Here is a 57,348-nt window from a genome sequence, read left to right on the forward strand (position 1 = left end):
TTTACTTTAATTGGTATTATTCCGGCACATATCAGAAAGCCTAGTCTGACGACTAGGCTTTCGTCGTTTCCAGTATCTGAGTTTAGTATTCGTCTTCGAGTTTTGTAGAAGCGTTCTCCGTTCGATGATCACGAGCTCTGATATTCCGACACTTATTATTAAGCTCTGCTCTCTCTAGCAGCGCTTGATTACGTAAGTTTATACTTGTGGCTATTGGTTCGTTGATTAACTTTTCCTGAGCGTCTTGAGAGCTCTATCTCCTACTAATTTGAACTGGCTGATAAAGATGCCTCGTTTCTAATAACAAGGTTTTGTTGGTCGGTAACTCTTGCTATCTCCCTCTACTTAATAGATTAATCTACAGGCAGTTACGTGAACTCCCCGGTTATAACGGTTTATAGTTGGAACGTTGATGGCTATTTAATTGTTAATTCAACGTGACTTTAAGTGGGCATCTGTCTGCGGGTAAATATCTTTAAGCGCCTTCTCTCAAGCTGATCTCCATTTGTTCTTGAACTTCAAGGTATCACTTTTCTCTATGACTCCTCTCGAACCTCTTATAAGGACTTGTTTATAAGAATGGTAAAACTACGTACAGACACAACTAAAGTCGTTCTCCGTGTGTTTGAGAAGCCCAGTTGAGCAATTTCATGGTTAGTTGGTATTGGGCAGGTAAGTGTTTGATGAGCTTGGTTTATAGCTATTGTAGAAGTTATCTAGGGTTAAATAGCAGATACAAAAAAGCCGATGCTAGACATCGGCTTAGTTTGAGTCGCTTAGAGTTAAGCGGGTTGAACTAGAGCGAGCGCTTTACGAGAAACCTCGTGAGCTGCTTTCGTTAAGTTTTGCTTCTCTAGTGCGTCAGATAGGTATCCGTAATCTGAAACATTTGAGCGAAGTGCTAGGGCTTTTTCGAAGTGGCTTTGTGCTTCCGCCCACTTCTGCTCTCTTAAGTAGAACTGAGCCAGCGCGCTGTGTGCTTCGGCATTACCACTGTCTTTACTAATTGCACGTTCTAGCATGACCACTACTGGGTGGTGATCGGATAAGTTCAGCTCTGGAAGCAACATGTAGAGTTCATTTGACCCACTCTTTGCAATGTTCTCTTTGATCACAGTGAAGGCTTCTGAGTCAGCTTTGCGAGCGATAAGTTGCTTCACAAAGCAGGATACAAGGTGCGAACTTTGTTTCTGTTTTCTTGAAAGCTTGTTCCAATGGCTGATTAAACCTTCGCTACCTTGCTGTTGTGCCACATCATGAAGTAGCCCACATTGTGCTTTCTGTTCTAATTCACGTTGCTCATCAGCTGTTAGAAGTTTGTTCTTAACTAATTTAGGAGTTAACTCTAGCAATGGCTGCCATAACTTCAGTTGCAAGTAAGTGGCTTTTAACAGGCCAAGTACAGCAGTGTTATTAGGGTATGTGCCTTTTAGGGTCGAAAGTGTATCGAATGCAGCTTCGTAGTTTGACTCGCTGATTTGCTGTTTAGCTTTAGTTAGCTCTACCGCAAGTAGAGAGTCGTCCTGTTGGCTAGCAAGCTCGATGTACTTATCACGCTCACTTGTATTACCTTGCTCGTGTGCCGCTTGAGAAGCGACTAAATAACAAAGTAGAGGCATGTCGTGATGATTAGCCCAGCGAGTTACTTTCTTCTCAGCGCCTTTCCAGTCACCTTCAAGCAGCTTGATGATGCCTTCATTGGTATAACGACGAGAGCGCTTCAGCTTACGAACACTGAACCAATTCCAAGTTGTCGAGCTTGCGTACATAAGCTTTTTAAATAGGTACTCTAAGCCGAATAGAGCCGCTAGAAGAGCGATGACGAAGATAACCAGTGTTGTCACGCTCATCTCAATGGTCTTATTCGCAATTGAGATCAGAACGTAGCCTTGTTGACCAGAGAACTGAGTACCAACAATTAACCCAGCACCTAGAACGAGAAAAAGAAAAATCCAACGAATCATTATTTTTCCTCCGTGGTCATAACGGTGACTTCACGACGTAGGCGCTCACGTATCACATCTGACAACTCATTTTGAGATTCAAGCTTTACAGGGTATTTCACAGAGATGTTCTGTTCACTTAGCTGTTTAATCGCTTTCTCAAATTCAATCACTGAGTTGTTATCTTGGTTTAGATAAGCTTTCGACCACTCGCTAGCGGTATTAAGAGCTGCGCTATAGAGTTCACCTTGTTCTTTGTAGACAGCGCGAATCGCGGTTTCTAATTTACCTTTGATGTTTTCACGAAGGTAGAAGTGCTGTTCTGGTGATAGTAGAGGGATAACTTCGCCATCACGACTACGGAATGTGATGAAGTTTTCTGAAAAGTCTTTCATCGACGTCATCAGGTTGTTCTGCCAGTCATTAATATCTTGAGATACGGCTTTTTTCTCAACAGCGGCAGCCTCAGGCAGGATTGCATTGGCAAGCGGCAGCGTATCGACTTGTTGTTGTAGGCTTGTGATGCGTAGAACTAAGCCATCACGGTCGATAAGAGGAATAGTGCGAAGCTTAGTAATGTCATTGGTCATTGATTGACGAAGAGAGACCAAGCTTGGGTCATTCAGTGCGGCGATACGTTGATCGGCGCTTTCCATTAGTTTGGTTGCACTAACGGCATCATGCTCGAGGAACAGTTTACGTCCTGCTAGTTTCACAAGGTAATCGGCTTCGGCAAGTAACCAGTCATTCGGGCGGCGACCTTTCACGTCAGCCACTGCTAACTGCAGGCTTTGAATGCTCTTCTGCTGTTGAGATTGCACGACCTGAGTTTTCTCCACCGCGTGTGAGGCTTCTTGGATAGTCTCTTGCTTGATGGTTTGTAGGTCTTTATTTACCGCAGATTGGGTATTTTGAAGTTGTGCTTGAAGAGCGGCTATTTGAGCCGAGTATTCAGCGCTCTTTTGCTGCATTTGAAATGCGATACCGCCACTGAAGATAATTGAAATAGCGATCGCAATAGCGCCTAGTTTGACACCGCGCTTACCTTGCTTTTCTGCTTTCTCTATTTGCTCTTTATGCTCAGCTTGAGGCTGCTCATTTTTAGCGGTATTTGAAGCAGAGGCATCAAGCTTCTGTTCAGGTTGTTTTGTCTCTGTAGAGTCAGCTTTTTCGTTTTCAACAACTACTGGCTGAGTATCTTGTTTCTTTTCAGGTTCAATATGCTCATTATTTTTTTTGCTTGTCATGCTTATTTCCTGTTTCTAGCTAGGGCCGGAGAGCAGCCAGTAATATTTGGTTCGTAGCACTGTGAGTATTGGTCACATTCGAGAAGCCGAGTTGTTGTGCTCGTTCTACAATGCGCCGGCTTGGGACAAATAGATGTCTTGTTGAAAGCCAAGCCAAATACTCATCAGGGGTAATTGAGCAGAGATACTCCAATTGTTCCTGACTAGTGATGACAACTTTGGACGTTTTTTTGTTTATCCATGTTTGATAGGTATTGTGGTCGCTAATAGGAATATATTCTCTACGGTAGGTCTCACAATAAGAGACTTGTGCACCTCGATTGAGTAGAGAATCCCTAATGAGCTCACGCCCACCATTGCCACGTAGTATCAAAATGGACTTATTTTCTACGCCATTAAGTTCAGTAAGTTTAAGAAGATGTTCACTATCACTAACTTGAGGATAGTTTACTTTTTGTTTACAGACTTTGCTTAAAACGTGCGCAGTTTTTTGACCAACGCCAAGATAAAGCGGCGAAGTAGGCCAAATGGATGAGGTTTTTGAAAGGATGCTTTGGGCAGCCGCCACGGCGTGGTGACTGACTGCAATAATGATATCGCTGTTATTAAGCTGGGTGCTTAAATCCGCAGAGTTGGGATTATCCACGATACGAATCAGCGGATGATGGATTGCTTGAACCCCTTCATCCGCTAGTTGTTGGCAAAGCGATTGTCCCTCTGAACCGGGACGAGTCACCAACACTGTCATGATTATTCTTGGTCAACGTAGAGCTTGGTTAAGATTTCTCTCGCGCCATCATCCAGCAATTGATTTGCCAGAGTCACGCCAAGTGCTTCTGCATCTTTGCGAGGGCCAGAGATCTCACCACGAACCATCTTAGAACCGTCCGGTTCACCAACTAATGCACGTAGCCAGATGTTTTCGCCATCTAATAATGAGTAGCTGCCGATAGGAACCTGACAGCCACCTTCTAGGGTAAGGTTCATTGCACGTTCGCACAGTACACGATCAGCCGTGTCTTTATGATTCAGTGGTTCAAGGAGTTTAATCAGACGCTCGTCATCAAGGCGACACTCAATACCAACAGCGCCTTGGCCAACAGCAGGGAGAGACTGCTCTGGTTCGATGAAGCTACGAATACGCTCTTCTAGCTCTAGACGTTTAAGACCTGCAGCAGCCAGTACGATCGCATCGTATTGACCATCATCGAGTTTACCTAGACGAGTACCAACGTTGCCGCGCAGCTCTTTGATGATCAGATCTGGGCGGTATTCTAACAGTTGGCATTGGCGACGCAGACTGCACGTACCCACGACAGCACCTTGTGGGAGTTCGTCGATGTTGTTGTAAGTGTTTGATACGAAAGCGTCACGCGGATCTTCGCGCTCACAAATTGTTACCAGACCTAGACCTTCAGGGAAGTCGACAGGTACATCTTTCATTGAGTGAACCGCTAGGTCAGCACGACCTTCTAGCATGGCTACTTCAAGTTCTTTAACGAACAGTCCTTTACCACCCACTTTAGCAAGCGGAGTGTCTAGGATGATGTCACCTTTGGTCACCATAGTTACCAACTCAACCTCTAAACCAGGGTGAGCAGCTTGCAGTGCATCCCTTACAAAGTATGCCTGCCAAAGGGCAAGAGGGCTTTTTCTGGTCGCGATACGGATTGGTGCTGAATTTGTCATGGTGTTTCCGATATAGGTTCTGTAATAGCCTAATCCTACCATTATGAGGCGAGAATTCTTACTGTTTGATCATTCCATACTTTGATAGCTGAGAGATTTTCATGAGTTCACCAAAATAGTGTGATTAGTATCTCATTTGAAACATGGGCTATTATTAGAAATAGTCAATAAAGAGGACACTACGGCGCCGTGAGTTTAACTTTCTGTCATCAAGGAATTGACCAGTATGACGGGTTCCTTTGCTTTACCATTAAGGGTAAAAGTGTTAAATTGATCACGTTTTGTTGCTCCTTTCGTTCAGTAACTAAACAGAACTGCACTTAACCTCAAACCAAGGACTTACCTTGCAGGCTTACACTCAAACTTTGATTCAACGATTAGACAATCTAAATCAGCAGCGCATTGATCGTGCGTTGGCGTTGATGAATGTGCAAGGCCAGCGAGTATTCAACCTTATTCCCGCACTGCTTCACTTCAATCACCCGATGATGCCTGGTTATTATGACCAACAAGTTCCTTTTGGAATTCGTAGCTTTACGCTTAATGAATTCCAAAAGCAATTTGTCTCTGATACCGAATTAACGCTGGGTGGCAAACTCACCGAGACGGATGAACCAGCAATCCTTGGCTTGTACACCATGGGTAGTACTTCTTCTATTGGTCAAAGCACTTCAAGTGATCTTGATATCTGGGTGTGTGTTTCCCCGGATATGGATGGCGCCTCTCGCGATAGCCTAACCAACAAGTGTCTCTTGATTACCGATTGGGCTGAAACCTTGGGAGTAGAAGCGAACTTCTTCTTGATGGATGAAGAGCGTTTCCGTTCGAACCATTCAGAAGAGATGACCGGCGATAACTGTGGTTCTTCACAGCACTTATTATTGCTTGATGAGTTTTATCGCTCTGCGGTTCGTTTGGCTGGTCAGCGTTTGTTGTGGCAAATCATTCCGCCAGAAATGGAAGAGTGTTACGACGAGTATGTTCAAGGTTTGTGTCAGGATGGCTATCTTGATTGCTCGCAGTGGATCGATTTCGGCAAGCTGAATCGCATTCCCGCTGAAGAGTACTTTGGTTCAAACCTGTGGCAGCTCTATAAGAGTATCGACTCACCGTATAAATCGGTTTTGAAGGCGATCCTGTTAGAAGCCTATTCATGGGAATACCCAAACACCCAACTGCTGAGTATTGATACCAAGCGTCGCTTCTTCGCGGATGAACCGGATCTGTATGGCATGGATAGTTACTATCTGATGCTTGAGAAGGTAACGCGCTACCTAGAGCGTATTAACGACCATACTCGATTGGACTTGGTGAGGCGCTGTTTTTATCTTAAGACCCACGAGAAGTTGTCACGAGATGCGGGCATTGGCTCCGTTGCGTGGCGTCGTGAAGCCTTAACCGAGATGACTAAATCTTGGAATTGGGGACATGAAACCATTGCTGAGCTCGATAACCGCCGTAACTGGAAGGTTGAGCAGGTTAAAGTGGTGCACCATGCACTGCTTGATGCCTTGATGCTGAGCTATCGTAATCTGATTCAATTTGCGCGTCGTAACGACATCACTTCGGCAATCAGTCCACAAGATATCAGCATCTTGGCACGTAAGCTTTACGCTGCGTTTGAGGTATTGCCAGGTAAAGTGACACTGCTGAACCCACAAATCTCTCCGGATCTGCATGAACCCGACTTGAGCTTCATCGAAGTTCGTCAGGGTCAGTCGAATAAAGCAGGTTGGTACTTGTATAAGCAGCCACTGGTTGCACACCGCATTCTTGGTCAGCCTTCTCTAGAGCACCATGAGTACTTGAGTAAGTTGGTAGCATGGTCGTTTTTTAATGGCTTGATTACCGAGTCGACACGTTTGCACTCTGTGGTACGTGACGCTCACATCGATATCGATAAGTTCTATCAAATGGTGAGCGACCTGCGTAATACGTTTTCTTTGCGTAAGCGTCGCCCAAGTATGCAAGCACTGGCGAGCCCGTGTGAGATAAGCCAGCTAGCGATGTTCATCAACTTTGAAAATGACCCGACGTCTGAATTAAGTGGTCGTGCATTAAAAGTGGACCTCAAGAACGCCGATATCTTCAGCTTTGGTGAGGAAGGTAAGAGCTTAGTCGGCAGTGTCGACTTAGTTTATCGTAACTCTTGGCATGAAGTACGTACGCTGCATTTCCAAGGTGATACGGCAATGCTGGATGCGCTGAAGACGGTGCTTGGCAAAATGCACCAAGATGCTTTACCGCCAGAATCGGTTGATGTGTTCTGTTACAGCAAAAACCTGCGTGGTGTGATGCGTAACATGGTGTATCAACTGCTTGCTGAGTGTATCGATTTACGATTGAAACCGATTGAACCCGAGAAGCGCCGCCGCTTTAAGGCTATTCGTTTAGCTAATAAGATGTTTGGTCTGTTCTTCGAACGTCGTGGTGTGTCGGTACAGATGTTGGAAAACTCGGTCGATTTCTACCGTAGCATCTCAACCAATAAGCTCAAAGGCTCACCTTTACTGATGCTCGATAAAGAGCAAGAGTATCAGCTACCAGAAGTGGTGGATGGTTTTGCGAGTGAGGGCTTGATTCAGTTCTTTTTCGAAGATACCGACAAAGGCTTCAATATTTATGTATTGGACGAGTCGAACCAAGTTGAGGTCTACCACCAGTACAGCGGTGAAAAAGATGAGATGATCGCGAGCGTGAATTCTTTCTACACATCGGTAAAAGATGAGTCGAAGATGTCGTCTAAGTTGATTAACTTTAACCTACCTCAGTACTACCAAATCGTTCATCCTGAAGAAGGCAATTCTTACGTTGTGCCTTATCGTAACGATGCAACTTTAGCTTCTCGGAGCTCAAAGATAGTCAACATCTAGTCTTACTAAGCCCGATTGATATTGAAAAAGGAGTGATTGATTCACTCCTTTTTAGTTTTGCTTACAAATGATTAGACCCAATCGATCGCTTCACCTGCGTGCTTCACGCATTCTTCTTTAACCATCTCAAACAGCTCCATGCCCGTCTTTGAACATGTCCACTTGTCGTCAACTAGCTTGAAGTGAAAGCCACCAGATTTAGACGCCAACCAGATTTCTTTCATTGGTTCTTGGCGGTTAATGATGATTTGGCTGCGGTTCTCAAACTCCAGCGTCATCACGTTACCAGTCACTTCGTAATCAATATCTGCCTCTGATTCATCGATAGCTTCTTCGATGTTTTGCATCTGTATATCGACCAGCTGATGAAATTCAGTCTCGTTCATCCTTTCTATCCTATTGCTTTTCCTGAGTGTGGTGCGATTATAGGGGGCATTGAGTTAATAATCACGATATGCAAAATGAAAAAATTAATTGCTGCTCTATTTATGATGTCCGTTATTGGACTTTCTGGTTGTGGTCAAACGGGTCCTTTGTACGATCCTGATGAAGTTCAGCAAACCGAACAATCACAATAAGTGAAAACACGCAGAAATCGTTATTTATAAGGGATAAGAACTTTGGATTACTTCAACTATCAGGAAGATGGCCAGCTTTGGGCTGAGGACGTCGCACTTTCACAACTAGCAGAGCAATATGGTACACCGCTGTATGTATATTCTCGTGCAACATTAGAACGCCACTGGAATGCGTTTGATTCATCGGTTGGTGAGCATCCGCACTTGGTGTGTTATGCCGTTAAAGCTAACTCAAACCTTGGCGTGTTGAATACTTTGGCTCGTTTGGGCTCTGGCTTCGATATCGTTTCTGGCGGTGAGCTAGAGCGTGTGGTTGCTGCCGGTGGCGATCCAGCAAAAGTTGTATTCTCTGGTGTCGGTAAAACAGCCGCTGAAATGAAGCGTGCGCTTGAGTTGAACATTAAGTGTTTCAACGTAGAGTCTGAACCAGAACTAGAGCGACTGAATAAAGTAGCTGGTGAGCTTGGTGTTAAAGCGCCGATTTCACTGCGTATCAACCCAGACGTTGATGCGAACACTCACCCTTATATCTCTACTGGTCTGCGTGATAACAAGTTTGGTATCGCTTTCGACCGTGCTCCTGCTGTCTATGAGTTTGCAAAAACACTCGATAACTTGTCTATCCATGGTATTGATTGCCACATTGGTTCTCAGTTAACGGATATCGAACCTTTCATCGATGCAACCGATCGCCTACTTGCGCTGATCGACCAGCTACGTGTTAACGGTATCAACATCAAACACCTTGATGTCGGTGGCGGCTTGGGTGTGGTTTATCGTGATGAATTACCACCACAGCCTTCTGACTACGCGAAAGCTTTATTGGCTCGCTTAGACAATCATTCTGATCTAGAGCTGATTTTCGAGCCTGGAAGAGCGATTGCTGCTAACGCTGGTGTATTATTAACGAAAGTCGAGTTCCTCAAGCCAACAGAGCACAAGAACTTTGCCATCATCGATGCAGCAATGAACGATCTAATGCGCCCAGCACTTTACCAAGCTTGGCAGGATATTGTTCCTGTGAGCCCTCGTCAGGGTGAAACTGTGACTTACGATTTGGTTGGCCCAATCTGTGAGACAGGCGATTTCCTAGGTAAAGATCGTGACCTTGTTCTTGAAGAAGGTGATCTGCTAGCAGTTCGTTCAGCGGGTGCTTATGGCTTCGCGATGTCATCTAACTACAACACTCGTTCGCGTGCGGCTGAAGTGATGGTGGATGGCGATAAAACTCACTTGGTTCGTCAGCGTGAAGAGCTTACGAGTCTGTGGGAACTTGAAAACATTCTTCCGGAGTAATTTTAAGCGTTATGCACTTCCACTTTTCTAAAATGCATGGTTTGGGCAATGATTTCATGGTCGTGGACTGCATTACTCAAAATATTTTCTTTTCTCCAGATTTGATCCGTCGTTTGGCGGATCGTCACACTGGTGTGGGCTTTGATCAGCTACTTGTGGTTGAGGCTCCCTATGATCCAGAAACTGATTTCCATTACCGCATATTCAATGCGGATGGCAGTGAAGTGGAGCAGTGTGGCAATGGTGCACGTTGTTTTGCACGATTCGTTCGCATGAAAGGCTTAACGAATAAGTACAGCATCAACGTGAGTACCAAGAAAGGTAAAATGGTTCTCAAGATTGAAGAGAATGACCTGATCACGGTGAACATGGGCATTCCTGAGTTCGAACCCGGCAAGATTCCATTCAAGGCCAAGCAGCCAGAGAAGACGTATATCCTAAGAACGGATGTACACACCTTATTCTGTGGTGCGGTAAGCATGGGTAACCCACATGTGGTTACCGTGGTTGATGACGTCGACACGGCTGATGTGGACACCTTAGGCCCACTACTTGAATCACATGAACGTTTCCCTGAGCGTGTTAATGCTGGCTTTATGCAGGTCGTTAACCGTGAAGAAGTTCGTCTACGTGTTTACGAACGCGGCGCGGGTGAAACTCAGGCATGTGGCAGCGGAGCGTGTGGCGCAGTTGCAGTGGGTATCACTCAAGGCTTACTGGCTGAGAATGTGAAGGTTCGTCTACCAGGCGGTGACTTACACATTAGCTGGCAAGGCCCGGGTAAACCTCTGTTTATGACCGGCCCTGCAACGCATGTGTTTGATGGTCAACTTTCTTGCTAATAACGACCCAAAACAAATATATTCATAAAAATAAAGGATAGGTTTTGTCTTACGTTGAAGCCGACGCACTCACCGCAGAAGTGGTCGCGGAATATTTACGTGATAACCCAGATTTTTTCCAAGACCGAAAAGATTTGGTTGATCGCCTTGCTATCAATAACGTTGAGCAGGGCGCTGTTTCTCTGGTTGAGGTTCAGCTTAAACGCCAACGTCATCGAATCGAAGAGCTTGAAGAAGAGATCACTGGCTTGATGTCGTTGGCAGCAAATAACGATAAAACCTTCTATGAGTTTATGGATCTGCAAGCGCAAGTGCTGAAATGCAGTGACTTCATGCAGGTGATAAAAGCCGTTGAACAAAAAGCGTTAGATCTTGGGCTTAAGGCTCATGTTCGTATTCTTTCGCAATCTGGCTTTTATCAGTTGAGTGCTGAGGGTTACTCTAAGTTTTCGCTTAACCATTTCAATGGCAAAGATGCTTATCTTGGACGCTTGAGAAAAGCCGACAGACACGATTTGTTTGGTGATTATCCAGTTCCAGAGCTAGGCTCTTATGTAGTACTACCGCTTGCTAAGCAGTCTCCATTGGGTTTGCTCGCCTTTTCTAGTGAAGATGGCGGACATTTCCAACCCCATATGGATACGCTCTTTTTACGCCATTTAGCACTTGTTGTCGCTCATTTGGCGGACACCTTACCTTGGCAGATAAATAATGAGCCTAGAGCCCAAAATACCTCTTCCTAACAGCCTTCAAAAGCCACTTTCTCGCTTCTATGAATATCTCCGAAGCGAGAAGGGACTCAGCCTACACACCCAACGTAATTACAAACAACAACTTGAAACCATGGCCGGTCATTTAGTCACTCTAGGGCTAAAGGATTGGGGTCAAGTCGATGCGGCGTGGGTCAGACAACTGGCCAGTAAAGGCATGCGTGAGGGAATGAAAGCGAGCAGCATTGCAACGCGCTTATCGTCACTGCGCAGCTTCTTTGATTTCCTTGTGTTGCGTGGCGAAATGACCGCCAATCCAGCCAAAGGTGTCTCTGCACCTCGCAAACAACGCCCTTTGCCTAAAAACCTCGATGTTGATGAAGTGGGTCAACTGCTTGATGTGAATGAGGACGATCCATTGTCGATTCGTGATCGAGCGATGATGGAGGTGATGTATGGTGCTGGATTACGACTGGCAGAACTGGTCGGCATCAATCTGAAAGATGTGTTGGGTCGACAAGGCGAAATCCGAGTGATTGGTAAAGGCGACAAAGAACGCAAAGCGCCTTTTTCTGGTTTAGCTAAAGAGTGGGTCGATAAATGGCTCAAAGTTCGTGGTGAATTGGCTTCACCGGGTGAAACCGCGCTGTTTGTCTCTAAGCTCGGGACTCGTATCTCTCACCGCAGCGTGCAAAAGCGCATGGAAGAGTGGGGCAAGAAGCAATCTGTCGCGAGCCACATCAGCCCGCATAAACTGCGTCACTCCTTTGCAACGCATGTGCTGGAATCGAGCCAAAATCTTCGTGCTGTGCAAGAGTTGCTTGGCCATGAAAACATCTCGACGACCCAAGTGTATACCCACTTAGATTTCCAACACTTAGCACAAGCTTATGATCAGGCTCACCCGAGAGCTCGTAAGAAGAATAAAGATTAGATTAAAGGGTTTACTATGCGAATTTATCGAGGGTTAAAGCCCATCAAAGCCATGACCTTTGACTTGGATGACACCCTGTATGACAACTGGCCTGTGATCATGAAGGTTGAGAAAGAGATGGCACAGTGGCTTTATCAAAAGCACCCAGTGTCGGCTTCTTTATCGCTTGAAGAGTGGCAGGGCATTAAGCAGCAAGTCGCATCTGAAAACCCAGCTTTGAAACATGATGTCACCGTGTGGCGTGAAACTCAGATTAAGAGTGGTTTGCTGCAATTGGGTTACTCTCTGCAGCAAGCAGAGCAAGCGGCTCGAGAGGGCATTGAGCATGCCTTGTGGTTGCGTAATCAAGTCGATGTCCCTCAAGAAACGCATCGAGTGATGACTGAACTTAGCCAACGTATTCCTCTGGTTGCGATTACCAATGGCAATGTCGATCCACACAAAATTGGCTTAGGGCTGTACTTTCAATTAATCCTTAAAGCCGGCCCTGATGGCAGAGCAAAACCCTATCCAGATATGTTTGAAAAAGCTCAGCAACACCTAGGTTGTGACGCTGAGAATATTCTTCATGTTGGCGATCACCTCAAAACGGATGTCTATGGAGCCAAGCAAAATGGCTTCCAAGCGTGCTGGTTTAATGACACTGGTTCCAATTTATACCGCTCCCCGAAGGCGAGTGTGCTCCCTGATGTTGAAATAGACCAACTTAGCGATCTTATGCGACTAATTTAATGGCTCGGTAAGCTTATTGTGTCGCATTTATGCTATTGAATTGTTACATTAGTCGCCTATAAAAGCCTGATTAGGCTAGGATAATTGGCGACTACTTTTTATCGATTCATTTCAGTCATAGCAGTGGTTGCGGGTTGTTACTTCACTCGATTTTGAACAAGGGTTGGCATGCAAACATTTACATTTCTCGCAAATACTGAGGCGTTATTTAGAGCTCAATTTGATCAGCGAGAATGGTGTGACAGCAAACAGTACCTTATTCAAATTTTCTCAGCTCAATCTTCAGATCTAGCTCGTCAAATCGCGGGTGTTGCCCTCAATCGTTTAAATAATGCGACGCTAATTGGCCAGAGTGCTCGTCATGTTATCTGTGATAATTGCCTTGAAAGTGCATGCACCTTAGTCATCATCAGTGAGTTCAACGAAACCCATCTAACCTCTGCGGTCCAGCCTTTTTCCGGCAATCCAAATCAAGACAGCCAAGACTTAGCTTTTCAGCTGCGCCTTACAGAAGAAACCAAAACGGTCATCAGCTTGTGCGATCAGGTTGAAGGGCGTGATTATCCTATTTATAGCGCTTTTGAAAATTTGCCTTATGCCTTGCCGATAGCTGGTGGACTGTGCCATGAGAATGAATTTGGCCGTTGGGTTATGTATAACGAGCAAACCTACCAGCACGCCTGTGTTGCTGTGGCTCTGACTAACCCAAGATTGAAGGTTTGGTCGGACGCGTACTCTGAGTGGAACCCGATTGGGATGAAGCTACGAGTCACACACGCAATCGGAAATCGCTTATACGCATTGAACGACAAGCCGGCTATTGAAGTATTCAAACATTACCTTGCGGATGGCAAAGACCTTCCTTTTAGTCAACTGATGAGCTTTCCACTTTATCGAGAACTTGGCAGAAAGAAGGGTATCTCGACGCCGCTACGTATTAATGATGATGGCAGTATTGAGTTTGATAGCCCTTGGCATGTCGGTGAAGAGGCGCAGTTTTGTTATAACCACCCATCGCTCACTGCAGAAAAGGTGCACCACGGTGCCGAGATGCTAGCCATGCATCAGCCTGAATCGGTGATCATTTATAACTGCGTATCTCGACTTGAATTTATCGACAGTAAACTTGAGCTCAAGCCATTTGAAGGGATAGTGAATACATGTGGTGCCTACTGCATGGGGGAGCTATACCGTAATGAAGACCGCCAAGAGATACTGCACCACAGCTTGACTTATATCGCTATGCGCGAGTCTGACGAGATTAAAGAGTTTCATTGCGAAGACTTTCAGTGTGGCTCAACCGTGTCGCCATTGCTTAACCTAGTCAGAAATGCAGTCGCTGATCTCGACAGTATGAATACTCAGATGGAAAAGAAACTCCATCAACAAGCGCGTCGCTTAACCGAAAGCTATCGCATTGACTCGCGTACTGGTTTGCCGAACCGTATCGTACTGAAAGAGCGCCTCAATACGATTCTGTTCAGTGAACATCTGCTGACCTTAAAGCTAACCAACTTCCATCAGGTTAACGAGAAGTATGGTTATCAAGTGGGGGATCAGCTGCTACTCGATCTGTCTAATCACTTTATCGAGCGATTACAGCTTCGTGTGGTTAAAGAGCCTCGCGTGAAGGTAGAGCTATTCAGTATTGGTGTTGGAGAGTGGGCGATTATCTTCAATGCTAGTGTTGGTAGTACGAAAATAAAAGAAGGTTTCGTTGAGTTCGCCGATGACATCGAACACATAAATTTTGAGCCATATGGTTTGGCTGATATTGATTACCTGTCAGTTTCTCTGTGTGGCGGCTTTGCTAGTCGTTGTGACTTCTTAACCGACAGTGGTGACCAGATCTTATTGAAAGCGATCGAAGCTCGACGCTATGGAGTACGTAACAATACCCACATCACCAATGCCAAAGATATTCAGGTGAGCGAAGAGGACCGCAAAGAGCAACTCGGTTGGTTGAGTTGTGTAAGTCGTGCGATTCTAGATCAGAACATCATCACCTATTCCCAGCCGATTGTGGAGTCGGTTACGCACGAAATGATTGGCCAAGAGTGCTTGGTCAGAATCATGGAGTCAGACGGTACCATTGTGCCACCAGGTAAGTTCTTACCTATCATTGCCGACACGCACCTTTACACTCGCCTCAGCCGACACATGATTAAGAACACCATAGGTTATATGGCGGATAAGCAAAGCCCATTTTCTATCAACCTATCCCCGCAAGATTTGTTGAGCGACAAGACGCTTGAGGTGCTCGAGACCGCCATCAGTGCTATGAACGATCCCACTCGACTTGGCCTAGAGGTTCTCGAGTCTGAGCAGATTAAAGATTATGGTCGCATGATTGAGGTGTGTGATCACTTCCGTGCGCTTGGGGCGAGAATCATTGTTGATGACTTTGGCTCTGGTTACTCCAACATCGAGGAAATCATTAAGCTTGAGCCACAGATCATTAAGCTCGACGGTAGCTTGATTCGTAATATCGACAAAGATCAAAAACAAAGAAACATAGCCTCTCAGTTGATTCGTTTGTGCCAAGTGTTCAATGCCAAAACGGTCGCTGAATTTGTCCATAACCAACAGATTTGTGAGATAGCAGAGCAAATGGGTGTCGATTATCTGCAGGGTTACTACTTCGGTGAGCCTAAGCGACTGTTTTAGCAGTTAAAGCTTCCCGCATTGTGTAACGACTGGCTATAAAAGTACTGCGCCGCCATTAATGACTGCTTTTTGGCGGAATGAATGATGTCTAACTAAGGTCACATTATTCATAACGCGATCGCAAGTATTCCGTGCAAGCCTTATCTATAATAAGCACAATAATAAATCATTAACGTAACGATTAATGTGAATATGCAGTCGACTTCTCTCCTGATACAAGACATTGAGCAAACCCAACGTGAATTGGAAAAGATAGATTTTCATCAACATGAAAGCCTACTGATTCAGGTGTTTTCGTCTTTCGAGAAAGGTTCTGTTTTGGCTGCCTGCCAAGTGATTCAATCGACTTTTCCCAATGCCAAATTGATTGGTTGCAGTGCTAACCACTACATTAGTCAAGGTGTCATCCTGCACCAAGGTCTTTATCTGATTGTTACCCGCTTTGACGCGACGTCTTACTCTTGTGGTGTTGTCGAATATAGCGAACAACCATTGCTCGATAGCCACGCTATGTGGCAACAGCTTGAGTGCAATGATAATACTCAAAGCATCATCTGTTTCGCAGACCGCTTGCAGATAAATAACCGAGATCTATTTTCAGCGTTTGAGCAGTCGATGTATTCATTACCGATCTGTGGCGGTGCATCGACCATCACAGATAATGGGCGATGGGTGATGTTAGACGGCATTTGCTATGAAAATGCCTATGTGATGTTGGCGCTGCACAGTGTTGAGCTCTCCATCGCTAAGGGTTACTACACTGAATGGAATCCGATTGGTCGAACTTTTCGAGTGACAGGTGCTCAAGAGAACCGGTTGTTGGAACTGGATGGGATGCCTGTTCGCGAACTCTACAATCGTTACCTCGCTGATGGCCTCGAAGTGCCTTTTGAGCAACTGCATAACTTTCCCTTGATGGTCGGTGACCCGAAAGAGCAAAACATTCACTTACCGCTCAAGGTAACGGAAAGTGGAGAGATAGAATTCAGCGGCCTGTTCCAAGTGGGCGATGAGGTCCGGTTTTGTTATGACCATCCATCACTGACCTTAGAGCAGATACGACTGGGCGTGCAGCAGATCGCCTCTCATAGGCCAGAACAGTTCTTCATTTATAACTGTACATCTCGTATCGACTTTATTGATGGCAACCAAGAGGTTGAGGTTTTCCAAAAATTGGCCGACAGCTATGGCGTTTACTGCATGGGAGAACTTTATCAAGAGAATGGCCAACAGCGAATCTTGCACCATAGCCTCACTTATCTTGCGCTTAGAGAAGGCGAGGGTAAGGCGGTATTGCCATTAGAGACGCAACCCGCGACCAACATATCCCCTCTGTTTTCATTGATCCGAAATGCACTGCTTGATGTCGATGACATGAACAACAGCATGGCGAGTAAGATTCAGCAGCAAGCCACTGCATTGACGGCAAGCTATCGAATTGATCACCGTACAGGTTTACCCAATCGAAGTGTGCTGCGTGAGAAACTGTCGAAGATGAGCAGTGATAGCCACTTACTAGCTTTGAAGGTCACGACCTTTGGTCAGATCAATGAGAAGTATGGTTATCGAGTAGGTGACAAGCTTCTGCATGATTTGAGTGAGTACTTTCAAAAGGCGCTGTGGCAGTTCTTTGATGAGGGCTGTCAGCTCTACAGTATCGGTATTGGTGAGTGGGCGGTGGTGTTTGATAGTTGGGCGAGCCAAGAACATATTCATCAGCGATTCTCGGAATTTGCCGATCAAACCGAGCATGTGAATTTTGAGCCTACCGGTTTACCCGATATTGATTACTTGTCGGTGTCTATCTGTGCGGGTATCGCCAGCCGTCGAGATTTCCCGACTACCTCTATTGATGACTTATTGTTGAAGGCGATTGATGCGAGGCGCAGCGCTGTCAGCCAGAACAAGCACCTAGTGAGCGCCAAGGCACTCATTCAATTGGAGAAGCATCGCCAAGAGCAACTTGGTTGGCTGTCGTGCGTGAGTCGCGCGGTGCTTAATCAGAATATTGTGGCGTGCTCTCAGCCCATAGTTTCAGCACACAGTCATCAGGTAGAGAGCTACGAGTGTTTGGTTCGAATTGAAGAGGACGGTCAGTTAATTGCACCGGGTAAGTTCTTGCCAATCATTGAAGGAACCCATCTCTATACACGCCTCAGTCGTCAGATGATAACGCGCACCTTCGATTTTATGAGTCAGCGAACCGATTCGTTCTCAATTAATTTAGCGCCACAAGATTTCAGCAATGAGAAAACCATTCTTCACCTTGAACAAGCGATCAAGAAAATCAGTCACCCACAGCGTATTGGCTTGGAGGTGTTAGAAACGGAACAAATTCAGGATTACGGTCGCTTGATTGAGGTGTGTAATCACTTCCGCGATCTTGGTGTGAATATTATTGTTGATGACTTTGGTTCGGGCTATTCGAACATTGATGAGATATTGAAGCTAGAACCACAGGTGATCAAGCTTGATGGCAGTTTGATTCGCAATATTGATAAAGATAAAAAGCAGCGCAAGATCGCTCAGCAGTTGGTGAGCTTATGCCAGATTCTGAATGCTAAGACGGTGGCGGAGTTCGTTCATAATGAGCAGGTGTGCCGTATTGCTGAAGACATGGGGGTCGATTACTTGCAAGGGTATTACTTTGGTCAACCTCAGCGTTTGTTTTGATGGAGCGAGCGTTTCACGTGAAACACTGGTTGGCTCAATAACGAAAATACGATGTAAAAAGGGTGAGCTTATGGCTCACCCTTTTTGTTTTTAGTGTCTGTCTCGTCCCGAAATGTGTTTTTACCTTCCCGCGCGCCTGCTTGGTCTATTTGAGGGCGTGGCCACACTTGTCGGCGTGGAACACTTTTAGATAATGCTGGTAGTAGTCATCAATGAGCTTGGCAGATTCACTTTCACCTAAAGATTTGAGTAACTCAATACCCACTTCACAAGTACACAAGTGGCCACTGTCTTGGTTGCGGCGCAAGGTGTATGAAGATTCGCTGGTAATATCGAGGTGAACTTGCGGAACGGCTTGTAACCACGAGCTCTTGTTAAGCATCTTCTTCGCTTCTTGCCATGTGCCATCCAAGATGATGAATAGCGGCTTACGGCTCTGGGCTTGGGTCATTACAGCTTGCTGGCACTCGACACTTTGATCACTTGGGAATAAAAGAAACGGTTGTCGTGTTTCATCGTCAAGCAGTGCGATGAGCTCCGCTGGTGGTGTTTTCCTTTGCCATACAATGGACTGACACTGATCAAGGGATTGCTGAAGCAGCTTCCCTGTATTGGTATCGCGTGACAGTTCATTCTCATGAGTGAGCAGTACAAGATCGATTTGGCTTGCGACACTAGGTATCAGGTGACAAATACATTGGTGAGTGAAGCTACAACCATGGCAAGCTTGTTGGTTACTCATGTTTACAACTTAACTCCACTTTGTGCGGGTGAGATACCATCAGCAAACAAAACCACGTCGCTGATATCAGCATCATCTGCAACTGGAGCGACACTTGGGTTTAGCGGGTAGCTGACACCAGAGTATGAAAGTGTGTGTTTCGCCGGTGTTGCACCGCCGCCACTGACATTGAAGATCAGATCCTGCCAGCCGTGGTTTTGCGATTTACCTAAGCGTATGTCGCCCTTAACCAGTGTCACTCGGCTATTGAAGCGCCAGTTATCTTGATGGTTTTCGAAAATTAGCAGTGTACAGCCACCAGAACCACACCAATCGAGTTGGGCGAACAGCTCTTCTTTACCGTCGCCGTTGAGGTCGTAGGTTAACCAGCGGTATTTAGTGTCGTCAGGTGAGCTGTTGTTGATCTTAAAGTATTCGCGGATCGCTTGGTCGACTTTTGGATCAAGTTGATCGCTGGAGTTCACCTGCTTTGCGGTTAGATCAACGTTAGTGGTGGTGTTTACTTGTGCTTGCGCACTCTTAGCTTCGAATAGCACCAGACCGCCATTGGCAATCGGATACACCACGTTGCCCACTTTCTCTTTTTCAGCGATTAGCTTGCCATTATCGAGTGTGAAGATGCGCTCGGAGATCAAATATTGTTGCTGGTGGCGAGTCATAACCACTTGTACCTGATTTTGGTTCAGTTGCTGCCAGAAGCCTTGTTCAACAATAGAAGGGTCTCCATTGCTGTATGAATAAGTCGTGATAGCACTGTGGTCATTGTTGAGTTCAAGGTTGATAGAGAACCCTGAGTTTTGCGTTGAGCTAGCGAAGTAGAGTCCGCTCCAGTCCAGCGTTGGATCTTGGTTAGAGACCGTCGCACAGCCATTGTAGTTACTGTCATTGAGGTTAAGCTTGGCATGCCATCCATAGATAGAATCGCTCATGCCGTCGCTACAGCTCTCTTTCGTAAGGTTGAGTTTGCCTTGTGCAGCTTTACCTTCTAATTGGTAGTCACGGCTGCTCGATGTGGTGCGGCTTGATTCAATATCGAGGGTCTGTGGCTGTTCGCCCATCTTGGTGTATTTCAGCTGGTCTTTATCGAAGGTTGCTGACCAGAAGGGTTCATTACCAAATACTCGTGTTGAGCGCAGCGGTTGGACGCAGCGATCTGGGTTCTCTGCGGTTAGGATGTTCACTTGGTCAACCACGAAACGCGCTGTGAAATCTGCGTTATAACCCGTTTGGCTCGGCACGGTTAGGTGACCAATCAGCTCGCCATATAAGGCTTGGTAAGGTCTCGTTGAGAGCCCTTGTGCTTCTAACGCTAACTCTGGAGATAAGTCTAACCAGTATTGTTGTTGGCTACCGCAAGGAGTGAAGGTTCGGCTTTCATGGCCAACCACCACCTGACCACGCATGATGAAGGTTTGCGGTTGAATGCTCAGTGGCTCATCCAAGTTTGCTGGGGGCTGTTCAGGTTGTTGCGGCGTATCAGGTGCCGTAACACAGCCTTGTAGAGCGAACGCGACTAGCCATGTCACTGGGTTTTTCATTACCTTCATGTTATATCTTCCTCGGAGCAACCGTTAATTGGATTTATTATGGCATATTGGTTATTTAAAACAGAACCCGACACCTTCTCTATTCAGACTCTTAGAGTACAAAAAACCTCTTGTTGGGAGGGTGTACGCAACTATCAGGCTCGAAACATGATGCGTGATGACGTCAAGCTTGGCGATCTGGTGATGATATACCACTCATCATGTAAAAAAGTTGGCGTAGCGGGGATCGCTAAAGTAACCAGAGAAGCCTACCCAGACCACTTTCAGTTCGACCCTGAGAGTGATTACTACGATCCTAAGTCTTCACCCGATAACCCACGCTGGATCATGGTGGATGTCGAGTTTGTGCGAGTGACTGAGCGCTTGATTCCTTTGGTTACGCTTAAAGCCATGCCTGAACTCTCCGAAATGCCCTTGGTGAAACGCGGTAATCGCTTATCGATCATGCCGGTTACCGAACAAGAGTGGCAGGCAATCTTAAGCAAAGAAGTGTTAGGTTCTCGATAGCGTTAGAGAGAGCTTTTTACGTAAGGTTCAAAAAAGGCAGCCAGTTGGCTGCCTTTTTATTTATTCAGATCTGTTCAACGAGCGAGATTAGAGCAGATGCTTTTCTAGGTAGTGAGCAACGGCATCGTCTGCGTTACTGCCAATCACTTCATTGTCAGGTAGTGCTTTCATCACTTTCTCATGTGATGTACCCATGATTAGACCTTTACCCGCCATAGCCAGCATTTCAGCGTCGTTCATGCCATCACCAAAGGCAACACAGTTATCCAGAGTCAGGTTTAGTGATTTTGCAACAGCGTCTAGAGCGTGGCCTTTAGAGACTTCAGCTGCCATCACTTCCAGACACCAAGGTGTAGAGAAGGCGATGTTCAGTTTGTCGCCAAAAGCATCTCTTAGCTTTTGTTCAAACGTGACGAGATATTCGTGGTCTTGTTCTGGATGTGTGAAGAAGACTTTCGCGATGCCTTCGCTTGGTGCGTTTTCAGCTTCAAAGCGCTTGTAGCTAAAGCCAGACTCACTGTGGAATTTAGCCAACATTTCATCTTCACGGTCTAGTAACCAATCTTCATTCTGGTACATGTGAATAAAGAGGTTTGGATCTTGGCGCACAATATCAATAACTGGCTGAACGAGTTCCTGAGGTACGTTCTGGCTATACATCAGTTGATCGTTTTGGTCATGCACGCGTGCACCGTTTGAAGTGATCATGTACGCCGGAATACCTGCTATCTGACGAATACCCGCCACATCGACGTGATGGCGACCCGTTGCGAAGATGAAGGTATAACCTTGGTCGTGTAATTTCTTAAGCGTTAGCTTGGTAAAGTCGCTTAACTGATGGTTGGGAGCCAAAAGCGTACCATCTAAATCAGAAGCAACAATTTTCACGGAATCTTTTAGTGCAGGAATACTCATTTAACCCTCATTGCAAAATGCTTAACCAATATTGACGCTAGCCAGCGCTAGAATCGTTTTAACTACAATATCTCTAGGTAGAAATTGTATGCCAAATTCATGCAAGAAAAGAGGGCAAAGCTCACTTACTTCTCTTCCTCTTTAGCGCTTATTTTCTTGGTAGGTTGCTTAGCCTATTAGCTCTAGGCGAAAAACTGATTGATCGCATCCAGTGTTTGATTGCGATATTCATCCTGCTCAAACAACACCTCATGCCTAGAACCCTCAATCAACTTAAACTGACAATCAGAGTTGGTTTTCTTCAGCTTAGAGATGAACTTTACTTGAGCACTGTTACTGACAATCTTTTCATCCCCAGCTTGAATCAATAGCAGAGGGATCTTGATTTGACGAGTTTGTTGAATTGCTTGCTTGGCGGCCATTAACCCTTGCCACACCCAACGCGTGCTTGGTCCACCCACCTGCAAAGATGGAGACTCGTCATATAAGCGGCGGAACCACTGATAGCGAACCTTACTGTGGCTCAGTAAGTTGTTTTCAAAAGGCTTCGAATAATATGCTTGCTGGCCCGGCGCGTAAGTTGGCTTGGCATAAAAAGCGGTAAGCACTTGTCCAACGATCATCGCGATAGGTTTCAGGTACCACTCGGTATTGATACCAAACATCGGAGCGCACAGAGTCACCTTATCAAACGGGTGGTCTGGATGGGTTTGTAGGTAGCGAGTGGCTATGGTGCTGCCCATTGAGTGTGCGAGCAGGTAGCGATTGGAATACTTACTGAGATCAAAACTGGCAATGACGTCAGACATGTCAGATGCATAATCATCAAACTCATGAATGTGACCAATGTCAGAGTCTGTTACCATACGTTCAGACTGGCCTTGACCTCGGTGGTCAAATGAATAAACGTCATAGCCTTGTTGATAAAAATCATAAAAGATTTCTTGGTATTTTTGGCAGCATTCGATACGGCCATTTGAAATCACAATAGCTTTGCTGTGCTTTTCTGAGGTGAGGCTGCACCAGTACAGTTTCTTTTTACCAGACGATGTTAAATACCCCTCTTTTCTTTGTTGCCAAAGAGCGTTGATCGGGTGTTTAATCGCATGATCGAACTGAGGTTCTTGAGTGTAAGGGAAGGTGGCTTCGCTGTGGTTTTCCATGGGAAATTACCTGAACTGATGCGTGTGAGAGCTTTATTGCTACTAATGTTGTTAGATTAAAGAACTAGTAAGGAAATGCAAATGGATACTCATGTTTGGCTTGCTTATGTTGTCACAGCGATTTTGTTTAGCTTGGCTCCGGGCTCGGGTACCGTTAACTCAATCAGTAATGGGCTTAGCTATGGCACTAAAAAGTCACTCGCATCAATTGTTGGCTTACAGCTTGGTCTTGCGTTTCACATTATGCTGGTGGGCGCGGGTATCGGTGCACTCGTTGCTAAGTCTGCGTTGGCGTTCACCATCATTAAGTGGGTCGGTGTGGTGTACTTACTTTGGTTAGGTATTCAAAAGTGGCGTGATAGCTCGAGCCTAGTAGCATCTGAAGAAAGCTCTACTCTGTCGAGTGGCAAACTGCTGAGAAACGCTGTGCTTATCAACCTAACTAACCCGAAATCAATCGTGTTTTTGGTGGCTTTGTTTCCTCAGTTTATTGACCCTACACAACCTCAAGCACCTCAGTTATTAGTGCTAGGTGTGACGACAGTATTCATTGATAGCGTTGTTATGTTGGGTTACACCTCATTAGCGTCACAAATGGGACGTTTTATTCGCTCTGATCGCATAATGGGTAAGATAAATAAAATATTTGGTGGTATGTTCATGGGCTGCGGTGCTTTGCTAGCTGCCGCGAAAGCTTAGATTAAGCGACTGAGTTATAGTTAAACCAATCAGAGTTATCAAGAAATGACCGCTACATACGTTGCTCGACAACCTATCTTAAATCGCAAGAGGAATACACTCGGCTATGAGTTGTTATTTCGCGATGGAGAAAAGAATGCGTACCCAGCGCATATTGAGTCTAATCGAGCAACGTATCGTCTGATTGTTGAGAACTTCTTGTCTGTTGGTCTTAACCCTTCTATTCCATCTTCACGCTGCTTTATCAACTTCCCTTATCAAAGTTTGATTCGTCGACTGCCCTTAAGTTTGCCGAAAGATAAGGTGGTGGTAGAGATTCTGGAAACCTGTAAACCAACAGATGAATTGTTGGAAGCGGTTAAAGACCTTTACCAAGCGGGTTACATGATTGCCCTAGATGATTTTACTTCGACCCCAGAATGGGAACGTTTCCTTAAATACACGCATATCGTCAAGCTCGATATTATGCAGATGGGTTTGGATGAAGCGTGTGATTTGGTTAGGGCGCATCAAGGGAAAAAGTTTAGCTTTTTGGCGGAGCGCGTTGAGACCGAACAAGAATTCCAGCAAGCCAAAGAGGCTGGCTTTAAGTTTTTCCAAGGTTACTTTTTCAATAAACCGGAAATCATCAAGAGTAAATACATTAGCCCTGAGCAAGTGATTGCTATGGAGCTGTTTCAAGAAGTGTGTAAGCCCGATGTGGATTTTCAACGGGTGGAGAGCATTGTCGCGAAAGATGTGGCGCTCTCATATAAGCTGCTGCGTTTTGTGAATACTATGTCGCCGCGCCTTGAAGTTACCATCTCTTCTTTTCGTCAGGCTTTGGTATATCTAGGTCAAGAGAAACTGAAAATGTTTGTCTCGTTAGCCGTCGCCTCTTATGTGTCCGATAAAAAGCCTAAAGAGCTGTATGGATTGTCTCTACAGCGTGCTCAGTTTTGTCAGCGTATGTCTCGCTATCAGGCATTTGAAGGGTATAGAGAACAGGCCTTTATGATTGGCTTATTCTCCTTGTTGGATGCTCTGTTGGACTTGTCGTTAGATAACTTAGTCGAGCAGTTGCCGCTGTGTAAAAGTATCAAGGTTGCTCTATTACGTAGAGAAGGGCCATATGGTACCTTGCTCGCACTTGAAGAGAGCTTTGAGCATGCCGATTGGCAACAGATTGATGAGTACTGCGCCGATTTAGGATTAAGCGTGGATCAGGTTAAAACGGAGCTTACTGAAGCGCGCCGTTGGAGCCATACCGTGACCAACAAGCTCTGATATTTCTTCGTTAAACTTTTATGACAATTGAAACGCACGCCTTGACGTGCGTTTTTTTATATCTAAGATATGTGCATATCCATATATGAGTATGTTTTTATGCTTCCTCACCAATTTTTTAAATTACTGTCCGATGAAACGCGAGTGCGTTGCTTAATGTTGATAGTTCGCAATGAGTGCTTATCGGTTGGTGAGTTGACTCAGGCATTGCAAGAAAGTCAGCCAAAGGTTTCACGCCATCTTGCGCAGCTGCGTTCAAACGGTGTTTTGATTGATGTTCGCCAGGGGCAGTGGGTGTTTTACCGCCTGTCACAAGATTTACCAGGTTGGATGCTAAAGTTAATTGACGACCTTATTGCATCGAACTGTTTGAAAACTGAATACCAGCAAGATATTGAGCGCTTAGAGTCGATGAACTCACGCCCAGTATGTTGCGTTTAAATACATTAAAACTTAATGCCGAAATAGTTGTAGTTGCAGCTAGGCGACAAGTGAACTTATCCCTATGAGCATAGTGGCTCTATGTAATTAGGGCGGCCGGCGCTCCGGTAAGTGAACGTAGTCAACAACGCTGCGGCTTCAAATATGAAGGCAATTAACTGAGAGAACAGAAAATGACAGTCAAAGTAGGTATTAATGGTTTTGGTCGTATCGGCCGTCTAGCACTTCGCGCAGCATTCGATTGGGATGAGCTAGAATTTGTTCAAATTAACGATGTTGCTGGCGACACAACAACACTGGCCCACCTTCTAGAATTTGATTCAGTTCAAGGTCGCTTTCACCACGAAGTAACTGCAGAAGGCGATGAGATGATCATTAATGGCCAGCGCATCAAGACCACACAAGAGCGCGACATCGATGCGATCGACTGGTCTGGTTGTGATGTGGTTATCGAAGCGACAGGTGTTCACCGTAAGACCTCTTTCCTAAACAAATACCTAGAGCAGGGCGTGAAACGTGTTGTGGTATCGGCGCCAGTGAAAGAAGAAGGCATCGCAAACATCGTTGTTGGTGTGAATGACAATATCTTCGACCCTGCGGTACACAAAATCGTAACGGCAGCGTCTTGTACAACGAACTGTATCGCGCCAGTGGTTAAGGTGATCAACGAGAAGCTTGGTATCGAGAACGCAGCCTTCACCACTATTCACGATTTAACTAACACGCAAACTATTCTTGATGCGCCGCACAAAGACTTACGCCGCGCACGTGCATGTGGCATGAGTCTTATCCCAACAACGACGGGCAGCGCCAAAGCGATTGTTGAGATCTTCCCTGAGCTAGAAAACCGCATCAACGGCCACGCAGTTCGTGTACCGCTAGCGAACGCTTCTCTGACAGACATCATCTTCGAAGTGAAGCAAGACACCACGGCAGAAGAAGTTAACGCGATGCTGAAAGAAGCGTCTCAGAATGAACTAAAAGGTATTCTTGGCTTTGAAGAGCGTCCACTGGTTTCTATCGATTACAAAGGCGACCAACGCTCAACAATCGTGGATGCACTATCAACGATGTTGGTCGGTAAGCGCATGGTTAAGATCTACGCTTGGTACGACAATGAGATGGGTTACGCAACACGTACCGCTGAGCTTGTTCGTACCGTTGGCCTTGCTTAATAAGAATCTGGAGAAGATATAATGATACATCCAACATGGCAACTAGACCTAGAGCAAGGTGCGCTAGTGCTTACTCCGTGCCCAGGCACAAAAGAAGCAACGCTTGATGCATCACTGGCTCAGCTAAAAGAGCAAGGCGTTGAAGCTATCGTGACAGCACTTGATGACCATGAGCTTGCAAGCAAAGACGTGGCGGCACTTGGTGAAAAAACACGTGCGTTAGGTATGCAATGGTTCCAGATCGAAATTGAAGACGACTGTGCACCGGGTGCTGGTTTTGCTGCGAAGTGGCAAGCAGCTAGCCCTGAGCTACATAACATCGTCGATAACGGCGGCAAGGTTGCAATGCATTGTATGGGCGGCTCTGGTCGCACTGGTTTGTTCGCAGCTCACCTACTGTTAGAAAAAGGCTGGGATTTGAGCAAGGTAGTTCAAGAGGTGCAGGCACTGCGTCCAGGTGCCTTCACTAAACCTATCCAGGTTGAATACATTAATGGCGTAGCGAATAGCTAATAGTCATCAGTGTTAGACAGGGAGCTTTTGGTATCTGGAGTGTTGAACTTATCATGATCCAAAAGCTCTTTTTGTTTAGATTGCAGAGATAGCGTTATGTTTTCAAATCTAAGTAAGAGCGTTCGCCAATACATGTTGGTGACTTTTAACTACTGGAACTTCACCATTACTGATGGTGCACTTCGCATGTTGGTGGTTCTGTATTTTTACGACCTTGGCTACAGTTCGTTAGAAATCGCCTCACTGTTCCTTTTCTATGAATTCTTTGGTGTGGTGACTAACCTAATCGGTGGCTGGTTAGGGGCGCGTCTTGGCCTCAATAAGACCATGAACATTGGGTTAGGCATGCAAGTCGTCGCCTTGGGTATGCTCGCGGTGCCAATGGCAATGCTGACCATTCCTTGGGTCATGGCGGCGCAAGCCTTGTCTGGTATCGCTAAAGACCTCAATAAGATGAGTGCCAAGAGCTCAATTAAGACTCTGGTTCCTGATGAACAACAAGGCGCGCTTTATAAGTGGATTGCGATTCTGACCGGATCTAAGAATGCGCTTAAAGGGGCAGGCTTCTTTATTGGTGGTTTACTACTTTCAACGATTGGCTTCCAATACGCTGTGCTTGCGATGGCAGCCGTGTTGGCATTGGTCTTCGTTGGCAGTGTGTTGAGCTTAGAAGCGGACATGGGTAAAGCGAAAACTAAACCTAAGTTTAAACAGATCTTCTCTAAGTCTGAATCCATCAACATCCTATCCGCAGCACGTATGTTCCTGTTTGGCGCTCGTGATGTGTGGTTTGTGATTGCTTTGCCGATTTACCTAGGCAGCGTGTTTGGGTGGGATCACTCATGGGTGGGTGGCTTTTTAGCGGCTTGGACCATCGCATACGGCTTTGTGCAGGGCATTGCACCCAAGATTACTGGTAAAGCACAAGGCAAGGTGCCTGATGGACATGCAGCGCTATTATGGGCGGGGGCGTTGGCTATCGTGACTGCAGGTATTGCCTATGCGGTGCAAATTGGCTGGCAACCCGAGTTCGTTATTATCGGTGGCTTGATGGTGTTTGGTGCCATCTTTGCGGTGAATTCATCGCTGCACTCATACCTTATTGTGAGTTATGCGAAAGGTGATGGCGTTTCTCTTGATGTCGGTTTCTACTACATGGCAAACGCGATGGGCCGTTTGATTGGCACGATATTGTCGGGCTTGGTATTCCAAATGGCCGGTTTGTCTGCGTGTCTGTGGGTTTCCTTCGCATTCTTGGCGATAACGACGGTGATCTCTCTGCGTTTACCGAAAGTGCCGCAAATTTCAGCGGCATAAGCTTCAGCCACATGAGCCTCATTTGTGAGAGCTCAAGTCGCAGAAGCTAGAGTCGTATGAGCTAAATTCGCGATAAGTATCTCCTTTAACACTAAGCTGACTTGGTATTTATTCCGGTCAGCTTTTTTATTGCTATAGTAGAATGATTGAATATTAATCAGGCATTTACATGAAGCAGCGAATTCTCTTTTTTGATTTAGCACGATGTGTCGCGGCCGTAGCGGTTATCGCGATTCATGTTTTGGCGCCTTATCGCAATGAGTTGGGCACTATTCCTTTCGGTGAATGGCTTACTGCCATTACGGTAAACGGTTTCAGCCGCTGGGCAGTACCTGTGTTCATTTTGATTACTGGCGCACTGATGCTCAGTGATCAGCGCCCGTTTGACGCCAAATACTACCTCAAGCGTCGTTTGGGCAAGGTACTGATACCTTTCATTGTCTGGTCGCTTTTCTATACCTATCTGTCGGGCTGGTCGGCAATGGGCTTTGATGCCGACGTCAGTTGGGACGTGTTGCTTAATAGCTACCATCATTACACCTATTACCACCTTGGTTTCTTCTATTACTTCATCCCACTCTATTTTGTGATTCCGTTCTTGCAGATCATGGTTAGAAAGTACGGTGATAGATCGGTCTATGCCTTTACGGCGGTATGGTTGTTCACAACATTGCTGTTCTTACTGAAAATCGATGGCCCTTGGAGTCACGAATTGTGGTTGTACACCGGTTACTTACCATTGGGTTACTTGCTGTATAAGATTGTGCCACTTAACAAGATGACCGTTGGCGTGAGTGTGTTACTGGGTGGGCTAGCGTTACTAACCACGGTTTACATGGTGGTTGATGCAAGCTTGGTAGCAGAAGAGTACACGGTAGGGCGCTGGCTATCTTACAAAACGTTGAATACCGTATTAGCCGCGAGCATGGTGTTCATGGTATGCCGTTACTATGGTGAAGGCCTGTCTGAGAATAGTAACCAAGTGGTTGGCTTTATCAGTAAGCACAGCTTAGGTATTTACCTGCTGCACCCGATTTTCTTGTGGCCGATGAAAGAGTTTGGTTGGTACCAAGGACATCCGGCATGGGTTATTCCATTATGGATTGTGATCAGCGGAGCTGGCGCATTATGGATGAGCTGGTTGGTGTCTAAGTCAGAGAAAACGCGTTGGTTATTGCCTTAGCGGTGATTGCTAAGGCTTTCTGATGGATTGCTTAGGGACGACAGTTGAAGCGGCTGACGTTTAGCGCTTCAACGCAAAGTGTAAGAACTTATCGCCTTGGTAGGTTAAGGTTCCTTTGTCGCCAGGGTTAAGGGCGTGGAAATAGTGGATGCCGACTTGGAATTCTCGCTTCGGACCAACCACACCACGTTGAACGTAAATCCAGTACTCTTGATCTTCTTGGCCCGGTTCTGCGTCAGGAAGGTCGATCGATTGTTTGTCTAACACCGTGACATTCACTTTCTTCTCTGGCGCATTTTCACCTTGCGAGTGTTTTCGATAGAAACCAATAAATACCCAAGCCGCTAGAGCAGCGAGAGCAAAGATGGCAAAAAAGAGTGAATTAGGCATATAACCTCCATGTAGTCGTGATGGTTATTCTAGTCTTTCAGGCAATAGGGATATGTGTTTAAAGCCGTTATTCGTGAACTGTTGTAAGCCAAGCTGATTATTTTTCGGCAGACATCACATTTAATGGTCAGTTTGGGATAAAGCATTGTTATTTATTGTCTCTTTCTCTCGTAAATAACAGTGATTTTGTATAAGAATAGGGAAATGCTCGACTAGAATTATAGTGTGGAGTGGGAGGGCTAAGATGACCGATATTGAAAAAGTGGTGACAAGAACTCGCAATATAGAGAAATTATTGAGGCTTCAATATCATGCCGAAGGCGAAGGATTGCATGAGCTTGTAACAAGCTGTGAAGAAAGGCTACCGCACGATATGGTGAGCAAGCTGCGCTATATCGCAACGTGTCGTAATAAGGTAGTCAATGAACATGAGGCTAAGTTGGAAGACCAACATAAGTTCATCATGATGTGTAACGACTGTGAGAAGGAGCTGACTCCACGTAGTGGTCGTTTTATCTGGCGAGTTGCGATCTTACTGATGATGGCAATGACTTTAGCTGCCGCAGGTTTCTATTATGCGAACTGGGATGTGCTAACACTGCATCTGTTTTCGAAGTGAAAAAATTGAACAAAAAAAGGGACGCTCATGGCGTCCCTTTTTTTATCTGTAACTTGCTTAGTACATCATCGGTAGTGTCATTAGACCTACAACTACCGCGATCATTACAAGTCCTTGTCTTTGCGAAGATGAAATCATAACACTACTCCTAAATTTGGTTGTCTCTCGCTATGTTTTAAAGAATAGCACTACTTATGGCCTTAGATCAAGAATTACTTTCGAAAGCTTTAAAAGTAGTAGAAAACTATGAGTTTTTGGCTTGTTTGGCAGTGTTTAACTGTGTTTTATGGTGTGTTCTTAATTTGTTCGTTGTGATTTATGTTTGTTCTAATTTGATTTAACTTGTTGTTTTGTAATGGTTGTTTTGTGTAATTTATATTGTTAAAGGTTGTTAAACTGTATTAATAGAGGTTGGTGGTGGCTAGGTTGGTTTTGGTTGGTTTTTTAAGTTTTCGGCTTGGTTTTTGTGGCGATTTTTACCGGAGGCTTGAAATAACCTGACAAAACTGGGATTTAAAAAAGAAAACTGGCTACTTTACAAGTCTAGGCTTGGTTGGCGTTTTTATTTTCCTATTAATCTTGAGTTTCTTTGTTTAAGTTATTGTTATTGTTTGATTTAAAAGTGGTTATTTTAATTTTTCAAGTGTGGTATTTGACGGAATTAGGCCGATTTTGGTGAAGTCGATAGGTTAGAATTGGCCAAAACTCAAGTATGGCGACTCTAATGCCATTTTGAATGGTTTTTATGATGATTCGTTCTAGTTTTAAACGAATGGCCATTGTCATGGTGGTAATTGTTACGACTTCAATCTAAAGAGACTCTTTTTAGTGGAAGCGTAATCAAGATCCAATTTTGAGGCGCTGAGGCTTTACATCAACACTCGTGTGCCTAGACTGGCGACGATTTAAAGCAATAGGGCAAATGGTATGTGGAGTTGGTTGGCGGTTTCCTTGTCTGGTATCGGAGCAATAGCAGGAACGAAACATGGACATATCGGTCAGGCCTTATCGTATAAGGTATTTACCTTTGTATTATTAGCGACAATTGCTTTAACTCAGTCGGTTGTGGCTGACTTTACCTATTGGATAGTTGCGGGGTTGGCTATCTCTGCGATCGCAGATGTGCTTCATACTCTCACTCAAAAACGCCCTCTGCATTTTGTCTGCTTCTTATTGGCTCAACTCTGTTACAGCAAAGCTTTTTGGTTACAGCTATCAGGTGAAATGGTTTGGTGGTTGTTCGCGCTGTTATTGGCAGCTTGCGTTGTTGCTTTCTTTTTACTGCTGCCACGCTTAGACAAACTCGTTTTTCCCGTGGTCATCATGGGCATTGTGCTTATTCAGTTAGCATGGGCTTCTGGTGAGGTTTGGCTGCTGGATCCTCAGTTATCACACGCGGTCGGTTTTGCTGGCTGTAGCGTGCTGCTCCTTTCGGCCTTAGCTTATGCGCTAAACAGTTACCGCAGCCCAATCAAGGGCGCTTACTTTTGGGTAACGGGCAGTTACTTTCTCGCACACGCATTCATCGTCGCATCGATTACTATTTAGGGTAGAGCTCTCTCAAGCCTGAGCTACATCAAAACGGCGTTGCTAAAACTCGGTACTCTACGTGTAATTCATTAAACATGAGATTGAGTTATGACGACTGAAATTCACGCACACAACGTTTTAAACCTGCTTAGTGAAAAGCCACTGACTCGCGAAGAGCTAACATTAGCGCTTGCTCAAACCTATGGCGAAGAAGCTCGCTTCCATACTTGTAAGCTCAATGGTCTGGATTTAGATAGCCTGTTGAAGTTTTTCTTGAAGATGGAAAAGGTTGTCGTTGTCGATGATAAGCTTTGCACTAACCGCGAACGTGTGTGTAATCACTAATTCTTAGTGGCTTGTTTTATTCGTGAATAAAGAGTGGGTGCATGTTTCGGCTCCACTCTTTTCATTACCTTTCAATCTGCTTTCGCTAATTTGCCTTCTTATAGCATCCCCTTTTAAAAGCATCAGTTAACCCGCTTATCACTGCGTTCGAAAATCAATGTTGAGGCTGCTATACTCCGCGCACTTACGCTTTTCGAGACAAACTTATGGAAATCTTATCTGCAGCAACCATGCTGTTTCTTATCATGGACCCGCTTGGCAACTTGCCAATCGTGCTCTCTATCCTTAAGCATATTGACCCGAAGCGTCGCCGTATTGTTCTGATTCGTGAGCTGATGTTCGCACTGGTTATCTTGCTGCTGTTCTTATTTGCGGGTCAAAGCATCATGAACTTCCTGCACGTGCAGCCTGAAACCTTGAGTATCTCTGGCGGTATTATTCTGTTTATTATCGCGATTAAGATGATTTTCCCAAGTGCGGGTAGTATTACTGGCCTCGCGGCGGGTGAAGAACCGTTTATTGTGCCGATGGCGATCCCAATGATTGCTGGCCCTTCAGTGATTGCGGCATTGATTCTGTTGTCGACACAGCACCCTGACAATATGTTAGAGCTTTCAGCGGCTGTGATGCTGGCTTGGGGCGCTACCTTCTTCATTCTGATGTTTAATGGCTTCTTCCTGCGAGTGCTGGGAGAGAGAGGGCTTAAAGCCATCGAACGCTTGATGGGCTTGTTGTTGGTTATGCTGTCGACGCAAATGTTCCTCGATGGTGTGAAAGGCTACATGGGCTAACATCAATATCATTGCTGAATAAAAAAACGCCGCTCAAATGAGCGGCGTTTTTGTCTCTACTGTTTCTGTCATGATGTTTTCTGTAGCTAAGCGTTTTATATCTGGGCTTAAGCTCGATTACATCATGTGTTTGCGTCGGATATCGAGTAAGGCGAAGACACCGAAAATCAATATTGACCACTTCTCCCAACGTGACATCTCGATCTTGTCGCCGAAAGCACCGATGAAAATCAGCATCTGCAGGCCGTGCATGAAGAACAAGAATGCTGTCATGATATAAAGCGCAATCGCAGCATTACCCGGGAACGGGTAGAAAATATTTACGATCAAGATAAACCAAACAAAGGCGATGGCTGCTTTTGCTAGTGGAAGCAAGAACTTCATTCAATAACTCCTATTCTTCAGTAATTCGATTGAACAGTCGGTAGCTTGACTGTCCGGTGGTCTTATCGCGATGCAATTCCCAGTTCTCTGGCATAGCTTCGAGTTTCAGTTCTTTCTCTGTCTCGACGTAAATGATGGCTTTGTCTGCAAGCCAACCGTTACTCTCAAGCAGTTGTACTGTTTCTGCCAGTAAGCCTTTGCGAAATGGTGGATCAAGGAAAACCATATCGTAAGGAGTGCCTGGTTTCTTAAGGAAAGAGATAGCATCAGTATTCACGACATTAATGTTGTCTGCCTTGAGCTCTTTCGCGTTATCAGAAAGCTGTTTAGCCGCCTTTTGATTCATTTCGAGCAGTGTCACCATTTTGGCTTGGCGAGAAGCTGCTTCAAAACCTAGACCGCCAGAACCGGCAAATACATCCAAGCAAGTTGAATGTGGGATATCTTGAGCCACCCAGTTAAAGAGTGTTTCTTTTACTCGGTCAATGGTTGGGCGTAATCCTTCTAAATCATGAACAGGCAGCTTTCTACCTCTCCATGAGCCACTAATAATTCGAACAAAGCCTCCGGATGGCTTTTTTTGTGATGTGTTTTGCTGGCGACGTCTTACCATAGATTTTTTGACCGCTAATAAAGTGATACTATACCGAGCCCAATTTAAGTGGGTTCGTGTATTAAATAAATTTGCAATGACAAAGTGTATCAAGCTAAAAGCAAACTTATCACTGCTTTGTCATTTTTCTTTACTATTCGTTTGTACAAGCTTGTATTGTATAACAATAGCAAAGAGTCGACGTGTATTAAGTCAATACAGCTAATTAGTAGATCTAGGAAACTCCTCTGATGACGGAAAAAAAGAAGCGCGGATTATTATCGTGGCTTGGTTTTGGTGAAGAAGAACAAAGCCCAAAAACTCAGAATGAAGCGAACGTAGAAAGCGTTGAAGATCAAACTGAAGTTGAATCACAAGTTGAGGCTGAACAGGTCGCGCCTGAAGCTGAACAAGTTAAGCCAACTGAATCTGAGCAAGCGCTTGAAGAAGCTCAACAAGAGCAGCAACCTGTCGCAGCAGAAGCAGAAGCAGAAGCAGAAGCAGAAGCAGAAGCAGAACAGGAAGAAGTGGCAGTTCCTCAAGCTAAGGTTGAAGAAGTACAAGAGAAGCCGACAGAAAGCTTCTTTGCTCGTCTTAAGCGCAGCCTAAGCCGCACTAAAGCAAACATCGGTGCTGGTTTCTTTGGTCTGTTCAAAGGCAAGCAAATCGATGAAGACCTGTTTGAAGAGCTAGAAGAGCAACTTCTGATTGCTGACGTGGGTATGAATACCACGGTTAAGATCATTGAAAACCTGACAGAAAAAGCATCTCGCAATGACCTAAAAGACGGTGAAGCGCTTTATGGTCTGCTCAAAGAAGAGATGGCAGACATCTTAAGCCAAGTGGAACAGCCACTGGTTGTTGATACCACTAAAACACCTTACGTTATCTTAATGGTGGGTGTGAACGGTGTAGGTAAGACAACTACGATCGGTAAGCTGGCGAAACAATTCCAAAATGAAGGCAAGAAAGTGATGCTAGCAGCGGGTGATACCTTCCGTGCAGCAGCTGTTGAACAGCTTCAGGTTTGGGGTCAGCGTAACGATGTGCCAGTTATCGCTCAACACACTGGTGCGGACAGTGCGTCTGTTATCTACGATGCGATTGAAGCAGCGAAGGCTCGTGGTGTTGATGTTGTGATTGCTGATACAGCCGGTCGTTTGCAGAACAAGAGCAACCTGATGGAAGAGCTACGCAAGATCGTTCGTGTAATGAAGAAGATTGATGACTCTGCGCCACACGAAATCATGCTAACGCTCGATGCAGGTACAGGTCAGAACGCTATCAGCCAAGCGAAGTTGTTCAGTGAAGTGGCTCCAGTTACGGGTATTACACTGACTAAGCTAGATGGTACGGCGAAAGGTGGTGTAATTTTCTCAATTGCTGACCAGTTCCAGATTCCAATCCGCTACATTGGTGTGGGTGAAGGTATTGATGACCTGCGTCCATTTGAATCTAAAGACTTCATTGAAGCACTATTTAGCCGCGAAGAGTAACGCGAGTAGCAAAGTGGTTTATCCTTAATCTGCTACCGTTTTTAAATTTGATATTAGTGATCGTAAGAGGAATTTTCGGTGATCAAATTTCAGCAAGTGAGTAAAGCCTACCGAGGTGGAAGACAAGCGCTCCAAAAAGTGGACTTTCACCTGAAACGTGGAGAGATGGCTTTTTTGGGTGGGCACTCTGGGGCTGGTAAAAGTACCTTGCTGAAGTTGATCTGCGCGATAGAGCGTCCAACTGATGGACGTGTCTGGTTCAACGATCACGATATCACTCGTATCCCAGCCAAAGACATTCCTTTCTTACGCCGTAATATTGGGATTGTTTTTCAAGACCATCGCCTGCTGATGGACCGTTCGATTTTCGATAACGTCGCTCTGCCTATGCGTATTGAATCTATTTCTGAAAACGAAATAAAACGCCGAGTCAGTGCTGCGTTGGATAAAACCGGTTTATTAGATAAAGCCCGTTGTTTGCCAAGCCAACTTTCTGGTGGTGAACAACAACGCGTGGGTATTGCTCGCGCCGTGGTTAACCGTCCAACTCTGCTTTTAGCCGATGAGCCTACCGGTAATCTAGACCCTGAATTATCTAACCGTGTGTTGCGATTATTTGAAGAATTCAACCGCGCAGGTGTGACGATCATCCTAGCGACGCATGATATCGGGTTAGTGAACACTCGCCCTCAGTACCGCCATCTTGAATTAAACCAAGGATTTTTGAGTGAGGTTGAAGACTATGGCCGCGAATAAGCGCATCAAAAAACCTCAATCTAATCGAGCAGCAAACCGCGCTTCAAGCGACGGCTTCTTTGTTGTTCACTGGAAACAAGCCAAGTCATCGTTCTCGCAAATGTGGCAGCGCCCGTTAGGCAACTTACTGACCCTTGCGGTGATCTCTATGGCGTTGGCGATGCCAGCTTGTTTGTACCTATTAGGTAAAAATGTAGGGGAAGTGGCGCAAGATGTCACTAGCCCGTCACAAATAAGTGCTTATGTAGAGGATGGTATTCCTGAGCCACGAGTAATGGTGCTTAAGGATGAAATCGAAAGTTGGGATCAAGTTGAGCTCGTGGAGTACATTTCTCCGCAGCAAGGGCTTGCAGACCTCAGCCAGTATTCTGGTTTTGAAGACGCCCTAACCATTCTCGACGATTATTCACTGCCAGGTGTGCTGGTGATTACGCCAAGCGTGCACAGCGATACCTTAATTAAAGAGCTGGCAGGCACAGTTAAACAACAAGAATTAGTGACCGATGTTCGCCTAGACGAAGATTGGTTAGCGCGATTAGATGCGATCAAAGCATTAGCGGCTGTCATCGTGATTACCTTAACGGTATTGATGCTGGGCGCGGTATTTCTGATTATCGGCAATACACTACGATTTAATGTGTTGGCGCATAAAGAAGAGATTCAAACCATGAAGCTGATTGGTGCGACCGACAGCTACATTCTTCGACCATACCTTTATGCTGGGATGTGGTTTGGCGTTTTAGGTTCGATTAGCGCTTGGGTAATGACGGCATTGATTACCGTATTGCTGAACAGCGCGGTGGATGACTTGGCTCAGCTATACGACAGCCACTTCCGTTTAATTGGCCTGAGTTGGGATGAATCTTTACTGCTTTTGATCGTCGGAACTCTGCTTGGTAGTGTGGCTGCAAAGCTTTCTGCACAGCGTCACCTAAAAGAAATTGAACCAGTTTAGGTGAATAGAGTCATATTTAGACGAAAAATAGGCACTTCTTAACCAGTTTTTGCCTTGTATAGACGAATTGATTATGCATAATTACTTCCCCCTCCTTGAAACCTGTTCATTTTAGGTTCAAGATTGTAGGGTTTTAATAGATGTATTACTCCAGATCAGAGATTGATGAGGAACCGAATGGCAAACCAAGCGTATCAAATGGCTTTAGTCACACAAGATAGTTTAGATAGCTATATCCGCTCAGCGAACAGCTACCCTATGCTGACTCCTGAAGAGGAACGTGGACTTGCAGAGCGATTACATTACAAAGGTGAGATCGACGCTGCGAAAGGCTTGATCCTTTCCCACCTAAGATTCGTGGTGCACGTTGCAAGAGGCTACTCTGGCTACGGGCTACCAATGGCTGATCTCGTCCAAGAAGGTAACATCGGCTTGATGAAGGCTGTTAAGCGCTTCAATCCAGAAGTTGGTGTTCGTCTAGTCTCTTTTGCTGTTCACTGGATCAAAGCTGAGATTCATGAGTACGTTTTGCGTAACTGGCGTATCGTTAAGATCGCAACAACGAAAGCACAACGTAAATTGTTCTTTAACCTTCGTAAGTCTAAAAAGCGTTTAGGTTGGTTCAATAACGGCGAAGTTGAGACGGTTGCACGTGAGTTGGGTGTTGAGCCTTCAGAAGTTCGTGAGATGGAATCTCGCTTAGCAGCACAAGATGCGACGTTTGAAGCGCCTATGGACGATGACGATGGCGGTTCTGCTTACACTGCTCCAGTTTACTACCTAGAAGACAAGGCGTCAGACGTTGCTGAGACGGTTGAAGCGGCTAACTGGGAGTCACACACCAATAATCGCCTAGGGCTAGCACTAGCAAGCTTAGACGAGCGTAGCCAACACATTGTTCGCTCACGTTGGTTAGACGACAACAAGGCAACCCTGCAAGACTTAGCGGATACCTACAGTATATCAGCTGAGCGTGTTCGCCAGTTAGAAAAGAATGCGATGAAGAAATTGAAACAAGCCGTTGGTGATTTCTAATAGCATCTAGTTTCTATTAGCTTCTACTTTCTAGTAGAGCTAACAAATAGCTGAATTTTGAAAAGGCCGAGATCGAGAGATCTCGGCCTTTTTGTTTTGGATCGATTTCTCAACTTTTGCGATCGAAATTTGCAAAATGATTTTGTGGATAACTCTGTGAGAAGTTTATTCGTCAGCTATCTAAAAGCAGTGTGTAGTAAGGCTTTGACGGGGTTTTTCGAGTGGGGATATGTTTCAGTTAACCCACAGTTAGATCAGGATCATTACTACATGTTGTGGATCTATTTTTGAAAAGACACTTTATTCACGCAATTCACAGATTTATCCACAAATGGTGTAAAAGTGATCGCTGGTGGATAACCTTATTAAGTGGATGTGAATGTTAGCCTTGGGATAGGTTACAATGGCAGCAAAGTAAATCAGTATAAAAAGAGAAAGTCATGGACCAGTTTAAACATATCGATGTTAAAGGTGCTCAAGCCCTTATTGAACAAGGCGAAGCTCGACTTGTCGATATACGTGACCCGCAGTCTTTTGCGGTTGCCCACCCAAAAACAGCCTACCACCTGACTAACGATACGATGGTGTCATTCATGGATGAGGTTGAGTTCGAACAACCTATCTTAGTGATGTGCTACCACGGCATCAGTAGCCAAGGTGCGGCACAATATTTAGTGAACCAAGGCTTTGAAGAGGTATATAGTGTTGATGGTGGTTTCGAAGCTTGGCATCGTGCTGAACTTCCAGTGATCGCAGGTTAATGACTTTCATCACCTGAACCGCCTCAAGCATCCCTCATAGAATGAATAGGAAGTAACAATGATTAGATTGATGGTGTTAGACAATCCACGTCTTGCTCAAGCATTTATTGATTATATGGCCTCTCGTCAGATCCCTATTCAGATGTCTCCAGAGGGAGAAGGGCGTTTTGCTCTTTGGCTTCTTGATGGCCAATTTCAGGTTGAAACCGAAGCTGAGCTGAATCGTTTTCTGGCTGAGCCCAATCATAAGCGCTATCAAGCTGCATCTTGGGACATGGCAGAGACCAGAAAGAGCAACTTCCATTACCACACGCCAAGCTTCATGGGCATGATCAAAGCCAAAGCAGGCCCAGTGACACTAAGCCTGATGTTGGTGTGTGTGGTGATTTTTGCGCTGCAACAGATCGGTTTTGGCCAAGCTATTTTCAATGCCCTACATTTCCCAGCGGTGGATGGACAGCAATGGCAGCTGTGGCGTTGGTTGAGTCATGCCGTTCTACATTTCTCTGTTATGCACATCGCATTTAATATTTTGTGGTGGTGGCAGCTAGGTGGAGACATTGAGAAGAAACTTGGCAGCCTCAAGCTACTTCAGATCTTTGCTGTCTCTTCTGCGCTTTCAGGTGCTGGGCAGTATTGGGTTGAAGGGGCGAACTTCGGTGGTTTGTCTGGTGTTGTGTATGCCTTGGTTGGTTACTTATGGGTGGTTGGTGCGAAGGCGCCACAACTTGGTTTAGGTATCCCAAGACAGATTGTCGGCTTTATGTTGGTGTGGCTAGTGCTTGGGTACATGCAGCCATTTATGGCTATCGCCAATACGGCGCATTTAGCTGGTCTAGCCGCTGGTGTGATTATTGGCTTTATCGATGCGATGAAAGCACCAAGCTCGGCAAGAAGCTAATTCATATCTTCTAATGAGTAGCCAAACGATAGAGACAAAAAAAGCGGCCAGATGAGCCGCTTTTTTATTGGGATTCGTTTTACATCATTACTGATAAAGGTATTTGGTAAACAGTAAGTCAGCAATCAGGGTTTTACCTGTCTCTGGAAGCAAAATCTTGTTGAGGTGTTCAACTAAGGATTTTCTTAAGTCTTCACGGCCAGATAGAGATTTAATGGTTTCTTCGTTTTGTTTGCCAAGCAATTCAATCACCGCATCGCGAATCAGTGGTTGGTGATGCTCAATAGCGGCCAAGTCGCTACTATTTGCCACCATGATGTCGAGGCGAACCTGAATGTAGCCCAGTTTTTTACCTTTAGTGTAAAAATTGGTGGTCAGGTCTGGCTCTAGCGTGAAGTAGGCGAGTTTAGCTGCCGACTCCTCTTCCGCGAAACTTGATGCTGAAAAGAGTAGGGTAATCGCAAGAAATATTTGGGCTACATAACGTTTGTGCATATTTGTGACTTTTCTTTAGTTTATTCGCGATATTCGAAACGCATTAGTCTTGTTACAATGAGCGGTCTAAATCTAAATACGTTTACAATTCGAAGAACGCTTTAATTTTGTTCGAAAGTTGAAGCTTTATTGTACGTGTAAAGTCACCTATTGAATACTAGTATGAATCAGCCAATATCGCTGTATCTTAATTCGTTAATGAATGTAGATTGGCAAAGTACAGAAACATTTGATTTTCCTAATGAAACCACCAAAGAGTGGCTGATGGAGCAAGGTTCTCTTTCCCGCAAGTTGGGGAAGTGCTGTCAGCACCTGTCTGTTGAGTTGCTTCATAATCAAGTTGTAGAACGCTCAATGCTGCAACAAGACGAGGAACATCTTTTATCATCGTTTGATTGCTTACTGCGTAAAGTGATTTTAAAGGGTGATGACGAACCGTGGGTGTTAGGTCGAACCTTGATTCCCCGAGTCACATTAGAAGACCATCAGCACTCAGACCTTTCTCAACAAGGTAATGTCCCGCTTGGATTGACCGTTTTTAGTGCTGAGAACGTGGAGCGAGATGCGCTGCAAGTTGGTTGGGTTATCGCAGGCGATGAGCGATTACTCGCGCGTCGTTCTCGATTATGGATGAACCATAAACCGATGCTTGTGGCAGAACTGTTTTTACCAACATCACCCATTTACTCTAAGGAGAGTGTGTAAATGCTTGCCACCAAAGCGAAGGCGTATTGGCAATTAACGCGAATGAATCGCCCGATTGGTACCCTATTACTCCTTTGGCCGACCTTGTGGTCACTGATTATCGCCGCACAAGGTATGCCTGATTTTGATGTCTTGGTTGTTTTTGTACTCGGCGTGGTGTTGATGCGTTCAGCTGGCTGTGTGATCAATGACTTTGCGGACCGTAAAGTAGATGGTCATGTTAAACGTACCAAGCAGCGTCCACTGCCGTCTGGTTTGGTTTCCAGTAAGGAAGCGATTCTGCTCTTTTTAGTGCTAGCCGTAGTTTCATTCTTGCTGGTACTCACCATGAATCCACTGACCATTAAGCTCTCATTTATTGGTGTGGGTCTGGCGTTCATTTACCCTTTCATGAAGCGTTTTACGCATCTTCCACAGTTGTTTCTTGGCTTAGCGTTTAGTTGGGCGATACCAATGGCTTGGGCGGCACAAACCAATGAACTGCCAAGCATTGTGTGGTTTGTCTTCGTGATTAACGCGTTGTGGACGATTGCTTACGACACGCAATATGCGATGGTTGACCGAGATGATGACTTGAAGATTGGTATTAAATCGACGGCTATTTTATTTGGTCGCTTCGATAAACTGATTGTTGGCTCTTTGCAACTCGTCACCCTAGCGATGCTGATTGCGTTAGGCATGCATTACCAACTAGGAAATACCTTCTATTGGGCACTGTTGGTAGCGGGAAGCTTATTTGTGTATCAACAACACCTGATGCGCCACCGTGATCGAGACCTTTGTTTCCAAGCCTTTCTAAACAACAACTATGTTGGAATGGCAGTGACAGCGGGCTTGTTCATTACCTTCTGGTAAGCATCCGCTTTTCGAGTTAACGAATGCTAAAGAAAAAGGCACCCATTGGGTGCCTTTTTTGATCGCGTTTGGCCTCGCTATTCAAGAGACACCAAGCTGATGATTACTCCGCTTGGTGGATACTCTCTTGAATCGTCAAACGTACTTCAGGGTAAAGCATTGAGTAGAGAAGCTTAGCGAATTGCTGAGTCTTGTCTAAATCACAGTTGCCGTCGTTATCTAGGTACTGTTGCTGCTTCAACGTTGCGAACATAGAAGCAAACACACCTTTATCGAAGAATTCGGGAGCATTGATACCATGCAATCGACCAAGTCGCTGTGCGATGTCTTGGCTTTTCTGCTCAAGGTCAGATTTGTCCAGTTCCGGATTCTCTGCCAGCAAGTTTAGAGCAATAGAGTAGCGCTGTAGCGTTTCTGAAATCGTACGGCCTAACAGCATAAGAGCTTGGCTGTTCGATTGGTTGATCGTCACTTCATTGTCAGACACAACAATCATGCCCTGGCTAACAAGTTCATCAATGATGTTTGATACTACGCCTTCAAGCTGTGATTCGTCGTAGCTTAAGAACAGCTCTTTCTTTAAGAACGGATAAATTGCTGCAACATTCTTTTGAATCGCTTCAATCGATAAACCGCGCTGACGAATGGTCATCTGGGCAATTAAAGATGGCAGAGCGAACAAGTGAATGATGTTGTTTCGGTAGTAGGTCATCAGAATTGACTGGTGACGGTCTAGCGAAATAATGTCGCCCATTGAGTCTGATTCAATTAGGAACTTGTTCAGCGATTCAGCGTGTTTTACCAGATCTTCAGCACTGTCTTTTGGTACCGTAAATGTATCAGAGTAAGGTACGTTCTTAAGCAGAGACAGGTAGCAATTGATCTGAGAAACCAAAGAGTCACGAGACAATGCGCGCTGTCTTGAGGCTAATAGCGCGGTTGCACAAAGGGTCAATGCGTTGGTCGCCGCGGCATCGTTAATGTGCGTCATCATTTTGGTCGCCAGGTCATTAACCACTGGATTCATCCATTGTGGTTTACTGGTGCCCATTGGGTCGATGTCTTTGGTCCACTCAGGTGAGTGTTCATTCAGGTATTGGTTCAGTTGAATAGGCTCACCGAAGTTCACGTAGCCTTTACCAAAGTTACGTAGCTTACGAATGGTACGAATCACTAAGCTCGCGTTTTCTTTCTCTTTACGCTTACCACGAAGTTCTTTTGCGTAAGTCGCCACTTCCATCACGTGCTCGTAGCCGATGTACACAGGAACCAAAGTCACCGGGCGATTCATGCCGCGCAGCATCGCTTGAATAGTCATCGCCAACATGCCGGTCTTCGCTTGCAATAAACGACCTGTACGAGAACGCCCACCTTCACTGAAGTACTCTACTGAGTAACCTTTAGCGAACAACTCCGCTAGGTATTCACGGAAAATCGTCGAGTACAGCTTGTTGCCTTTGAAGCTACGACGAATAAAGAACGCACCACCATGACGGAAAATAGGACCGGCAGGGAAGAAGTTCAGGTTGATACCCGCAGCGATGTGCGGCGGCACCATGCCTTCATGATAAAGCACATAAGAAAGCAGTAAGTAGTCCATGTGGCTACGGTGACAAGGCACGTAAACAATCTCGTGACCATCTTGAGCCAACTTACGAACCGTTGAAGCGTTGCTGATATGCAGGCCTTGGTACAACTTATTCCACAGCCAACCAAGAATCTTCTCACCACGCTTGATCAGCGAGTAAGAGAAGTTCGCAGCAATCTCGTCCATAATGTCTTGAGCTTCTTTGCTCGCTTTCTCGATCGAGATGTTCTTTGCTTGTGCTTCGTCTTCAATCGCTTTTTTGATCGCTTCTGATTTTAACAGGCGATCAAACAGCGCTTGGCGGCTTGGAAGGTTAGGGCCTGATGCAGCAAGTTTTTGGCGAGAGAAGTGGATACGCGCTACACGCGCCAGTTTGTGCGCGATGGTGCTGTCGGTACCGTGTGAGTTTGCCATGTAGCGAAGAGATACCACAGGACTAAAGCGAACTAGACAGTCACGACCTGCGAGCAATACCGCTTTTGATTTTTCTAAGCCATTCATTGCTTGTAGGTAAGGTTTCTGGTTAGTCTCTTTACCTGGTTTACGTCCCCAAAGCACAGTGGCAGGGATAACTTGAACATCGAGCTCAGAGTCTTCAGCATGCAGTGAAAGCAACTCAGAGAACACTTCAATTGAAGAGCTTGGTACATAATCATCGTCTTGAAGCAGAGTTTTGCGAGAAGATATAAAAACGTAGCGTTGCAGTGATTTGCCGTTGATTTCAAGCTTGCTTAATGGATCAGGTAGACCTAATTCAAGTGCATGTTTTTGCAATGTAAGAATGTCGACACTTGAGCGAAACGGTAAGGCGTATACAATCGGTTTGCTCAAATCAATGTTCAAATCCTCAACAGGGTTTGAAGGAATTGATGTGCCCTTTACCAATACGGATAAAGGTAGCTTCATTAATGAACGTGAAAAAGATTGTCCAGAAGACATATAGGTTCACTGCCTCAATAGTTATTTCAATGTGCTCAAGCGTATCTCTATTTCTATGATGAAAAAGGATAAATCCTATGAGTGAAATAGGGATAAGCCTAGGCGTAAATTTAATCGATGTAAGAATACCAGAAACTGGTCTAACCTTTTAATGGAAATAGTCATATTGCCGTTAAGTTTGTGGAAAATCATTCATCGACTGATTGAGTATAGAGTTAAAAATGACCAAAAAATCAAACACCGGATTCAAACGCATCATAAAAGCAGCAGGCTTTTCATGGCAAGGCCTCACAAGTTCGTTTAAAAGCGAGGCTGCATTTCGGCAAGAAGTGTTCATGGCAGCAATACTGATTCCGTTGGCATTCTATTTGGACGTAAGCCAAGTTGAGCGAATCTTGATGATCTCAGCTGTTGTGTTAGTGATGGTTGTCGAGTTAATCAATACCGCGATTGAAGCAGTTGTTGATCGAATCGGTAGTGAGCATCATGAGCTTTCTGGGATGGCGAAAGATGTCGGCTCGGCGGCTGTTCTCATCTGTCTAATACTAGCGGGTTACGTGTGGCTAGAGATCCTGTTTTTGTAATTTGCTAAAAATGAACTAAAAACAAGCAATTGCTTTGCTTTTGTTCAGTTACTGGATATACTCACAGTCAACTGTATAAAAAGACAGGTGAATCATGAAGCCGTTAACGCCCCGCCAGCAACAAGTCTTTGACCTTATCAAAGGTAAGATCGAAGATTCCGGTATGCCACCGACACGTGCAGAAATCGCGCGTGAACTAGGCTTCCGTTCTGCTAATGCTGCAGAAGAACATTTGAAAGCTCTTGCTCGTAAAGAAGCGATTGAGATTATCCCGGGTGCGTCTCGCGGTATTCGTATTTTGCTTGAAGATGCAGCAAACGAAGAGCAAGGTTTACCATTAATCGGTCAGGTTGCCGCTGGTGAGCCTATCTTGGCTCAAGAGCATGTAGAAATGCATTACCAAGTTGATCCAGGCATGTTTAAACCACAAGCTGACTTCTTACTTCGTGTAAATGGCGAAAGTATGAAAGACATCGGTATTATGGATGGTGATTTATTAGCTGTTCATAAAACACAAGATGTACGCGATGGTCAGGTTGTAGTGGCTCGTGTCGATGATGATGTAACGGTAAAACGCCTAGAACGTAAAGGTTCAACGGTTCTGTTACATGCTGAAAATGAAGAGTTTTCTCCAATCCATGTCGATCTAGAATCTCAACACTTGTCTATTGAAGGGCTTGCGGTTGGTATTATTCGCAACACCGACTGGATGTAGTCAGTACAAACAGCTTATTGATATTTATTCTCAATAACTTGTCATTGTAATTGATATTCATTATCATCTTCTTTGTCGAGATACAAGGAAGATGATGATGCCAAACCCAACCAAACCTCAAATGAAGCCGCTTACTCGTAAGCCGCGCTCCTCTGTTCAAAAGGCTTCTTCTGAACAAGGGTCTGCACATCAAGAATTCCAAGTTCCGACGAACCTCGTTCAGCATCTTTGGTTTCGTAGCCGTGAAAGCCTAGCTGATGATGGTCTCGTTTATGATCCTATCGCAGCTCAAGCCTGCAAGCGTTGCCAGCTCGCACCAGAATGTCTTACCGGTGAACTCGACCAACAGCAACTCCTTTACGCGACACTGACTCAACTTTGTGATTCTCAAGTTCAACAGTTTTTATCTCATAACCCAGATGCTTGGATTATTAACGTGGGAGCAGGGCTCGATACCCGTTTCTACCGTTTAGATAATGGCCGCTGTCATTGGGTTGAGTTAGATGTAACCGAGAATCTGCTTTGGCGACAACGCTTGTTCCACAAAAATGAACGCTATCGCTTAGAGTGTGGCTCTGTCGATGACCTAACTTGGTTGGATGAACTTAATATTCCAGAACAAGCCTCGGTGATGGTGGTGTGTGAACATGCTTTGCTGGATTGTAATGAACAACAGACCGCGAACTTCATTCAGTCTTTGAGCCGCTACTTTACTCATGCACATGCGTGTTTAGTCTTAGCTGGAGATAAAAGCTCAAGTACGTTGGGACAAAAGCTTGGTTCAGGAAAGTATGCTCATGGGTTGTCTTCACCAATAGACAGCGTTCTTAATTGGCTGCCATGGGCACAATGGGTAAAAGCGTTTTCTCCCCTAGACCAACAATGCAATCGTTGGAAATTGTGGCAGCGGCTTCTTTGTAAGATCTCTCAGGTCAAAAAGCGTTTAACGCCGCAGTTAGTGCTCGTTAAGTGGTAACCCTAGTGGTTCTGTATTTCGAGTAACTGAGTACATAGCCGGTATAAGTAAAATTCCACAACATAGTGAAAGCCCACCCACTAGGTTAAACTATCGCCTCTAATCTAAGAGGTGATCGTGAAGCTATTTAATCCCCAAACTATTTTTCAAACGCTATCCAATCAGGCGATGCACAAAAAAGTGCTGCTGCTCGCGATCCCGATGGTTCTCTCTAATATTACTGTTCCACTGCTGGGCTTAGTCGATGCGGCGGTTATCGGTCACCTCGAGCACTCTTGGTATTTAGGTGGTGTGGCGCTGGGCGGCACAATGATCAGCGTGACCTTTTGGTTGCTTGGTTTCCTGCGCATGTCGACAACAGGGCTAGCCGCACAATCTTATGGTGCGAATGATGGCAAGCAACTTGGTTTAGTCTTTGTGCAAGGCGTGACCATGGCCTTAGGGTTTGCTGGTGTCTTTTTGCTTTTACACAGTCTAGTCGCCGATTTAGTTTTCTCATTGAGTAGCGCCAGTGATCAAGTTAAGCACTATGGTCAGCAATATTTCTCAATCCGCGCTTGGAGTGCGCCTGCTGCGCTAACTAACTTTGTGATTCTAGGTTGGTTACTCGGGACTCAAAATGCCAAAGCGCCCATGTGGATGGTGATCATCACCAATATCACCAATATCGTTTTGGATATTGTTTTTGTTATCGGCTTAGGATGGCAAGTGGAAGGTGCAGCATTGGCATCTGTAATGGCTGATTATGCCGGTCTAACATTTGGCTTGATTTGTGTTTACCGAATCTGGGCGAAGAAGCAGTTACCATCGCCATGGGATCTGCTTAAGAAAACCAGCCAAGGTTTGAGTCGTTTCGTGAAATTGAATCGCGATATCTTTCTTCGTTCATTATGCCTACAAGCGACTTTCACTTTCATGACCTTCCAAGGTGCAAGCTTTGGCGATGATGTTGTTGCGGCCAATGCCGTGTTGATGAGTTTCTTGATGATCATCTCTTATGGGATGGATGGCTTTGCCTACGCAATGGAAGCGATGGTCGGTAAGGCGATAGGCGCGAAAGACAAAGATGAGCTGAACCAGTCATTGATTGGAACTTTCTTCTGGAGCTTCAATATTTGTTTGGTACTGACCATAGTGTTCGCACTCGTTGGCTCGAGCTTAATCAATATGATCACCACAATCCCAGACGTGAAGAGTCAAGCCGAGGTGTATTTACCGTGGTTAATCGCAATGCCATTGGTGTCTATGTGGTGCTTCTTGTTGGATGGTATTTTTGTTGGAGCAACTAAGGGCAAGGATATGCGCAATAGTATGTTTGTTGCGACCTGTAGTTTCTTCGCGATTTTCTATTTAGCATCAGGTTTAGAGAACCATGCACTGTGGTTAGCGATGCTGAGCTTTATGGCAATGCGCGGAATTGGTCTTGGTGTGTTGTTTGTTTCTCAGTGGAAGAAAGGGGAGTTTCTCGCTTAGCTCTGAGGGCTCTGTTTGTGGAGAGTAAATGAGGCTGTACAGGTAAAGGGGTATTTAGAACATCATGATCTAATTACTATCAATGCCTTCATATTCAGTGTTTTAAATAAAAACAGCAAGCGCGTGGCTTGCTGTTTATGTATTTGGCCTATGGGTGGTCAAATACTCCTATTGGTTCTTTATCTAGAATAAACGGTTAAGCCCGTTGAGTGCTGCAACACGATAAGCTTCCGCCATCGTTGGATAGTTAAAGGTTGTATTCACAAAGTACTCGATGGTATTTGCTTCACCTTTCTGTTCCATGATCGCTTGTCCGATATGGATGATTTCAGCGGCACGCTCACCAAACACGTGGATACCTAAAATCTCTTTGGTTTCGCGATGGAACAGAATCTTCAAGCTACCAATGTCTTTACCCGCAATTTGAGCACGAGCTAGGTGTTTGAATGAAGAACGTCCTACTTCATACGGTACTTTAGCTGCGGTAAGTTCTTGCTCGGTTTTACCAACAGAACTGATCTCCGGGATGGTGTAGATGCCGGTTGGAATGTCTTCGATAAGGTGGCGTTCAGCTTCACCTTTCACAATTGCTTGAGCCACAAATCGACCTTGGTCATAAGCCGCGCTTGCTAGGCTAGGGTAGCCAATCACATCACCGACAGCGTAAACATGGTCAACATTGGTTTGGTAATTGGTATTTACTGAGACTTGCCCACGCGAGTCCGCTTCTAAGCCAACAGCACCAAGGTTCAGTTTATCGGTATTACCCGTTCGGCCATTGGCATACAGTAGGCAATCAGCGCGCATCTTTTTACCTGACTCTAGGTGAATGATCACGCCATCATCAGTGCCTTCAATTTTCTCAAAGGTTTCATCGTTGCGAATCACGACACCGCTGTTCCAGAAGTGATAAGAAAGTGCATCTGAGGTTTCATTGTCTAGGAATGACAACAGACGGTCACGAGTATTGATAAGATCGGTTTTTACACCCAAACCGCGGAAAATCGACGCGTATTCACAACCAATAACGCCAGCACCATAGATGATGATGTGTTGCGGGTCGTGTTTAAGAGAAAGAATCGAGTCACTGTCGTAGATACGTTCATGCAGGAAGTCGACGTTATCTGGTTGGTAAGGGCGAGAGCCTGTCGCGATAACAAATTTGTCTGCACTGTAATGTTCTTCAGTGCCATCGCTTTGCATTACCGAGACAGTGTTGGTATCGATAAAACGTGCAGTACCAAAGACCAACGTGCACTGGTTGCGGTCGTAGAAGCCTTGGCGTAATCGAGTCTGCTTGTCGATAACCGATTTGGCATGCCCCAAAATGTTAGAAAACGTTGAGTGTATGCTTTTGTTGTTCTGACAAAACAGCGGATTACTGTTGAATTCGATAATACGACTTACGGCATGACGCAGTGCCTTTGAAGGAATGGTTCCCCAGTGAGTACAACCACCACCAACGCTGCTCTCTTTCTCAATGATTGCAACGTTCAACCCGGCTTTGGTTAATCCCATCGCTGCCCCTTCTCCTCCGGGGCCACTACCAATTACGATTACATCAAAGTGGTTGGAGTGCGGCATAGATATCTTCCTTGTTATATTTGAGTAACATTGCTTTAGCGAGATTTTAACTGATTCTGTTCTTGGGTACATGAAAAGGGCATCAGAGAGTCGGTGGGATCACGCAGTGTTATCGAAAAAATAATATTTGGTATGTCGTATGTCTCCAAATGACAGTGTGGATATTGAAATTTTTTCTTCGAACGTATTTACTTCGGTACGTGAACAAAGAGGTATGTTTAGTGTCTTATATAACCAGAGTGCCTTATATAAATAAGTGATTCGCGTTATATTGAATAGAGTATTAGACATGCCTGTTTAGGCTGTAAAAGAAGAAATTGATAAAGTATGAAACCAATGGGCATTCGCGCACAGCAAAAAGAAAAAACTCGTCGCAGCTTAATCGATGCAGCATTTAGCCAACTCAGCGCCGATCGTAGTTTTTCCAATCTAAGCTTGAGAGAAGTCGCTCGTGAGGCTGGAATAGCACCGACTTCCTTTTATCGTCACTTCAAAGACATGGATGAGCTTGGCTTAACCATGGTTGATGAAGGTGGCTTACTGCTGCGCCAGTTAATGCGTCAAGCTAGGCAACGCATAGTAAAAGAAGGCAGTGTGATTCGTACATCGGTTGAAACCTTTATGGAATTCATTGAAAGCAGCCCTAACGTATTCAGACTGTTATTGCGAGAGCGCTCAGGAACTTCATTTGAGTTTCGTGCAGCGGTAGCTCGTGAGATACAGCACTTCTCTGCTGAGTTAACCGAATATTTGATAACGACTGGCATGACAAGGGACGAAGCTTTCACTCAAGCGGAAGCCTCGGTTATCTTAGTCTTCAACTCAGGGGCAGAAGCATTAGATTTAGATCGACGTCAGCGAGATGAATTGGCTGAACGCTTGATCATGCAATTGCGAATGATGGCCAAAGGAGCTTTTTGGTATCGTAAAGAACGTGAACGTAACCGATTAAAAGGCGGGATTGAATAATGTCGAATGAAAATAATACTGTAAACCGTGGTTCTGAAAGAAAAACACTCGTACTTGCTGTTGTAGCCGGTGTGTGTGGTGATGCATTGTTATCTTGGGTAACAATGAGCGAAGTGGGCTTCTCTATTTTCCCGCTTATCGCTTTAGTTTTGGCTGTACAAGCGCTTTACCAAGAGTACCTAACTAACCCAGTATCTGAAGATATCCCACTAGTAGGTTTAGCTTGTTTCTTCGTGGGTGCATTTGGCCACTCGGCTTTTGTGAAGGCACAACACCCTGATGCTGGCTCAAACTTCTTTGCGATTATTGTCGCGATGTTGCTTCTTGCATGGGTAGGTAAGAAACTCGGCTTTATCGGCAAAACTGCTTAAGCTGATTTAGAAATTAAAAAAACGAGCCAATGGGCTCGTTTTTTTGTATCTGCTGTTTGGCTTAGACCTGAAAGCGATACTTACGCTTTACGCTCTAGGAATACGCCAGCTTCCATGTGGTGCGTGTAAGGGAACTGGTCAAACAGAGCAAAACGAGTGATGTCGTGCGTTTCGCTTAGAATGTCTAGGTTCTCTTTCAATGTCTCAGGGTTACAAGAGATGTACATGATGCGCTCGTAGCCTTGCACCATCTTACAAGTATCAACGTCCATACCTGAACGCGGTGGATCAACAAAGATAGTGTTGCAGTTGTAGCTCTTTAGATCGATGTTTGCTTGCTGTAGGCGGCGGAATTCACGCTTACCTTCCATTGCTACGGTAAAATCTTCCGCAGACATACGAATGATCTGAACATTATCAATCTTGTTCGCCGCAATGTTGTATTGAGCAGATTCTACAGATGGCTTCGCTAGCTCTGTTGCAAGTACACGCTCAAAGTTTTGTGCCAGAGCTAATGAGAAGTTACCGTTACCACAGTAAAGCTCAAGCAAGTCACCTTTGCTGTCTTGAGTACAGTCGACAGCCCATTCCAACATTTTCTCTGCTACTTTGGCGTTTGGTTGAGTAAAGCTGTTCTCTACTTGCTGGTATATATAGCTATCACCATTCACATCTAGCTTTTCAATGACGTAGTCGCGATCCAGTACGATTTTCATCTTACGCGCACGGCCAATCAGGTTTAGGTTAAAGCCTTCATCATTTAATTGCTGCTTAAGCGCTTTAGCATCTTGAATCCACTGTTCACCTAATTGACGGTGGTAAAGCAGTGACACCAAAATCTCACCGCTTAACGTAGAAAGGAAGTCTACTTGGAATAGCTTGTGGCGTAGAGAGTGGTTGCTCTTCATTGCATCCGTTAATAGAGGCATTAGATCGTTGATAAGACGACTAGCCGCAGGAAACTGGTCTACGCGGTATTTTTCTTTGGTCTCTTGATTGAACATGACGTAATACATATCGTCACCTTCATGCCACACGCGGAATTCAGCACGCATGCGGTAGTGTTGTTCTGGAGATTCATACACTTCCAGCTCAGGCACATTGTATTGTGAGAACATTTCAGTAAGACGTTCAGTCTTTTCTGCGAGCTGTTCTTGGTAGCGTTGCGGGTTTACATCTAAATTCGCCATTGTTATGCCTTTTGCTGTCGTGCTTTTAAATCAAGAGCGCAGATTTTATTCAATCACAGGCGCTTGTCCAGTGTTGAGAGCTATTCAATGTAAATCGACCTTGAAAACTATAGCTTATAACTATCTTAGACTAGACAAATGATTCATAGGTTAATACTATCTCCGACAAGCTGGTGCCATTTGGATGTATAGATGGCTGAAGAGGGAATCTGGTGTGAATCCAGAACTGACGCGCAGCGGTAAAAGAGAACGAGTATTCATAAGACACTGCAAATAGCTTTTTGTGGGAAGTCGAATATTAGGTAACCATAAGGGTTGTGCTCTTGAGTCCGAATACCTGCCAGCGGCTAAGCCACACAATGTGGTTTGGTAGGACTTTACGCGATTTAGGATCACAACATGAACAAATCCCTTTTAGCGGTTGCTGTAGCATCGCTGCTTTCACCTATCTCCAATTTACACGCCCAACAAGCATCTGCCGACGAAACCATGGTGGTTACGGCTAACCGTTTTGAGCAGCCTTTAAGTGATGTTATTGCATCAACAACGGTTGTTTCTAAACAAGAAATCGAAGAAACCCAAGCTAAATCTCTAGTGGATGTATTGAAACGAGTACCTGGCGTTGAAGTTTCTCAAAGTGGCGGACGTGGACATAGCGCATCTGTTTTTATGCGCGGCTATAATAGTGATCAAGTATTGTTTCTAGTTGATGGTGTCCGTATTGACTCTGCTGCTGGCGGTATTAATTTTAATCATATCCCAGTAGGCATTATTGAGAGAGTTGAAGTGATTCGTGGTTCTGGCGGAGCTCTTTATGGTTCTGATGCTGTAGCGGGTGTAATTAATGTTATTACAGCCTCTGGTAGTTCAACTGAATCGACAATGATTTCCGTTGGAGCTGGTAGCGACGCTCAAAAGGAAGCTAATTTTTCAACGACCCGTAATTTGTCTAATGGTGGAACATTAAAGCTCGCTGGTGGTTTTGATGAGACTGAAGGTTACGATATCAAAGATCCTGCTACTGGACTTAATTATGGGTATGAAAGCCAAAATCTTTTTGCATCGTATTCTCAACCTATTAATGAGGCCTTTTCAGGTAGTGCTTCAGTTCGCTGGTTCGATAGTTTAACTGAGTACGATTCTGGTGGTAAGAACTATGGCTACTCTGAGAATCTGAGTGTTACAGCTGCTCTTGATTATAAAGGTGATAACTTAAGCTCGACTCTTAGGGCTAATCAACAAGCGATCGAGAACCTAGACTATTCTCAAGCTCAGGGTAAAGATAATGCTGGTACTAAAAAGAAAATAGACCTAACGAACTTACAGTTCTTAAATCAGTATTACATCAACGAGAACGTTTCTGTTGGTGCTGGCGCAGATTGGCGTAGAGAAAAGCTTGATGATGATGCTTTGTCATATGGATCTCCTGATGCTCTAGCTGGTGAGTCTCGCGATACGACGGGTGTTTACGCTTCTTCTGAACTTAGATTCGGTGATGTTCAAATCGTAGGTAGTGTGCGTAACGATAAACACGATACATACGATAATCATACGACTTGGTCTTTAGGGACTCGCTATTACCTAACGGAGAAACACTCGTTAAGAGCTGCCGCAGGTACATCATTTAAAGCTCCGAGCTATTCTGATCTAACAACAAACTCAGACCTAAAACCTGAAGAGGCCGAAAATCGCGAAATTGGATACACCGGTGAATTCGATTTATTCAAGCTGGATGTGACTGCATACGATAATGAAGTCGATAACTTAATTATTTGGTATGAAGGTAGCCCATTTTGGTATCCTCAAAACGTAGATGCAAAACTTAAAGGTTTAGAAATCACAGGTAATTTTGACACGTGGTTTATCCATCACACGGTTGTTGCTGAGTTTAAAGATCATAAAGACTCTGCGGGCAACAAATTAGCGAAGCGTGCTGATGAAAACTACAAGTGGTTGATGGATGCTTCATATGAAGATTTTGATGTGAACCTTACTTATACATACACGGGTGATAGAGCGGGTAATCCAAAAGAAACAACCGATCCAGATAATATTTTGCCATCAGTGAGCTTGTGGGATGTTTCTGTGGGGTATTGGATTTCCCCTGAGCTAGTTGTTCGTGGTCGAGTTGATAACTTAACTAACGAGAAATACCAAACAACGCTAGGATATAACGCTCCTGAACGCAGGTACTTTGCTAATCTAGCTTACCAATTCTAATTTACACCTAAACCGCCTTCGGGCGGTTTTTTCTTATTGGGTATATCAATGAAAAAGAAAGTCGTCATAAGTTGGTCGTCAGGCAAAGACTCTACATTAACCCTAGAACGTCTACTTGAAAGCACCGAGTATGAAGTTGTTGCTCTCTATACTACGTATGTTGGAGATGAGGTCCCTTTCCAAGTCACGCCAATCGAGGTTGTCGGAATGCAGGCTACATTGATCGGTTTGCCTCTAATAACGATTGAGCTGCCGGAGGTGTTCCCAAGTAACGAGATCTATCAAAGTACGATTGTTACGGCGCTTAAAGGATCGGGTTTATCTATTGATGCCGTGGCATTCGGCGATATGTTTTGCAATGGTATTGCTGATTACCGAAGAAGTTATATAGAACCTGCGGGCTGGGAGTGTGTATTTCCTCTACTAGGAGAGAGTAGCCAAACTCTGGCTCAAGAAATCATAAATAGAGGAATCGAAACCTTTCTCGTCACAGTTGATAGCGATGCATTAGACATGAGCTATTGCGGGAAAGAATACACGCCTGAACTAATAGACAGTTTGCCAAGTCACGTCGACCCATGTGGAGAAGATGGTGAGTTCCATACCTTAGTAACGTCAGCGCCATGCTTTAAAGGTAAGCTCAAGATAGAGCTAGAAAATGTAGAGCAGGGTGAGCGCTTTGGGCATCAACGCTACCGAGCTTGCATTATATAGAGTGATGATTGGCGAAAACTAAGTGAAGGGGTATCATTGCTGCGGAACTTCTTACAGGTAATGGTTGTGTCGAAAAGCATACAAAAAAACATATTGGTCTTTGATTCTGGAGTTGGCGGCCTCTCTGTATATAAAGAGATAAGCCAGTTACTACCAAATCACAACTATATCTATGTATTCGATAACGAGGCTTACCCATATGGTGAGCTCGATCAGCAAGTCCTCATTCAGCGAGTCCAAAGTATCGTCGCCAGTTTTGTTGCGAGTCACGCTATTGATATTGTGGTGATAGCTTGTAATACGGCCAGTACGATAGTCCTGCCTGCACTTCGCGCTAATAACCTTATCCCTATTGTCGGTGTTGTCCCGGCAATCAAACCTGCCTCGTTACTGGCTAATAAAGCGGTTGGACTTATTGCAACCCCTGCGACGATTACTCGTGAATACACACACGAGCTCATCAAAAACTTCTCGAGTAATAAAAGAGTCGAGCTTTTAGGTTCTACTCGGCTGGTGGATATGGCCGAAGATAAACTCAGAGGTGAGGCGATTGACCTTGAAGAGTTGCAGCAAATCCTTCAACCGATGATCAATACAATCGATGTGGCCGTTTTAGGATGCACACATTTCCCACTGATCAAATCAGAGATTCAACAAGTCTTAGGTAAGAGTGTTTTATTGGTTGATTCCGGTAAAGCGATTGCGAAGCGAGTTCAAGATTTATTGGATTTGGAAAGTGGTAATAAAGAAAGGGGAGTGCGCGAGGTTTTTTGTAGTGCACTTCCTAAGAAAGAAAGTGCACTAAATAGCATGTTAAAGCAGTTAGGATTTAGCTCAGTTCAGCTTCGTCCGTTTCTGGATGTTTAGGATCATTTGCAACTCGCACTTTTAAAGTTCGTTGCATGTAATCTTTATCGTTAAGTTCTGAAATAGCATGATTCACATCATTGCTAGCCATTACGACAAATCCAAAGCCTCTTCTTTTACCAGTACGTTTGTCTTTCATTAAGCGTACTGCAAATACTTCACCATACTCTGAGAATAATTCACGTACGTGTGATTCATTCGCTTTGTATGGAAGGTTACCTACATAAAGTGTTTTTGTTGATGCCTTAGGTTCTGAATCTGATTTTGAGTCGGTGCTTGAAAAGTTAACAACAAAAGCGGAAGCCAAGACACCAAGGATAAAGGTAATTGCAGGCGATATATCTACCTGAGAGAAAACAATGCCACCTAGAACAGCTAGTGCGACAATTAACAACATCGATTTTTTTGAGTTCATATCGGAATACTACATATTAATAAACGAAATAGACGCATCTACTCTTAACAAAATAGATACATGAATCTTACGTTCATGGTTTCCATTTTGCCAATGTATTGCTGTGATACGTCTCAAATGTTTAGTTTTTATTCGAAAAATGCGGATCTGGTGGCTTTTTAGGCGAACAAAACTTTTATTCAAAAAAGCCCTTGTGCTCTATGTCGATCTCTCTATAATGCCGCCTCACCGACACGGAGTGAGACGAAAGTCACACGGCGAAATCGGTAGAGAAAAAGGAGTTGAAAATAACCCTTGACTCTCTAAGTGGTGCAGGTATAGTACGCACCCCTAGCGACTGAGATGTGAATCACAAAACGCTAGCGCTCTTTAACAATTTAAACCTATCAATCTGTGTGGGCACTCGTTGATGAATATCAAAACGTTTTATCGTTAGATAAAACAGATTCTTCGGAATCAAAATTGATTTCAATGAACTGAG

Annotated in this window: 55 protein-coding genes and 1 riboswitch; of the genes, 38 read left to right on the forward strand and 17 right to left on the reverse strand. The window is 44.9% G+C overall.

All coding sequences use genetic code 11. From position 1 onward, the window contains the following. Positions 1–782: 782 nt before the first annotated feature. Genes AB4185_RS13130 through hemC form a run of 4 tightly spaced genes read right to left on the reverse strand, consistent with a single transcriptional unit; the run spans position 783 to position 4,879 of the window. Positions 783–1,964: a heme biosynthesis protein HemY gene (locus AB4185_RS13130; protein ID WP_017061005.1), complete on the reverse strand. Its 1,182-nt coding sequence runs from the start codon at positions 1,962–1,964 to the stop codon at positions 783–785. Next, entirely contained in the window at positions 1,964–3,190 is a 1,227-nt protein-coding gene (locus AB4185_RS13135; protein WP_065584265.1) for a uroporphyrinogen-III C-methyltransferase, read from the reverse strand. The genes AB4185_RS13130 and AB4185_RS13135 overlap by 1 nt, the downstream gene beginning before the upstream one ends. 19 nt (positions 3,191–3,209) lie before the next feature. Then, a complete protein-coding gene (locus tag AB4185_RS13140) occupies positions 3,210–3,938 on the reverse strand; it encodes a uroporphyrinogen-III synthase (protein ID WP_372135532.1) in 729 nt (242 codons plus the stop codon). Positions 3,939–3,940: 2 nt separating this feature from the next. Next, positions 3,941–4,879 (reverse strand): hydroxymethylbilane synthase, encoded by a 939-nt coding sequence (gene hemC, locus AB4185_RS13145; protein WP_017061008.1) that lies wholly within the window; start codon positions 4,877–4,879, stop codon positions 3,941–3,943. Positions 4,880–5,223: 344 nt separating this feature from the next. Here hemC and AB4185_RS13150 point away from each other — a divergent pair, with 344 nt between their 5' ends. After that, positions 5,224–7,752: a class I adenylate cyclase gene (locus AB4185_RS13150; protein ID WP_017066755.1), complete on the forward strand. Its 2,529-nt coding sequence runs from the start codon at positions 5,224–5,226 to the stop codon at positions 7,750–7,752. Positions 7,753–7,823: 71 nt separating this feature from the next. Here AB4185_RS13150 and cyaY read toward each other — a convergent pair whose 3' ends face one another. Beyond that, positions 7,824–8,138 carry an iron donor protein CyaY gene (cyaY, locus tag AB4185_RS13155; RefSeq protein ID WP_017061010.1) on the reverse strand — a complete coding sequence of 105 codons (315 nt, stop codon included), beginning with the start codon at positions 8,136–8,138 and terminating at the stop codon, positions 7,824–7,826. A 75-nt stretch (positions 8,139–8,213) separates the two neighbouring features. Between cyaY and lptM the strand changes: the two genes are divergently transcribed. From lptM to AB4185_RS13195, 8 genes are all read left to right on the forward strand, one after another. Next, complete coding sequence (gene lptM, locus AB4185_RS21965; protein WP_017063757.1) at positions 8,214–8,330, forward strand: LPS translocon maturation chaperone LptM; 117 nt, start codon at positions 8,214–8,216, stop codon at positions 8,328–8,330. 42 nt (positions 8,331–8,372) lie between these two features. Next, on the forward strand, positions 8,373–9,626 hold the full coding sequence (lysA, locus tag AB4185_RS13165; RefSeq protein ID WP_372135533.1) for a diaminopimelate decarboxylase: 1,254 nt from the start codon (positions 8,373–8,375) through the stop codon (positions 9,624–9,626). An 11-nt stretch (positions 9,627–9,637) separates the two neighbouring features. Then, positions 9,638–10,468 carry a diaminopimelate epimerase gene (dapF, locus tag AB4185_RS13170; RefSeq protein WP_017061013.1) on the forward strand — a complete coding sequence of 277 codons (831 nt, stop codon included), beginning with the start codon at positions 9,638–9,640 and terminating at the stop codon, positions 10,466–10,468. A gap of 44 nt (positions 10,469–10,512) precedes the next feature. Next, complete coding sequence (locus AB4185_RS13175) at positions 10,513–11,211, forward strand: DUF484 family protein (protein ID WP_017061014.1); 699 nt, start codon at positions 10,513–10,515, stop codon at positions 11,209–11,211. Continuing rightward, positions 11,180–12,112 carry a tyrosine recombinase XerC gene (gene xerC / locus AB4185_RS13180; protein WP_017061015.1) on the forward strand — a complete coding sequence of 311 codons (933 nt, stop codon included), beginning with the start codon at positions 11,180–11,182 and terminating at the stop codon, positions 12,110–12,112. Before AB4185_RS13175 ends, xerC begins: the two co-directional genes overlap by 32 nt. 15 nt (positions 12,113–12,127) lie before the next feature. Beyond that, positions 12,128–12,844, forward strand: a complete 717-nt coding sequence (gene yigB / locus AB4185_RS13185; RefSeq protein ID WP_017068593.1) for a 5-amino-6-(5-phospho-D-ribitylamino)uracil phosphatase YigB — start codon at positions 12,128–12,130, stop codon at positions 12,842–12,844. Positions 12,845–13,012: 168 nt separating this feature from the next. Then, entirely contained in the window at positions 13,013–15,511 is a 2,499-nt protein-coding gene (locus AB4185_RS13190) for an EAL domain-containing protein (protein ID WP_229648282.1), read from the forward strand. A gap of 192 nt (positions 15,512–15,703) precedes the next feature. Beyond that, a complete protein-coding gene (locus tag AB4185_RS13195) occupies positions 15,704–18,184 on the forward strand; it encodes an EAL domain-containing protein (RefSeq protein ID WP_017063759.1) in 2,481 nt (826 codons plus the stop codon). A gap of 145 nt (positions 18,185–18,329) precedes the next feature. Here the strand turns inward: AB4185_RS13195 and AB4185_RS13200 are convergent, their stop codons facing one another. Continuing rightward, a complete protein-coding gene (locus AB4185_RS13200; RefSeq protein WP_017061019.1) occupies positions 18,330–18,926 on the reverse strand; it encodes a tRNA-uridine aminocarboxypropyltransferase in 597 nt (198 codons plus the stop codon). A 2-nt stretch (positions 18,927–18,928) separates the two neighbouring features. Then, positions 18,929–20,473 (reverse strand): COG3650 family protein, encoded by a 1,545-nt coding sequence (locus AB4185_RS13205; protein ID WP_017061020.1) that lies wholly within the window; start codon positions 20,471–20,473, stop codon positions 18,929–18,931. A 39-nt stretch (positions 20,474–20,512) separates the two neighbouring features. Between AB4185_RS13205 and AB4185_RS13210 the strand changes: the two genes are divergently transcribed. Beyond that, positions 20,513–20,980: an EVE domain-containing protein gene (locus AB4185_RS13210; RefSeq protein WP_017061021.1), complete on the forward strand. Its 468-nt coding sequence runs from the start codon at positions 20,513–20,515 to the stop codon at positions 20,978–20,980. 87 nt (positions 20,981–21,067) lie between these two features. Here the strand turns inward: AB4185_RS13210 and AB4185_RS13215 are convergent, their stop codons facing one another. Both AB4185_RS13215 and AB4185_RS13220 read right to left on the reverse strand, forming a co-directional pair. Continuing rightward, on the reverse strand, positions 21,068–21,895 hold the full coding sequence (locus AB4185_RS13215; RefSeq protein ID WP_017061022.1) for a Cof-type HAD-IIB family hydrolase: 828 nt from the start codon (positions 21,893–21,895) through the stop codon (positions 21,068–21,070). Between the two features lie 182 nt (positions 21,896–22,077). Next, the gene (locus AB4185_RS13220; protein WP_229648281.1) at positions 22,078–23,058 is read right to left on the reverse strand and encodes an alpha/beta fold hydrolase; all 981 of its coding nucleotides are present in this window, start codon (positions 23,056–23,058) and stop codon (positions 22,078–22,080) included. 81 nt (positions 23,059–23,139) lie between these two features. Here AB4185_RS13220 and rhtB point away from each other — a divergent pair, with 81 nt between their 5' ends. The 7 genes from rhtB (at position 23,140) to AB4185_RS13255 (ending at position 29,652) form a co-directional block, all read left to right on the forward strand. After that, a complete protein-coding gene (gene rhtB, locus AB4185_RS13225; RefSeq protein ID WP_017061024.1) occupies positions 23,140–23,757 on the forward strand; it encodes a homoserine/homoserine lactone efflux protein in 618 nt (205 codons plus the stop codon). Positions 23,758–23,802: 45 nt separating this feature from the next. Further along, complete coding sequence (locus AB4185_RS13230) at positions 23,803–25,023, forward strand: EAL and HDOD domain-containing protein (RefSeq protein WP_372135534.1); 1,221 nt, start codon at positions 23,803–23,805, stop codon at positions 25,021–25,023. Positions 25,024–25,122: 99 nt separating this feature from the next. Next, positions 25,123–25,464: a metalloregulator ArsR/SmtB family transcription factor gene (locus AB4185_RS13235; RefSeq protein WP_017063763.1), complete on the forward strand. Its 342-nt coding sequence runs from the start codon at positions 25,123–25,125 to the stop codon at positions 25,462–25,464. Between the two features lie 173 nt (positions 25,465–25,637). Further along, complete coding sequence (locus tag AB4185_RS13240) at positions 25,638–26,639, forward strand: ArsJ-associated glyceraldehyde-3-phosphate dehydrogenase (RefSeq protein ID WP_017061027.1); 1,002 nt, start codon at positions 25,638–25,640, stop codon at positions 26,637–26,639. 21 nt (positions 26,640–26,660) lie between these two features. Beyond that, complete coding sequence (locus tag AB4185_RS13245; protein WP_017061028.1) at positions 26,661–27,152, forward strand: cyclin-dependent kinase inhibitor 3 family protein; 492 nt, start codon at positions 26,661–26,663, stop codon at positions 27,150–27,152. Positions 27,153–27,248: 96 nt separating this feature from the next. Further along, positions 27,249–28,469: an organoarsenical effux MFS transporter ArsJ gene (arsJ, locus tag AB4185_RS13250; RefSeq protein WP_372135535.1), complete on the forward strand. Its 1,221-nt coding sequence runs from the start codon at positions 27,249–27,251 to the stop codon at positions 28,467–28,469. A gap of 169 nt (positions 28,470–28,638) precedes the next feature. Beyond that, complete coding sequence (locus AB4185_RS13255; RefSeq protein WP_372135536.1) at positions 28,639–29,652, forward strand: acyltransferase; 1,014 nt, start codon at positions 28,639–28,641, stop codon at positions 29,650–29,652. A 60-nt stretch (positions 29,653–29,712) separates the two neighbouring features. Here AB4185_RS13255 and AB4185_RS13260 read toward each other — a convergent pair whose 3' ends face one another. Beyond that, positions 29,713–30,042 (reverse strand): DUF2500 domain-containing protein, encoded by a 330-nt coding sequence (locus tag AB4185_RS13260; RefSeq protein ID WP_017061032.1) that lies wholly within the window; start codon positions 30,040–30,042, stop codon positions 29,713–29,715. A gap of 244 nt (positions 30,043–30,286) precedes the next feature. On the opposite strand from AB4185_RS13260, the gene AB4185_RS13265 reads away from it, so the two are divergent. From AB4185_RS13265 to AB4185_RS13280, 4 genes are all read left to right on the forward strand, one after another. Beyond that, complete coding sequence (locus AB4185_RS13265) at positions 30,287–30,661, forward strand: hypothetical protein (RefSeq protein ID WP_004736595.1); 375 nt, start codon at positions 30,287–30,289, stop codon at positions 30,659–30,661. Positions 30,662–31,588: 927 nt separating this feature from the next. Further along, the gene (locus AB4185_RS13270) at positions 31,589–32,209 is read left to right on the forward strand and encodes a lysoplasmalogenase (RefSeq protein ID WP_017061033.1); all 621 of its coding nucleotides are present in this window, start codon (positions 31,589–31,591) and stop codon (positions 32,207–32,209) included. 90 nt (positions 32,210–32,299) lie between these two features. Beyond that, a complete protein-coding gene (locus tag AB4185_RS13275) occupies positions 32,300–32,536 on the forward strand; it encodes a YecH family metal-binding protein (RefSeq protein WP_017066763.1) in 237 nt (78 codons plus the stop codon). Between the two features lie 206 nt (positions 32,537–32,742). Continuing rightward, complete coding sequence (locus AB4185_RS13280; RefSeq protein WP_017061035.1) at positions 32,743–33,327, forward strand: YhgN family NAAT transporter; 585 nt, start codon at positions 32,743–32,745, stop codon at positions 33,325–33,327. A 117-nt stretch (positions 33,328–33,444) separates the two neighbouring features. Here the strand turns inward: AB4185_RS13280 and AB4185_RS13285 are convergent, their stop codons facing one another. Both AB4185_RS13285 and rsmD read right to left on the reverse strand, forming a co-directional pair. Beyond that, positions 33,445–33,711, reverse strand: a complete 267-nt coding sequence (locus AB4185_RS13285) for a DUF1145 domain-containing protein (protein WP_016784000.1) — start codon at positions 33,709–33,711, stop codon at positions 33,445–33,447. Positions 33,712–33,721: 10 nt separating this feature from the next. Then, the gene (gene rsmD / locus AB4185_RS13290; RefSeq protein ID WP_372133956.1) at positions 33,722–34,324 is read right to left on the reverse strand and encodes a 16S rRNA (guanine(966)-N(2))-methyltransferase RsmD; all 603 of its coding nucleotides are present in this window, start codon (positions 34,322–34,324) and stop codon (positions 33,722–33,724) included. 230 nt (positions 34,325–34,554) lie between these two features. Here rsmD and ftsY point away from each other — a divergent pair, with 230 nt between their 5' ends. The 6 genes from ftsY (at position 34,555) to glpG (ending at position 40,207) form a co-directional block, all read left to right on the forward strand. Beyond that, positions 34,555–35,799, forward strand: coding sequence for a signal recognition particle-docking protein FtsY (ftsY, locus tag AB4185_RS13295; protein WP_102321184.1), 1,245 nt, complete (start codon positions 34,555–34,557; stop codon positions 35,797–35,799). A 78-nt stretch (positions 35,800–35,877) separates the two neighbouring features. Continuing rightward, a complete protein-coding gene (ftsE, locus tag AB4185_RS13300; protein WP_004736585.1) occupies positions 35,878–36,555 on the forward strand; it encodes a cell division ATP-binding protein FtsE in 678 nt (225 codons plus the stop codon). Next, a complete protein-coding gene (gene ftsX / locus AB4185_RS13305; protein WP_017061038.1) occupies positions 36,542–37,510 on the forward strand; it encodes a permease-like cell division protein FtsX in 969 nt (322 codons plus the stop codon). The genes ftsE and ftsX overlap by 14 nt, the downstream gene beginning before the upstream one ends. Before the next feature lie 177 nt (positions 37,511–37,687). Beyond that, a complete protein-coding gene (gene rpoH / locus AB4185_RS13310; protein WP_017055518.1) occupies positions 37,688–38,545 on the forward strand; it encodes an RNA polymerase sigma factor RpoH in 858 nt (285 codons plus the stop codon). 440 nt (positions 38,546–38,985) lie between these two features. After that, a complete protein-coding gene (gene glpE, locus AB4185_RS13315) occupies positions 38,986–39,306 on the forward strand; it encodes a thiosulfate sulfurtransferase GlpE (protein ID WP_017061039.1) in 321 nt (106 codons plus the stop codon). Positions 39,307–39,364: 58 nt separating this feature from the next. Next, complete coding sequence (gene glpG / locus AB4185_RS13320; protein ID WP_017063770.1) at positions 39,365–40,207, forward strand: rhomboid family intramembrane serine protease GlpG; 843 nt, start codon at positions 39,365–39,367, stop codon at positions 40,205–40,207. An 87-nt stretch (positions 40,208–40,294) separates the two neighbouring features. Here the strand turns inward: glpG and AB4185_RS13325 are convergent, their stop codons facing one another. Then, positions 40,295–40,702 carry a flagellar basal body-associated protein FliL gene (locus AB4185_RS13325; RefSeq protein ID WP_017063771.1) on the reverse strand — a complete coding sequence of 136 codons (408 nt, stop codon included), beginning with the start codon at positions 40,700–40,702 and terminating at the stop codon, positions 40,295–40,297. A gap of 162 nt (positions 40,703–40,864) precedes the next feature. Between AB4185_RS13325 and AB4185_RS13330 the strand changes: the two genes are divergently transcribed. Continuing rightward, the gene (locus AB4185_RS13330; RefSeq protein WP_164091128.1) at positions 40,865–41,407 is read left to right on the forward strand and encodes a chorismate lyase; all 543 of its coding nucleotides are present in this window, start codon (positions 40,865–40,867) and stop codon (positions 41,405–41,407) included. Next, a complete protein-coding gene (gene ubiA, locus AB4185_RS13335; protein ID WP_372103704.1) occupies positions 41,408–42,262 on the forward strand; it encodes a 4-hydroxybenzoate octaprenyltransferase in 855 nt (284 codons plus the stop codon). A 103-nt stretch (positions 42,263–42,365) separates the two neighbouring features. Here the strand turns inward: ubiA and plsB are convergent, their stop codons facing one another. Further along, entirely contained in the window at positions 42,366–44,789 is a 2,424-nt protein-coding gene (plsB, locus tag AB4185_RS13340; protein WP_372135537.1) for a glycerol-3-phosphate 1-O-acyltransferase PlsB, read from the reverse strand. 221 nt (positions 44,790–45,010) lie between these two features. Here plsB and AB4185_RS13345 point away from each other — a divergent pair, with 221 nt between their 5' ends. The 4 genes from AB4185_RS13345 (at position 45,011) to dinF (ending at position 48,537) form a co-directional block, all read left to right on the forward strand. After that, a complete protein-coding gene (locus tag AB4185_RS13345) occupies positions 45,011–45,373 on the forward strand; it encodes a diacylglycerol kinase (protein ID WP_010438699.1) in 363 nt (120 codons plus the stop codon). Positions 45,374–45,467: 94 nt separating this feature from the next. Then, positions 45,468–46,088 (forward strand): transcriptional repressor LexA, encoded by a 621-nt coding sequence (gene lexA / locus AB4185_RS13350; protein WP_019820514.1) that lies wholly within the window; start codon positions 45,468–45,470, stop codon positions 46,086–46,088. 97 nt (positions 46,089–46,185) lie between these two features. Continuing rightward, positions 46,186–47,064 carry a class I SAM-dependent methyltransferase gene (locus AB4185_RS13355; protein WP_017070281.1) on the forward strand — a complete coding sequence of 293 codons (879 nt, stop codon included), beginning with the start codon at positions 46,186–46,188 and terminating at the stop codon, positions 47,062–47,064. A 117-nt stretch (positions 47,065–47,181) separates the two neighbouring features. Further along, the gene (gene dinF / locus AB4185_RS13360; protein WP_017061047.1) at positions 47,182–48,537 is read left to right on the forward strand and encodes an MATE family efflux transporter DinF; all 1,356 of its coding nucleotides are present in this window, start codon (positions 47,182–47,184) and stop codon (positions 48,535–48,537) included. 183 nt (positions 48,538–48,720) lie between these two features. On the opposite strand, the gene sthA is transcribed toward dinF, so the two are convergent. Beyond that, the gene (gene sthA / locus AB4185_RS13365; RefSeq protein ID WP_017061048.1) at positions 48,721–50,121 is read right to left on the reverse strand and encodes a Si-specific NAD(P)(+) transhydrogenase; all 1,401 of its coding nucleotides are present in this window, start codon (positions 50,119–50,121) and stop codon (positions 48,721–48,723) included. Between the two features lie 327 nt (positions 50,122–50,448). On the opposite strand from sthA, the gene fabR reads away from it, so the two are divergent. Further along, a complete protein-coding gene (gene fabR / locus AB4185_RS13370) occupies positions 50,449–51,090 on the forward strand; it encodes an HTH-type transcriptional repressor FabR (protein ID WP_010438693.1) in 642 nt (213 codons plus the stop codon). Continuing rightward, on the forward strand, positions 51,090–51,461 hold the full coding sequence (locus AB4185_RS13375; protein ID WP_004736696.1) for a YijD family membrane protein: 372 nt from the start codon (positions 51,090–51,092) through the stop codon (positions 51,459–51,461). The genes fabR and AB4185_RS13375 overlap by 1 nt, the downstream gene beginning before the upstream one ends. A gap of 80 nt (positions 51,462–51,541) precedes the next feature. On the opposite strand, the gene trmA is transcribed toward AB4185_RS13375, so the two are convergent. Then, positions 51,542–52,651, reverse strand: a complete 1,110-nt coding sequence (gene trmA / locus AB4185_RS13380; RefSeq protein ID WP_372103698.1) for a tRNA (uridine(54)-C5)-methyltransferase TrmA — start codon at positions 52,649–52,651, stop codon at positions 51,542–51,544. A 154-nt stretch (positions 52,652–52,805) separates the two neighbouring features. Then, a riboswitch (cobalamin riboswitch) is annotated at positions 52,806–53,011 on the forward strand. Positions 53,012–53,050: 39 nt separating this feature from the next. Between trmA and AB4185_RS13385 the strand changes: the two genes are divergently transcribed. The 3 genes from AB4185_RS13385 to murI are packed head-to-tail and all read left to right on the forward strand — an operon-like array spanning position 53,051 to position 56,452. Continuing rightward, entirely contained in the window at positions 53,051–54,871 is a 1,821-nt protein-coding gene (locus AB4185_RS13385; RefSeq protein WP_372135538.1) for a TonB-dependent receptor domain-containing protein, read from the forward strand. A gap of 48 nt (positions 54,872–54,919) precedes the next feature. After that, positions 54,920–55,585: an ATPase gene (locus tag AB4185_RS13390; RefSeq protein ID WP_102332806.1), complete on the forward strand. Its 666-nt coding sequence runs from the start codon at positions 54,920–54,922 to the stop codon at positions 55,583–55,585. Between the two features lie 60 nt (positions 55,586–55,645). Beyond that, complete coding sequence (murI, locus tag AB4185_RS13395) at positions 55,646–56,452, forward strand: glutamate racemase (RefSeq protein ID WP_372106816.1); 807 nt, start codon at positions 55,646–55,648, stop codon at positions 56,450–56,452. On the opposite strand, the gene AB4185_RS13400 is transcribed toward murI, so the two are convergent. Then, the gene (locus AB4185_RS13400) at positions 56,415–56,867 is read right to left on the reverse strand and encodes an RNA-binding protein (RefSeq protein ID WP_004736687.1); all 453 of its coding nucleotides are present in this window, start codon (positions 56,865–56,867) and stop codon (positions 56,415–56,417) included. The genes murI and AB4185_RS13400 overlap by 38 nt on opposite strands. Between the last annotated feature and the right edge of the window lie 481 nt (positions 56,868–57,348).

Source organism: Vibrio sp. 10N.286.48.F5 (assembly GCF_041469785.1).
Classification (GTDB): domain Bacteria; phylum Pseudomonadota; class Gammaproteobacteria; order Enterobacterales; family Vibrionaceae; genus Vibrio; species Vibrio crassostreae_C.

Excerpts from the sequence above, each read along its gene's own strand:
- AB4185_RS13130 (WP_017061005.1), bottom strand. The coding sequence starts at position 1,964 with ATGATTCGTTGGATTTTTCTTTTTCTCGTTCTAGGTGCTGGGTTAATT.
- rhtB (WP_017061024.1), top strand. The coding sequence starts at position 23,140 with ATGGATACTCATGTTTGGCTTGCTTATGTTGTCACAGCGATTTTGTTT.
- rpoH (WP_017055518.1), top strand. The coding sequence starts at position 37,688 with ATGGCAAACCAAGCGTATCAAATGGCTTTAGTCACACAAGATAGTTTA.
- xerC (WP_017061015.1), top strand. The coding sequence starts at position 11,180 with ATGAGCCTAGAGCCCAAAATACCTCTTCCTAACAGCCTTCAAAAGCCA.
- AB4185_RS13255 (WP_372135536.1), top strand. The coding sequence starts at position 28,639 with ATGAAGCAGCGAATTCTCTTTTTTGATTTAGCACGATGTGTCGCGGCC.
- AB4185_RS13260 (WP_017061032.1), bottom strand. The coding sequence starts at position 30,042 with ATGCCTAATTCACTCTTTTTTGCCATCTTTGCTCTCGCTGCTCTAGCG.
- AB4185_RS13245 (WP_017061028.1), top strand. The coding sequence starts at position 26,661 with ATGATACATCCAACATGGCAACTAGACCTAGAGCAAGGTGCGCTAGTG.
- hemC (WP_017061008.1), bottom strand. The coding sequence starts at position 4,879 with ATGACAAATTCAGCACCAATCCGTATCGCGACCAGAAAAAGCCCTCTT.
- AB4185_RS13210 (WP_017061021.1), top strand. The coding sequence starts at position 20,513 with ATGGCATATTGGTTATTTAAAACAGAACCCGACACCTTCTCTATTCAG.
- AB4185_RS13205 (WP_017061020.1), bottom strand. The coding sequence starts at position 20,473 with ATGAAGGTAATGAAAAACCCAGTGACATGGCTAGTCGCGTTCGCTCTA.
- murI (WP_372106816.1), top strand. The coding sequence starts at position 55,646 with ATGGTTGTGTCGAAAAGCATACAAAAAAACATATTGGTCTTTGATTCT.
- AB4185_RS13140 (WP_372135532.1), bottom strand. The coding sequence starts at position 3,938 with ATGACAGTGTTGGTGACTCGTCCCGGTTCAGAGGGACAATCGCTTTGC.
- AB4185_RS13270 (WP_017061033.1), top strand. The coding sequence starts at position 31,589 with ATGTGGAGTTGGTTGGCGGTTTCCTTGTCTGGTATCGGAGCAATAGCA.
- yigB (WP_017068593.1), top strand. The coding sequence starts at position 12,128 with ATGCGAATTTATCGAGGGTTAAAGCCCATCAAAGCCATGACCTTTGAC.
- ftsY (WP_102321184.1), top strand. The coding sequence starts at position 34,555 with ATGACGGAAAAAAAGAAGCGCGGATTATTATCGTGGCTTGGTTTTGGT.
- AB4185_RS13375 (WP_004736696.1), top strand. The coding sequence starts at position 51,090 with ATGTCGAATGAAAATAATACTGTAAACCGTGGTTCTGAAAGAAAAACA.
- cyaY (WP_017061010.1), bottom strand. The coding sequence starts at position 8,138 with ATGAACGAGACTGAATTTCATCAGCTGGTCGATATACAGATGCAAAAC.
- ubiA (WP_372103704.1), top strand. The coding sequence starts at position 41,408 with ATGCTTGCCACCAAAGCGAAGGCGTATTGGCAATTAACGCGAATGAAT.
- AB4185_RS13330 (WP_164091128.1), top strand. The coding sequence starts at position 40,865 with ATGAATCAGCCAATATCGCTGTATCTTAATTCGTTAATGAATGTAGAT.
- AB4185_RS13195 (WP_017063759.1), top strand. The coding sequence starts at position 15,704 with ATGCAGTCGACTTCTCTCCTGATACAAGACATTGAGCAAACCCAACGT.
- AB4185_RS13275 (WP_017066763.1), top strand. The coding sequence starts at position 32,300 with ATGACGACTGAAATTCACGCACACAACGTTTTAAACCTGCTTAGTGAA.
- trmA (WP_372103698.1), bottom strand. The coding sequence starts at position 52,651 with ATGGCGAATTTAGATGTAAACCCGCAACGCTACCAAGAACAGCTCGCA.
- AB4185_RS13345 (WP_010438699.1), top strand. The coding sequence starts at position 45,011 with ATGACCAAAAAATCAAACACCGGATTCAAACGCATCATAAAAGCAGCA.
- AB4185_RS13325 (WP_017063771.1), bottom strand. The coding sequence starts at position 40,702 with ATGCACAAACGTTATGTAGCCCAAATATTTCTTGCGATTACCCTACTC.
- AB4185_RS13235 (WP_017063763.1), top strand. The coding sequence starts at position 25,123 with ATGCTTCCTCACCAATTTTTTAAATTACTGTCCGATGAAACGCGAGTG.
- AB4185_RS13240 (WP_017061027.1), top strand. The coding sequence starts at position 25,638 with ATGACAGTCAAAGTAGGTATTAATGGTTTTGGTCGTATCGGCCGTCTA.
- AB4185_RS13190 (WP_229648282.1), top strand. The coding sequence starts at position 13,013 with ATGCAAACATTTACATTTCTCGCAAATACTGAGGCGTTATTTAGAGCT.
- rsmD (WP_372133956.1), bottom strand. The coding sequence starts at position 34,324 with ATGGTAAGACGTCGCCAGCAAAACACATCACAAAAAAAGCCATCCGGA.
- lexA (WP_019820514.1), top strand. The coding sequence starts at position 45,468 with ATGAAGCCGTTAACGCCCCGCCAGCAACAAGTCTTTGACCTTATCAAA.
- AB4185_RS13265 (WP_004736595.1), top strand. The coding sequence starts at position 30,287 with ATGACCGATATTGAAAAAGTGGTGACAAGAACTCGCAATATAGAGAAA.
- lptM (WP_017063757.1), top strand. The coding sequence starts at position 8,214 with ATGAAAAAATTAATTGCTGCTCTATTTATGATGTCCGTTATTGGACTT.
- sthA (WP_017061048.1), bottom strand. The coding sequence starts at position 50,121 with ATGCCGCACTCCAACCACTTTGATGTAATCGTAATTGGTAGTGGCCCC.
- glpG (WP_017063770.1), top strand. The coding sequence starts at position 39,365 with ATGATTAGATTGATGGTGTTAGACAATCCACGTCTTGCTCAAGCATTT.
- AB4185_RS13400 (WP_004736687.1), bottom strand. The coding sequence starts at position 56,867 with ATGAACTCAAAAAAATCGATGTTGTTAATTGTCGCACTAGCTGTTCTA.
- AB4185_RS13355 (WP_017070281.1), top strand. The coding sequence starts at position 46,186 with ATGCCAAACCCAACCAAACCTCAAATGAAGCCGCTTACTCGTAAGCCG.
- dapF (WP_017061013.1), top strand. The coding sequence starts at position 9,638 with ATGCACTTCCACTTTTCTAAAATGCATGGTTTGGGCAATGATTTCATG.
- AB4185_RS13280 (WP_017061035.1), top strand. The coding sequence starts at position 32,743 with ATGGAAATCTTATCTGCAGCAACCATGCTGTTTCTTATCATGGACCCG.
- AB4185_RS13390 (WP_102332806.1), top strand. The coding sequence starts at position 54,920 with ATGAAAAAGAAAGTCGTCATAAGTTGGTCGTCAGGCAAAGACTCTACA.
- AB4185_RS13220 (WP_229648281.1), bottom strand. The coding sequence starts at position 23,058 with ATGGAAAACCACAGCGAAGCCACCTTCCCTTACACTCAAGAACCTCAG.
- AB4185_RS13285 (WP_016784000.1), bottom strand. The coding sequence starts at position 33,711 with ATGAAGTTCTTGCTTCCACTAGCAAAAGCAGCCATCGCCTTTGTTTGG.
- glpE (WP_017061039.1), top strand. The coding sequence starts at position 38,986 with ATGGACCAGTTTAAACATATCGATGTTAAAGGTGCTCAAGCCCTTATT.
- AB4185_RS13215 (WP_017061022.1), bottom strand. The coding sequence starts at position 21,895 with ATGAGTATTCCTGCACTAAAAGATTCCGTGAAAATTGTTGCTTCTGAT.
- AB4185_RS13200 (WP_017061019.1), bottom strand. The coding sequence starts at position 18,926 with ATGAGTAACCAACAAGCTTGCCATGGTTGTAGCTTCACTCACCAATGT.
- AB4185_RS13135 (WP_065584265.1), bottom strand. The coding sequence starts at position 3,190 with ATGACAAGCAAAAAAAATAATGAGCATATTGAACCTGAAAAGAAACAA.
- fabR (WP_010438693.1), top strand. The coding sequence starts at position 50,449 with ATGAAACCAATGGGCATTCGCGCACAGCAAAAAGAAAAAACTCGTCGC.
- arsJ (WP_372135535.1), top strand. The coding sequence starts at position 27,249 with ATGTTTTCAAATCTAAGTAAGAGCGTTCGCCAATACATGTTGGTGACT.
- AB4185_RS13230 (WP_372135534.1), top strand. The coding sequence starts at position 23,803 with ATGACCGCTACATACGTTGCTCGACAACCTATCTTAAATCGCAAGAGG.
- ftsX (WP_017061038.1), top strand. The coding sequence starts at position 36,542 with ATGGCCGCGAATAAGCGCATCAAAAAACCTCAATCTAATCGAGCAGCA.
- plsB (WP_372135537.1), bottom strand. The coding sequence starts at position 44,789 with ATGTCTTCTGGACAATCTTTTTCACGTTCATTAATGAAGCTACCTTTA.
- AB4185_RS13385 (WP_372135538.1), top strand. The coding sequence starts at position 53,051 with ATGAACAAATCCCTTTTAGCGGTTGCTGTAGCATCGCTGCTTTCACCT.